Here is a 57,671-nt window from a genome sequence, read left to right on the forward strand (position 1 = left end):
CTGCGGCTCGCTGCGGCCGCGGCCGCGCCGTCCCCACGGCGCTGCGGCTGGAAAACGGGCTTTTTCATCGGGGAAAGTTCAATTCGGCAGAACATCAAGATGGCTGCTATCAGCACTATTTCTTTCGGGCGGGCAGGGAAGCACGAGGGGAGGGGTTCAGGGCTCCTCTCGTACGCCCAGCGCGCCCGCTCGATGCGGGCGCCGGCGGTCACAGGCGCTGCCGCCTCAATGGTGCTGCGCCGAAGGGGAACGTCCCCTTCGGGCAGCCGGTACTGTCGATCGCGCGATCAATCCCACGGAATGACGGCCATCAAGTCCTCGTCGTCCTGACCGGGATAGCGGCCGAGATTGGCATTGAGCCTGCCGTGACCTGTGCTGACCGAGAGGCTGAAGTAATCGCCGCCATTCTGGTTCTTCTTCTTCCAGATGCCGCCGAGTTCAACACGCCGTCCGCGTGGGGACTTCGCGGAGATGCGGAAGACCGGAGCATCCTTGTTGGTGCTGCTGAAGGGTTCGCCGGTGATGTCGATGTCGTAAGCGATGGAGGCGATGTTGCCGCTGATGGTGCCGTCTTCGTTGAAGCGGATGAAGTTTGCGAGTTCGGTCATTGTCTGTCTCCTAGATTTGTCGTTTCCCGAAGAGAAAGCCCCTTTCGGGCGAAGCCTCCCCGGTCTTTCCGGGGGAATGGCCTCTGACATTCCCCCGGACAGAGGGGGGAGGGCGAAAGCCCGCCCCACGGCGGCGGTCGGGCGGGTCAAGGGGTCGTGGCGGGCAAAAAACGGAAGGTTCGCCGCAGGTGGAAAGCCGTTTTTTTCCCGGCGCGACAAGCGGCTTTGCCGCGCCTGCCCCTTGATCCGGGCGGCCGGCGATGTCATGGGGCGAGAACAAACAGACCCGGCCCGGTACGGGCCTCATGATCGGGTGCGCGGCACCCGACTGGACAAGCGATCGTCACCGGGATCGGCGGTGACGGGCGCAGGCCGGCTCCGTGCCCTCGGCATAGAGCGCGGCCACCGGAACGGACGGTGGCGTTCTCCTGATTCAGTGCCCGCGGAGGGCCGTGTCATTCCGTTGCAGATTTGCCGAAGAATGCCTATTTTAGATGAAATCACGGCGAAATCGCGGGTTTCAGCGCGTGGGTGGCCGTCAATATCGGTTGACTAGAGGGACACTCGACACTATGTTGAGAGCTAACAACTAACCCAGCATCCTGAGAGACATGCGCTCCGGGCGGTTGGGGGAAAAAGCCGGCGCAAGCCGGTTTTTTTATGTCTTGGGAGCAAGGAGTGCCAGCGTTACGAACAAGAGTCTACATCGACGGCTACAATCTCTATTATGGTTGCCTTCGCAAGACCGCCTTCAAATGGCTCGACGTCCTGACCTTGTTCGAAACGCAAATTCTGCCGTCGATCCTCTACCGGCCAGCGCCAGACGCCAATCCTGCAACGATGACGCTGCATCCGGACTGCGCGATCAAGTATTTCACCGCCAAGATCATCGAAAGCGCCGCCAAGGGCGAGGACTCGGTGTCTTCGCAGGCCCAGTATCACAATGCGCTGACGACGCATTGCGGTGGTCGGCTCTCTTTCGTGATGGGGAATTATTCGCTCTACAAGGCCAACCAGCATATTGTTCCAGCCGACGATCCGAAGCGCTGGCCACGCGATTGCGACAAGATCCAGGTGTGGAAGCTCGAGGAGAAGCAATCGGATGTGAATCTGGCGCTTCATCTCTACGATGACGCCCTGAGCGGCGACATCGACCAGGTGGTGCTCGTCACCAACGATACCGACCTTGTGCCGGCGCTGGAGATGTTGCAGGCGCGTTGCCCGCACATCGTCCGCGGCTTGGTGATCCCGACGCGCAAAGTTGGTGCGGGCGGGGATCTCGAACGCGAGGCGAACGTGTCGCTGGCGAAGCTGGCCCATTGGGTCAGGCGGCACATCTCCGATGATGAGCTGCGGACGTCGCAATTGCCGGATGTCGTCCCCGGGCGTCGGCGGGCCAGCGTCAAACCGCACTCATGGTATGCGAAACCGCATCACCTCGCGAGGATGCTGGAGATGGCCCGCCCGGTGCTGCGCACCGAAGGCGAAGTCCTGAAATGGGCGCGCAGAGAGAGCGCGCATCTCGGCGGCCGTCGCCCGATCGATCTGATCGAGACAGATGCCGGCGCAGTCGAGGTGTTCGACTATATCGAAGCCTATATACGCGACCAGCTCGACAAGGCCGGCGATCAGGACGATTTGTCCTCGAAATCCTGAATTTCACGGGTGGGAAGGGAGCGCGAGGGATGGGGCCTCTGGGGCATCCCTCGTCCTGGACCGCACCGCTCAACGCGGGAAGGGACAGGCACGCGCGCTGGGCTGATCGGCCTCCGTAGTAGGTCACGGTTCCTTCACTTGGGTAGACTATCCGAATGCGGGCGAGGAGAGGTGGATGCGCCGCCTCAGCGGCGCATATGCTCGCCTGCTCACGCCTTCAGAGCCGCCATCCTTTCGCCGAGGATCCACAGAGCCTTGTTGAGCTTGATATCCTGATCGATGCCGTTGACGGCGCGGGACTTCACACGGCGCGGCCTGCCGAGATCGTCGCGGCCAACGCCGCGCAACCCGCCCTTGATGGCATTTTCCTGAACCACATTCCAGACTGTCCAAAGATCATTGGCACGGTCGTCGTGGCGGCGGGGAACGAGCAACTGTTGTGCTTTGATCGGCGTGGTCGCCTCACCCTCGTTGTCTCCGAAGCGCAGGACATGGGCGGCGTCCGCGAGAATGTCGGCTTCCTCATGGTTCAGCCGAAAGGTCGACCAATCCTGCGGGGCGGCAAGGGTGCGTTCGGCCTCGCCGAGAACACGATAGGTGCCTTCGATGACCTTGTGCTGCACATCGCCGGAATGGCGAACCTTGATGGCGTCGATGGTGCCGGTCTGCGTCACCAGAGAATTGAGGCAACGGACGCGGAAAAGCCCCGCCATAAGTTCGTAGGCGCTCGTCCCGTCATTGGCATTCTTGAGCAAGATTTCGCAAACGGTGTCCCCGACATTGTAGACCTTGCCGTCATCGATGCGGCGCAGGCGGATGAGGTGCTTGGTGAAATCTGCCTTGCCTTCGGTGCGGCTGCTCGACTGCTTGGCACCAACCGGCATGAAGCCTTCGTTCATAAGGCCGCGCAGCACCTCGATGGTCGGGATGGGTTTGAAGCGCTCGGACCGGCTCTCATGGGCGGTCACGGCAAAGATCGACGGCGCGAGACGGCGCATTTCGGTTTCGGTCAGGGCGCGGCCGGTGTCGAAACGGGCGGTCTGGGTGTAGATGCTCATATTCTGTCTCCTGATTTTCGCGTTTCCCGAAGAGAAAGCCCCTTTCGGGCGAAGCCTCCCCGGTCTTTCCGGGGGAATGGCCTCTGACATTCCCCCGGACAGAGGGGGGAGGGCGAAAGCCCGCCCCACGGCGGCGGGCGGGACTGTCAAGTGGCGTGGCGCGGAAGGTGGGGGATCTTCTCGGGTCCGCTTGCGGACTGGCGCGGAAGATCTTCCAGCTTCACGGGCCACTTGACCGGCCTGGCCGGCGATGTCATGGGGCGGAAATAAACATGCGGCCCGGAACAGGCCTCGATACCGGATGCCCGAGCAGCCGCTGGACAAGCGATCGTCACCGGGATCGGCGGAGACGGGCGCGGGCCGGCTCCGTGCCCTCGGCATAGAGCGCGGCCGGCCGGTACGGGCGGTGGCTCAGGGATGCGGCCACTTAGATATACGATCAATGGCCATAAGCGGTGCCAAGCTTTCCGGTCAATCGGAAAGGGTCGTTTTCTGAAGTGCCTCCGCAATCGATTTTGCGTCCAACGCGACCAGCGCACTTTGCAGGCAGCGCTCGATGTCGGCGACGCTCTTGCCCTCGAGCAAAGCGATTTCGGCGACGGTCCTGCCGCGAGAAATCCATCGGAGGCAGGTCTTTTCAAGCGGCGAAAGTATCCATTCCTTCATGACAAAAATCGCGTTCGGTTGCGCCGCGGTCGGCGGCAGGTGTGGTACGGGGCGCCAGCATCGAAGTCTCGGTGGAAGTCGAGATGGCGATGCCCCGAGAAAAGTGGCTGCCGCCGGGACCTGTACGACGGCAGCCAAGGTGCCTCGGGAGGAGGCCGGGAATTCGATATCTTCTTCCGCATCAAGCATGTTATGATATAACATGTCGCATAAGCAGATTTATGGAACTGTTTTAACGGATCGCCTCGCGGAAGTGCCAAACTGTGGCTGGCATATAGAATTGATCGACAGTAGGCCTTCCGCCGAGACAACGGGAACGATGTTGGTGTAATTATCCATGGTTGGGATGTCCGGCAAATCGAGCCCGTGACCGACTGCCGTAACAAGCATCACGTCGGCACCCGCCGCGCGTCCCGCTTTGACACCAGCCTCAACATCCTCGAAAACAAGACAATTGGAAGGCGAGACCCCGAGCCGCTTTGCTCCTAAAAGAAAACATTGGGGGTCTGGTTTACCTATGGCGACATCTTCCCCGGTCACGATAACGCGAGGTATGGCTAACCCGGCTGCTTCAAGTCGCCTTTGCGCGAGCTGTTTTGAAGCAGATGTGACAATCGCCCAACGATCATCAGGAAGCGCAGCTAAGAACTCTGCGGCTCCCGCGATCGCAACGACCCCGTCAACATCCTCGATCTCGGCTTTGGTGATGTTTGCCGCTTCAGTCTCCGGGTCCAACCCGGGGAGTTCCAGCCGACGAATAGTGTCGATCGCTCTTTGCCCATGCATTGTTGGCAAGAACGCAACTGGATCCAGGCCCTGGCGTTGCGCCCACGCACCCCAAACTCGCTCGGCAGCGGCTATAGAAGTCAGAAGGGTCCCGTCCATATCAAAAAGAAAGGCTGAGAATTTCTTATTTTCATCGAGTTTCAACAGGTCAACTATCCTTATCTGATGCTGTTAGGTTTTGGGGGAGCGCAGCGAGTTTGGGTCAATCCCGGCCTAGGCAGCCTTTTCGGTGTGAACTGTTTGTGTTGCATTTAGCGCAAAGGAATCGACGAGCTCGACGAGGTCGTCGACTTGCTCCGCAAGCCGGCGAGTGGCTGCGCCGGCCTCCTCGGCCATTGCAGCGTTGAGTTGCGTCACTCTTTCCATCGTGCTCACGGCGTCGTTGACTTCGCTGAGGCTCTTTGCCTGGCTTTGGCTCGAAAGTGCCAATTGGCCGACATCACGCGAAACGTCACCAATCTTCAGCACGATATCGTCCAGGGCGTGGGCAGTTTGCTCGACAAAATCCACACCGGCGTCCACCTCGCTGGTGGAATGGTGAATAAGCGTTCCGATTTCTTTTGCCGCCAAAGCGGCACGTTGAGCAAGTTCTCTGACTTCATGCGCGACGACAGCAAACCCCTTTCCTGCTTCTCCAGCGCGGGCAGCTTCAACTCCGGCATTTAACGCCAGAAGATTTGTCTGGAATGCGATGCCATCGATGACGGTGACGATGCTCGTTATGCGATCGGATGCCTCCTTGATACGTGACATTGCACCGATGGCATTCCCGACGATAGCCAGTGAGCCATCTGCTTCCACCTTGACCCGCTGTACGATGTCAGCGGCACTTGCTGCACGCTTTGACGCTTCTCCGACAGTTATGGTGATCTCTTCGATCGCTGCGGCAGTTTGTTCGATCGAGCCTGCTTGCTGTTCATTTCTGCGAGAGAGTTCTTCGGAGGCTTCTGCAAGTAGCCGGCCATTGATGTGAATTTCGGCTGACGTCGCCCTGACGTCCAGCATGGTCGAGCTCAGACCGCTGATAGTGCTGTTGAAGTCTCGTCTGAGCGTATCCAAATCCCCAGCAAACGAGACATCGATAGTTTTCCGCAGGTCTTTGTTCGCGAGATTTTTAAGGCCGCTAGCAAGTGACGTCACCGCTAGCTCGATGTTTTTCTGGGTCAGAGCTCGTTCGCGTTCGTTTGTCTCCCGCTCCGACTCTGCCATTCGATGAAGATCTTCCGTATGCGCTTGTATGGCAATCTTCTGAGCTGCGTTCTCTTTGAACACTGCAAGTGCACGCGCCATTTCACCAATTTCATCTTTTCGTTGGTCACCTTCAATAACGATATCCAACGAACCGCCGGCCAAGCGGCGCATAATGTCAGTAATCGAGGCGATCGGCCGCTTCAGCGTGATGACGAGTGCGGTACCTGATGCCATCGCGACGAAAAATCCAAAAGCCATCGATGTTAGCGAGACTGAGTTCGCCAGCGACCGTTCGGTCGATGCCATTTGCCGTTGACTGTCCGCGAACGCGTCCATTAGTTCCCAGATCTCGTTGATCTTGTCAGTTGCGGATCGGTACTGCTCCTCGGAACCAGCTCGATTGGCTTCCAGTCCGGCGGCGCTCTCACGCAAATCATCGGCGATCGCCTTCACCGTATCGGGGATCTCGCCGAAGTAGGGATCGATCGGGACTAACTCCTTCAGCAAGCTTACCTCACCCGTATAAACGAACAGAGCTCGCTCCACTGCCTTCACGTTATCCTCAGTCGGTTCGCCCAGAATCCTGGCAAAGGTGATTTTTACGTCGCTGCTGTTGCTCACGATTGACCGGAGCTTTTTCGTCACCTTGTCGGCGTCGAGTGACCCCCCGTTCCGACCAATCAGATCGGCAGTGGCCTGATCGACGGCTGCCACGCTCTCCGCCTTCAATGTTTTCGATAAACCAGCCAGGTCGTTTGCGATGGCCGACTCCTCAGGCTGGCTCCTCGTTTCCTGAATCTCGCTTGTCTTAAGGAACGCCAACATCCGGTCGGCTATACTGGATCCGCCTGGGACACCAAATGAATTGAGAAGACGATCAGATTTTGACAGTTTACGTGCGAAATCTTCGAAGGCCGCTCGCACAGCTGTTCCTTCCGGACGAAAAGACCAGCCCTCCATCGACCGCAGTTGGATTGCGAGATTTTCGCAATCGTTCAGAATCAATTGGAGGGTCAGCGTCTCGGAAAGCCTCGATTTTCGTTTATTATCCAGCTGATTAGCTTGTGCGACGATCTTGAATGCGTGTTTGCCCAGTTCCAGCTGCAGGGAATTCAGCGCGTCGAGTTGTCGGGAAATGTTATCTGTCAGCCGCGACCGGTCCTGTCGAATCCTCCATATCTCGTTTATGTAAGAGAGGATTGCTCGTGTAGTCTCCTGGGCCTTCCGTAATTCAGCAGCATCCTGGGCGTCCGGAATTCCTTCAATCGCACGGTCGATTTCGCTGATCTGCGCCGCGGTTATGCTGGAGGCTCGCGTGAATGTCGCTTCATTGGGCTCGCGAAGAAACGCCGTAATATCGGCATAAACACCTTTGAACCCTGAGAGCAGCCGGACTACGTCATTCGAGACGTTCAGTCGCGCTTCAAGCACTCTTGTCGCATAAAGTCCCGTGATGCCGACCGCGGCGATTGTAATTAACAGCGGAAAAACCAGTATCAGGACCTTCGTCTGAATCCTGAACCGCGCGAGTATCCTGTCCATTTCGCCTCCCAAAGCATTTGCTCTCCAAGCCGAGACACTCTGGCACGAACAACTTAAGTTTACCTTTCAGTTTTACAAATTACTTTCAGTCCGTGAAAATGTTCGCTAGATCGCGTTTTAACAGCAGAAAAAGCCACGACGATGAAACTCTTTTTAGCTTGTAAAGACAGGTGTTCTAGCGGCGCGCGTGTTCGGAGTTAAGAGAAAACTGGATCGAGCGACCCGGATGCATAGCGCTTTGCCATCACCGAAACGGGAAACGGCGTAATGCGCGCCGCCATGCCGGCGGTACCGAACTGTTCGAAGCGTTCCTTGCAAAGCGTGGTGAGCGCAGTCATTGCCGGCTTCAGATATTTGCGCGGATCGAATTCGCCCGGATGTTCTTGCAGGACCCTGCGGATCTGCCCGGTCATGGCCATCCGGCCATCTGTGTCGATGTTGACCTTGCGCACGCCATTCCTGATGCCGCGCTGAATCTCTTCGACCGGCACGCCCCAGGTGGGCTTCATCTGGCCGCCATATTTGTTGATGATTTCCTGCAGCTCGAATGGAACCGACGACGACCCGTGCATCACGAGATGCGTGTTCGGCAGCTTTCGGTGAATCTCTTCGATGACATTCATTGCCAGCACCGAACCGTCGGGCTTGCGCGTGAACTTGTAGGCACCGTGCGAGGTTCCCATTGCGATCGCCAGTGCATCGACCCGTGTTTCGCGCACGAATTTCACTGCCTCGTCCGGATCTGTCAGCAACTGGTCGTGCGACAGCTTGCCTTCCGCGCCGTGCCCGTCCTCCGCCTCGCCCATACCGCTCTCGAGAGAGCCAAGCACACCAAGCTCACCTTCGACCGAAATGCCGCCTAGATGTGCCATCTCGGTCACTCGCTTGGTCACGCCGACATTGTAGTCCCAGTCGGCCGGCGTCTTCGCATCTGCTTTGAGCGAACCATCCATCATGACCGAGGTGAAGCCCGCCTGGATCGCCGTCATGCAGCTCGCCGGATCGTTGCCGTGGTCGAGATGCACGCAGGTGGGGATGTGCGGATAGAGATTTCGACGACCGCGTCCATCATGTGCTTGAGCATGATGTCATGAGCATAAGCGCGCGCGCCGCGTGATGCCTGGATGATGACTGGAGCATCAGCCGCATCCGCTGCCTCCATGATGGCGAGCGCCTGTTCCATATTATTGATATTAAAGGCGGGAACGCCGTAGCCTACCTCCGCTGCATGATCCAGCAACTGTCTCAGGGTTATCCTTGCCATCCGAAATCTCCCTCCCGCGGCCTTGCTAGAAAGCCGCTTATTTGTTGCGCTAAACGATGAAGCTAAATCTCGTACGGTGACTTACGCGTTCAGCACACGACCATAAGCATCGAGCACCGCTTCCTTCATCGTCTCGGATACCGTTGGATGCGGGAAGATCGTGTGCATCAACTCTTCCTCGGTTGTTTCGAGGTTCATCGCGACCACGAAGCCCTGGATGAGCTCGGTGACTTCGGCGCCGACCATGTGGGCGCCGAGTAGCTCGCCGGTCTTCTTGTCGAAAATCACCTTGACCATGCCCTGGTCTTCGCCGAGCGCGATCGCCTTGCCGTTGGCCGCGAAGGAGAAGCGGCCGACGCGGATATCGCGGCCCAGCTCCTTGGCCTTGGCTTCGGTGAGACCGACGGAGGCGACCTGCGGATTGCAATAGGTGCAGCCCGGGACCTTGCCCTTGTCGGTGGGATGAACGTTCGGCAGACCGGCGATCTTCTCGACACAGACGACTCCCTCATGCTCGGCCTTGTGGGCCAGCATCGGCGGGCCGGCAACATCCCCGATCGCATAGATGCCGGCGACATTGGTCTTGCCGTAACCATCGGCGACGACGCAGCCGCGGTCGGTCTTGACGCCGAGCGCCTCCAAGCCGAGGTTTTCGATATTGCCCTGAACGCCGACGGCCGAAATCATCCGGTCAGCGGTGATCTGCTGGACCTTTCCGTCTGACGTCTCGACATGCGCGGTGATGCTGTCCGCACCCTTTTCGACCTTGGTCACCTTGGCGCTGGTGAAGATCTTGAGGCCGCGCTTTTCCAGCTGCTTGCGGGCGATGGCGGTGATTTCGGCATCCTCGACCGGCATGATGGTCGGCATGACTTCCACCACCGTGACGTCGACGCCCATCGAACGATAGAAGCTTGCAAATTCGATGCCGATCGCGCCGGAACCCATGACGATCAGCGACTTCGGCAGCGCATCCGGCTTCAGCGCCTCGAAATAGGTCCAGATCAGCTTGCCATCAGGCTCGATGCCGGGCAGCGCACGCGGACGGGCGCCGGTCGCGATGATGATGTGCTTGGCGGTATAGGTGCCCTCGCCCTTGACGTTTTTCGGCAGCGGATGCTGCGGTTCGACGACGGGCTTCGACGACTTGCCGACGACGATCTCGCCGGGCTTGGTGATTTTTGCCTCACCCCAGATGATGTCGATCTTGTTCTTCTTCATCAGGAAACCGACGCCGGCATTGAGACGGGCTGAGACGGCGCGCGAGCGGCCGACGACGGCCTCGGCATCCGGCTTGACCGTGCCTTCGAGAACCAGGCCGAAATCCTTGAAGTGATTGGCATGGTCGAGCACCTCGGCCGAACGCAGCAGCGCTTTGGTGGGGATGCAGCCCCAGTTGAGGCAGATGCCGCCCATATGCTCGCGCTCGACGATAGCCGTCTTGAGACCGAGCTGGCTGGCGCGGATGGCGGCGACATAGCCGCCGGGGCCGGAGCCGATGATGATGACGTCGTAGGACATCTGTTTTCCTTGAAAAGATGGGGGATCCGTCGCGACGTGTTCGCGTCGTGGCAAGATCCCCCGAGGCTGGGAGGAAACTAGATCAACATGCTCATCGGGTTTTCGATGAGCGTTCGGAATTTTCCAATCAGCTCTGCCCCAAGGGCGCCATCCACCGCACGATGATCCGTTGACAACGTCACGGTCATTACGGTCGCGCTCGACAAATCACCCTGAGCATTGACGACGGGCCTTTTCTCTCCAGAGCCAACAGCCAGGATCGTTGAATGGGGAGGATTGATGATTGCTGCGAATTCCCTCACACCGAACATGCCGAGGTTCGATATCGCGCCTGTGCCGCCTTGGTACTCGGTCGGCTTCAATTTCCCTGACCTGGCGCGTGCAGCCAAGTCCTTCATCTCGTTGGAAATCGTCGAAAGCGTCTTGGATTCCGCGCTTCGGATGATCGGCGTTATCAGCCCGCCTGCCACGGAAACGGCAACTCCAACATCAACGGCATGATGGCGCAGGAGGTTCTCTTCCGTCCAGGACACGTTCGCGTCCGGCGTTGATCCCAGAGCCAGCGCGTAAGCCTTGATGACCATGTCATTGACCGACAACTTATAGTTTGGCGTGCCATCCGTCACTGGCGCCGAAGCGTTTAGCTCGGCCCGCAGCTTGAGAAGGGCATCGATATGGCAATCAACCGAGAGGTAGAAATGCGGAACGGTCGTCTTCGCTTCCAGCAATCGCCGAGCGATCGTCCTTCGCATGGGTGTATGAGCCTGCAGATCGAACGTGCCTTCGGCGAACAGCTTCAAAGTGCTGTCAGAAGAAACTTGTTGGCCAATATTTTCAGCGCCGGCAGGCGCGGACTGAGCGACGGTCGCCTCGGCGATGCGAGCCTTCGAAACATCAGCGCTCACGATCCTTCCGTGCGGGCCGGTCCCAGCCACGCATCCCAAATCGATGCCGCCTTCCCGCGCCAGACGCCGCGCCAAGGGGGTAGCTCTGAGTGGGCTTCCGGCATCCGCTGATGTATTATGGTTATGAGTGCTGATTGGGTGGGCGGCGGTCGCGTCGGAATCCTCCGCCGTTGCGGGAGGGGACGGAGCAGTGGGCTGAGTGGCGGCCTGATATTCCTCGCCCTCCTCGTAAACCCAAGCGACGGCCGACCCCACGGCGATATCGACGCCTTCTTCACCGGTGACGTTTCGGAGAATGCCCGCAGCGGGGGAATCTATTTCCATCGCCGCCTTGTCGGTTTCGATCTCGAACAGGACATCGCCCTTACCGACGCGGTCACCTTCCTTGAAAAACCACTTCGAAATCTTGCCGGTCGCCATATCCATGTCGACCTTCGGGAGGATGATTTCCGTTGCCATACTATCGCGCTCCTCTCGCGAGATCCCGCGCGGCATTGAAAATGTCTGGGACTTGCGGAACAGCAGCCTTTTCGAGCTCCGGATTGTACGGTATCGGCGTTTCGGAGCCGCCAAGCCGGACGATCGGTGCATCCAGATAATCGAACGCGTCGCTTTCGGCGATCATGGCGCTTATTTCTGCTCCGACGCCGAGCGTCTTGACGCCCTCATAGACACAAAGAAGCCTAGTCGTCTTCTTCACGCTTGCAATTACGGTCGCCCTGTCGATCGGCCGTACCGAACGAAGATCGATCACTTCGACATCAATGCCTTCGTCAGCCAGCTGAGCAGCTGCATCGAGTGCTTTATGAACCATGATTGATGTCGCGACGATGCTTAGATCTTTGCCCTGTCGACGTATTTCCGCCTTGTCGAGAGGGACCGTGTAGTGACCTTCAGGAACTGGTCCCTTCATCTTGTACAGGAGCTTGTGCTCGAAGATCATGACCGGGTCGGGATCGGCGACAGCGGCCAGCAGCATGCCTTTAACGTCGTGTGGTGTCGCGGGCTGAATGACTTTCAAGCCGGGCACATGTCCCAACCACGCCTCCAGGCTTTGGCTATGCTGGGCGGCCGCCCCGGTGCCAGAACCGGCCGGAAATCGCATAACAACCGGCACTGACACTTCGCCACCAAGCATATAGCGCATCTTTGCAGCCTGATTGACGATTTGCTCCATTGCCAGCGCCGCGAAATCAGAGAACTGAAACTCGAAAATCGGTCTCAATCCGGTCATCGCGGCACCAACCGCGACTCCCGCGCCGCCTAGCTCGGAAATCGGGGTGTCCATCACCCGATCAGGGCCGAACCTGTCGATGAGATCGCCGGTTACCTGAAACGCGCCACCGTAAACGCCGATATCTTCGCCCATCAGAATGACGCGCTCATCCGCCTCCATCGCGATCGCCATGGCTTCTTGGATGGCTTGGGAGTAGCTGAGTTCTCGAACACCGGTGTCCATTTATGCCTGCTCCGTATAAACATTTTCAGCCAACTCAGCGACGTTAGGCGCCGGGCTTGCCTTTGCGAATTCGATACCTGCCGCGATCTCATCGCGAACGGATTGACGGATTGCCGCCAGCTCTGCATCATTTGCGACACCGAACTCCCGGAGCTGGGCTTCAAACCGGACGATAGGATCTCGATTGCTCATCCAGTCATCGATTTCGTCTTTCGTGCGGTAGCGGTTTCGGTCGCTCTTGGAGTGGCCGCGATAACGATAGGTCTTGCATTCGATGAGGGATGGCCCCTCGCCGCGCTTCGCACGTTCCACGGCATTGTGAGTGGCTTCGGCCACCTCGGAGAGCACGTTGCCGTCGACGATGACGCCCGGCATGCTGTAAGCGCCGGCCCGATCGGCGATGTTGGCAACGGCCGTCGAGCGCGCGGTCGAGGTCGACATCCCGTAGCCGTTGTTTTCGCAGACGAAGATAACGGGCAGCTTCCAAACGGCAGCCATGTTCAAGGCTTCGTGGAAAGCGCCTTCGTTGTTGGCGCCGTCACCAAAGAAGCACACGACCACTTTTCCGGTCTTGAGCCGCTTGGATGTCAGAGCGGCGCCAACAGCAATGGGCAAGCCACCCCCGACGATTCCGTTCGCCCCCAGATTGCCGGTCGTGACATCTGCAATATGCATGGAACCGCCGCGGCCGGCGCAATAGCCGGTCGTTTTGCCGAAGAACTCAGCAAACATGCGTTTGACATCAGCGCCCTTGGCGATGCAGTGCCCGTGGCCGCGATGGGTCGAGGTGATCTGATCCTGTTGCGTCAGCGGGAGGCAAACGCCCATGGCGCTTGCTTCCTGGCCGATCGACAGATGCATCGTCCCATGGATGAGGCCGCGTGTGTAGCTTTCCTCAGCGCCTTCTTCGAACTGCCGTATGAGGTGCATCTTCCGAAGAGCGTCCAGCAACTGCTCGCGCGTATATTGTCGGTATATAAAGGGAAGATTGCTGGCCTCGGCGCTCTTCATTGCTCTTGCTGAATTCGCCATTTATGCCTCCCTGCCGTAAACAAGAGCGTCCTGCCGGGCGCGCAAGGCGGCAAGACGAGAGCCTTCCGCGACCGATGCATTGCTGTAGGTAATCAACTCGCCCTTCTTAATCGGCGCAGTGACCTTGCCTCCTTGCAGCATGCCGCAGGGAATTGCAGAGGCGCTTCGAGCTTCAGGCGCAGTCATGATCCACGCGCGGTAGCAGTACTCGCCGATTGCATCGAGCTTGTCGCCAGGCTTGAGGTCCTTCTTGGCCACCGCACATACCTCCGCTACAGGGGTAGACAGAGGGACCATGTCCGGCTTCCCGTAAAGAACGACACGGGCACAGGTGAGCGGTACTTCCAATGACGTCAAATGATACGGCCGGTGAAAGGTGAAGTAAGGCCCCTTCCCCATCTTCAGATCTTCCATCCGCTCCGAGATTCGCGGATGGGACATGTCGGCAACAACGAACACGCCGGGGGCAACGCCCTTTCCGATCGAATAATCGACGACCCCTGATCTCGTCAGCACACCGCCGTCTTTTTCCGGCACAAGTACTGATGACAGCTGGTCGAGCGTGGCGGCCGGCCCGTGCATGCCTGGCTTATCCGGCACAAGACCTGTTGCGTTTGCAATGGCGGCCATTTCCACCATCGTTTTCGAACCGTCCACGAATTCCACCAGCATGCGTACATTCATGTTTCGGCGTGCCGCTTCCTCGGCGTACTGATCCGGGACAGCGTCGATATTTAACGGGTTGTTTTTGCCTTTGCCCGCTGCGACGATTGGGTGACCCATCGCTGAAACGAACTCGATCAATTCAATGCAGGAGGACGGCTCGTCTCCCGCGCCTAGAGAGTAGGTAACTCCAAGCCGCTCGGCCTCGCTTTTGAGATATGCGCCAATCGTGACGTCCGCCTCGACGTTCATCATCACGAGGTGCTTGCCATGCTCCATGGCCGCCAGGCCGATTTCCGCGCCCACGGCCGGAACGCCAGTGGCATCGATCACAACATCAATCAGTCCGCTATTGAGGATATTGCTGGAATCGGCCGTGATGGCGATCTTCCCGCCCTCAATCACAGAATTAAGCTGATCCGCCGTGCCCGCTTCGCGATGATGGCCATCAGACCGATAGGCGATATCGACGGCTTCGCGAGCACGGGCGACGTTGAGATCGCAAATTGCCCCGATTTCAATCCCGGGCATATGGGCAACTCGGGTCACAATATCTGTGCCCATTTCCCCACTGCCGATTAGACCAATACGAATAGGCTTTCCCTCGGTCTCACGACGCACGAGGTCACGTGCGAGCCCGGTTGGCGCAACGTTGATGGGCATTCCATTCCTCCCAAATTCATCCGGGATGATTGGTAATGTACATTTGTTATTCAGTCAACATGTATGTTCTGTTTTGATCCGGTGTTCCCATGAATTTGCGCGTTTTTATCGCGTCCGGCGAACATTTATCGCCGGATTAAACATTACGCAGACTATTGATAGAGGGCTTAGTCGCCAGCAAAAGCTGGTCGCCCCATGGTCGCCATTTGGCTTGAGAAATAAGGCAATGCCAGGGTGCCTACGCCGCCGCGCGGCGTAAGGGGCCGGACGAAAGGCGCGGGGCTGGGCCAGTTATTAATGCACCGACCAAAACTAGCGTGTAGCGCTAGGCGCGTCAGCCGTTGAACCGAGTAACGCGCCGGCGGTCTGTTCGTCGGTCACAAAAGTGGTCGGCTTGATCGTAATGAGAGACGCGCGAAGCGCCTCCAGCTTTTCCGGTCCTCCCGAGATCAGGATACGCTCAGGGGTGCGCCGCAGTCGCTCGAGATTCACTGAGATAACCCGAGCGTTGACCTCGTGGTCAATGACATTCCCGTCTTTGTCAATGAAGTTGTACAGAACGTCTCCGACCGCACCGGCGTCTATCAAAGAGCGGCGATCCGCTTCACTGAGATATCCGGTTCGATAACTTGTGGTCAGAGCAGAAATGCCCCCGACCGAGAGAAGCGCGACGTCGAGCTTATCCGCCATCTCAAAGATGGCGGCAAGGCCGCACCTTTCCAGCAACGCATGCTTTGTCTCTGGGCTGTCAACCACAGCTGGCGCCGTAACGAGGAAGCCCTCGCCCTTAAACAGCTCTGCGAACTGCCAGGCAAACTCAGCGGGATTGAAGCGACGGGCAGCAGAAATGCCGCCGAGCAGGGAGACGACGCGGAAGTCATCAAGAGCGGCGCCGGCAATAAATGGCAATGTGTTGTACAGAGTGCGCCCCCAACCCACGCCGACGATCATGCCGGAATGCATCATGCCCGTGATTAGCGTTCCGGCTGCCGCCGCAATCACCTTCGTCGGATCACCCTCAGCATCAGCGAAGGGCGCGACAATCACCTGCTTTATTCCAAAGGTAGTCTCCAGCTCTCTTTCAAGAGCGATCATATCAGAAAGCGCCGAAGATATCGTGACCCGGACCTCGTTGCGGCGACGAGCTTCCGCAAGAAGCCTGACGACCATGACGCGGTTGATGCCCAGCTGAGCAGCAATGTCGTTCTGCGTGTAATTCTCAATATGATAGAGCCACGCCACTCGCGCCCGCAGCCTTTCAGACTCGCTTTGGACGATGGCAAGTGGAGACGTGGTCTGCATTTAGCTTCCTTCCGGATCTATGAACTTGGTGCGGATAGCGCGATGCCGGATCCAACCTTTTCCACGACGGACCGCCACGCGCCGAGTTGTGAGTTTGTTGTCCTGTACAAGATTTATCACGCACTGGATAGATCGGCTTCAATCGCTCTCCGGACGAGCGCTGCAGTGCACAAAGGTATTTTAAATGTAGACGATGTTCTACGTTCGCGAGAAACATCAGCCAAAAAAATGGTTGACAGTCGCCAAATATGAACACAATGTATTTTTTAGTAGCAATTGTTCTCGCCTTCCGGCAGGGCAAGGGCTAATGGAGCGGAGTGGAGGCCGCGCCAAACCTACTTGCCTCCATTGGCATTCAACTGATTTATTCGGACTGGGAGGAGTACAACATGACAGTTTTAAGTTCGGGCGTATCGCGCCGCGGATTTCTGAGACATACCGCAGCTTTCGGGCTCGCCGCAGGCGCAGCCTCAGCGCTCAAGCTGCCCGCGTTTGCGCAATCGGGTCTACCTGATGTCCAATCCGTTTTGGACAAAATTTCCGTTAAAGACTATGTCCGCGAGGACTACCGCAAGCTCTACAAAATGTCTGATGATCCGCTGTGGGATCCGGCGAAGGACTGGATTCGCACGGTAGACTGGGAAAAGATTCGCTCGGAGCAGACCGGAAAGACAGTCCGATTTGCCGTGGGCGCCGCTGACCAAGAGTCTGCGGCCGAGGGACTTAAACCCTTTGAACAGCTGTCGGGCATCAAGGTCGAACTTGTTCCAATCCCCGACGACAGCTTCTATGACAAGGCGGTTTCGGAATTCATATCCGGCAACGCGTCCTTCGATGCCTTGCAGTTCTTCTCGCCCTGGCTCGGCGACTTTGCAGGCCCTGGCTTCCTTGCCGATCTCAGCGAGTATGCGGAAAAGTGGAAGCTGCCGCTCGACGATTTCTATGACACTTATCGTCTGAACTACGGCTATGTCGGCGGTAAGCTCGTCGGTATCCCGTTCGACTGCGACGTCCAGATGGTGCATCTGCGCAAGTCGATCATGGAGAAGATTCTCGGCGGACCGATTGATCGAGCTCAATCGGTGCCGACTTATGAAGAACTCATTCGTATCACTGGTGAGGCCAACAAGCTCGGTGGCGGCGTAGCCGGCGTCGGCTTGATGGCAGCCCGTGGTTTCTGGGCAACTTACACCTGGGAACATATCGCGGCACAAGCCGGCCTTTCACTGTTCGACAGCCAATGGAATCCGCAACTCACCAGTGATGCCGGAATGAAGGCCATGGATATCATCATGGCTCTTCAGAAAAATGCCATCGAAGGTGTTTCCGGTGCAGGGTGGGGTGAAAACCGCGCCGCTTGGCTTGGTGGCCAGGTCGCAGCAAACATCAGTTGGCAGGACAGCGGCACGCAAGCCATGCGGCCTGATCAGTCGAAGATCGTCGACGATTTCGTGACGATCTACGAACCGCGAATCTCGGGGGGTGTATTCGCCCCGCCGAACATTGCCGGGTCGACTTCCTGCGTTGCAGCCACGTCGCAAAACCCCGAGGGCGCGTTCCTTATGCTCGCCTTCCTCACGACTTCGTCTATCATGGCGATGAACGAAGCGAATGCGAACGGCGTTGCCCCAGGCTACCGCTCGGTTCTCGCAAACGAACGTCTCCGGGCGGTCAGCCAACCCATGAAGGTCTGGGCGGACAGCCTGGAGCACGCATGGTGCGCGCCCCGTATTCCTGGGATGTTCGAAATGGAGCAGGCGCTCGGCAATGAAATCAACCGGGCGGTCACCGGTCAGATTTCATCCAAGGAAGCCCTCGAGAACGGGCAAAAGGCCTGGAAGAGTATCTTGGAGAAGAATGGCTTCTCCGGTGGAAACGCTCCCATCGCTTACGCGGACGCGGAGCCAGGACTCTATGTAGGCAAAGGCAAGGCGCTGCCTTTCTAAGATCATGACCCATTCGACTCAAAGACTTGAAACGGAGGCGGCGTTTGCCGCCTCCACCGTAAAGGTACCCGCAAGACCTCGCCCCCGCTCGGCTACGGCGCGGAAGGTCTTCCCGTACCTCTTGGTTGGACCTGCTGTAGCCTACCTGCTCGCGATCACCCTGTATCCAGGTCTGTTCGCGATGTACCAAAGCCTCTTTGTCGTCAAGTTCGTGAACTGGTCTTGGGTTGGGCTCGGCAACTACACGAGGATCATCCAAGATCGCGAATTTTGGGCGGCGTTGGGAAATACCGCCATCATAGGCGGGATCTCCCTGACCCTGCAGTCCGTGATCGCGATGACCGTAGCTTTCTTCTGTTACCGCGACCCCCTTGTCCGCGGCTGGCGCATCGTTTTCCTGATGCCGATGCTCTTTATGCCCTCGGCGGTGGCATTCATCTGGAAGCTGGCGTTTAACGACGGCCGGGTAATCTCCGACATCCTCATGTCGATTGGATTGGTTTCCAACAATGTCGACTGGCTTGCGTCCGTCTGGCTCGCCAGACTTACACTGATCGTCGCGGACGTGTGGCAGTGGACGCCCTTTCTTTTCATCATCTTCGTCGGCGCTCTTCAGGGGCAGGACGAGGAAATCGAGGAAGCGGCTCGATTGGACGGGGCCAGCTGGGGTGCAATTTTTTGGAACATCTCACTGCCGATGATGAGGCCTATCATCGTCGTCGCCGTAACGTTGCGCGGCATCGACATCACAACGATGTTCACAAACGTCTACATCATGACCCAAGGCACACCAGGCGGCGCGACGGAGACGATGAGCTACTTCATCTATCGCCAAGGCTTCAGGATGTTCAATTTCGGATACGCCTCCGCGGCATCTGTGCTGATGCTGATCTTCACGATCGTAATCGCTCAAACTGTCGTTAAGCGCGCATTCAAATCTGGGAAATCATGAGATGGCTAGCATTCGAAAAAGCGGCGGTGAAAGCCTTATTCTTCGCTACATCATACTTGTCGCATGGGCGCTCGTTTGTCTCGTACCAATCATCTGGTTCCTGACGATCGGCTTCAGGCCAAGAACGGAAATCATTGTACCAAGGCCCATTTACTGGCCCACCTGGAGCTTGGACGCCTGGCGCCTGCTCGTCAGCGACTGGCCCATAGCTTCTTATCTGCGAAATTCGGTTGTTGCGGTCGCGGGCTCTGTCGTTATTGACCTGATTCTGGCGATCCCCGCAGCCTTCGCTTTGGCTCGCTATGAGTTCCGCGGTCGGGAGGACATCGGTTTTTATATCCTGTCGACGCGGATGATGGCGCCGGCCATTGTCGCAGTGCCGATCTTCTTCCTCTTCAAGAATATGGGTCTGCTGGATTCCGTCTGGGCGCTGATGCTCATTTACGCGGCCATCAATCTGAGCCTCGTCACATGGATTATTCGCAGCTACATGCTGGATATTCCAAAGGAACTGGAAGACGCTGCCCGCACTGACGGCGCGGGGGATCTAACCATTCTTTGGGAAATAATGATCCCGGCGTGCCTTCCTGGCATAATAACGGCAGCGGTGATCGCCGCCATCTTCGCAATTAACGAATTCCTCTTCACCCTCCTCATCGCATCGACCTCGAAGGCCTATACGATGTCCGTCGCTCTCGCCAATTTCACCGGCGGCTCAGACGGGGTGATCTACAACGCTATCGCACTCGTCTCGTTCCTCGCATTCGCTCCGATCCTGATCCTCGTCGTCCTGATCCAGAAGCATCTCTCGCGCGGACTCACGATGGGCGCTGTGAAAGGATAATTCCATGGCCTCGATTGAACTCAAGAACGTCGTGAAGAGCTTTGGCTCCTTCTTTGGTGTCCAAGACGTAACCCTCGATATCGCCGATGAGGAGTTTCTTGTCCTTTTGGGACCATCCGGCTGCGGCAAAACCACGACCATGCGCATGATTGCTGGTCTGGAACAACCGACAGGGGGTGAGATCCGCATCGGCGGCAACGTCATGAACGAAGTCGATGCACGAGATCGCGACGTTGCCATGGTCTTTCAGGGCTATGCCTTGTACCCGAACATGTCGATCTACGAGAACATTCGGTTTCCTCTGAGAATGAGGCGCATCCCCAGGGACAAACATGACAGCCTCGTTCGTCGCGCCGCCGACATGGTCGAGCTCGGACCTTTCCTAGAACGCAAGCCTGGCGCGCTTTCCGGTGGCCAGAGACAGCGCGCTGCGCTCGCCCGTGCCATTGTTCGTCAGCCGCAAGTCTTCCTCATGGACGAGCCGCTTTCGAACCTCGATGCAAAGCTGCGCGCCAGCATGCGCGTCCAGATCAAGCACATGCAGCGCGACCTGAAGGTAACCACGGTTTATGTGACACACGACCAGATCGAGGCAATGACGCTTGCTGATCGGATCGTCATCATGAACAAAGGGATAATCCAGCAGATCGGAACCCCCGATGAGATCTATTCGAATCCGGCGAATACCTTCGTCGCGGGATTCATCGGATCGCCCCCGATGAATTTGGTATCGGGGGTGGCGCAAGGTGGAGTCTTCTCGGCTCCTGGCGTGAAGGTCGCCTGCCCTGCCGAGCTGTCCGGTCAGGTCACGCTCGGTTTTCGGCCGGAGGATTGCGTGGTCGGCGGCGAGAATCTCCAAGGCACGGTCTACGGCGTAGAGCCGACCGGCGATATCACTTACCTGTCGGTCCGTACTCCAGAGAAGACCTTCGAAATCAAAGCCGGCCGAGATTTCCGCGCGAAGATTGATTCCAGCGTATCGATCGGATTTGATCCTGGTCGGCTCTACTATTTCGACGGTGACGGCAACAGGATCGGAGCTCAGTGATGTCGGCGACCTTTGATTTCAGTTGTGTCGGCTTTTACACTTTCGACGCTCTTTGCCGACCGGTTACGGAAATCCCGCCGGCTGGGCAGACTCTGTTCGTGGAAGACTTTACCCTGGCCGTATCCGGCGCGGCAGGTTCCGCCGCCATTGTGGCCGCCAAATACGGCCTTAAAGTGCAGGCGGTCGGCGGAGTTGGTTATGATGACATGGGCGATTGGGTCCGGATGAAGCTCCAGTCGTTCGACGTAGACACCACGATGATGCGACGCTACGAGGGCTACTCAACGTCCTGCTCAATCGTGACGACTCGACCGAACGGCCAGCGGCCGGCACTCCACAAGCGCGGTGCCACCGATGCATTCTTCGTGTCGGATTCCGAAATTGATCGCGTTCTTGACACTAAAATCCTGCATGTCGGCGGTGTCGGTCTGATGAACCGGATGGATGACTGTGGTCGTACTGCAGAAATCATGGCTGAAGCGCGTCGGCGCGGCGTCATTACGACGCTCGACGTCTTCGCTTCGACATCCGCCGATCTCCCCAAAGTCGAAGCTCTTCTGCCCTACACGGACTACTTTCTTCCCTCTGAAGAAGAAGCTCAGGCGCTTTCGGGGTTGACCCACAACAAAGATCTTGCGGATTTCCTGCTTGGCAGAGGGGCGAAATGTGTGATTCTGACGTTGGGAGCAGAGGGCGCCTACTACCATGACGAATCGGGCCTAGAGTTTCACTCGCCGGCATTTCAAGTCGATGTGAAGTGCACATGCGGGTGCGGTGACTGCTTCAATGGCGGGTTCGCGAGCGGCCTGGCAAAAGGATTGTCGCCTCAGGATGCAGTCGAACTCGGCCAAGCGTCCTCCGCGTTGAACGCCACCGGCTTGGGAAGCCAGGCTGGCGTGGCCAATTACGATGCGACTCATGCATTCATTAAGGCTACACCGAGGCGTCAATTGCAGTATGATGTAGCGGCTCTGACAGGTGCACTGAGGTAGGTTGGTATGTCGCCCGATTTCGCTCCACAAACGACGACGCGTTTGAAAGATGTACTCCGATCGCTGCGTTATACGCTCAGAAAGGGGCGTGACACAGTAAAGGAGACAGCCCCACGGCGACTCCCGGCACCGGCATCGGAGATCGCCCTTTCCGCTCTTGGCGAGATCGAAGTGTTCGCGCGCAACGTTGATCAAATCGCGTGCAAGTTAGCGCATTCAGTGGTCGACGATTCAGCAGAAATCAAAAGCTTCAGCGATGTTATTGCTTCTGCGCGGCCGCAATACGAGTTTTCGATCGCTTTCTATGAGACAACGAAGATTGTATTGGGCCGTCTCGGCGCTAGAAGAACGCTTATCAATCAAAGCGCGGCTCTAAGGGCCTTTGGCCGAATGGCTGCGTCCCATGACGTCTACCACCTTGCAGCACAATTAACGGTGCTCCTTGCGGATGAAGGCTCAATCACAATTGATCAAATAGACAACCGATCACTCGTGACACGCCCGGAGCTAATTGTCGTCGCGGTTTTCGCCGGGATGCTTTCACTATCAGCGGAACAGGATGATGCTGATAGAGAAGCGATGATCTTCGCCGCAACGGACATAGCGGTCGCCCTTCGAGAGAAGATCATGGATTCTTATCAGAAACGCGATGCGTCCGCGTTGGCCGCGCTTTTTGAACGGTGCGCCAGCCATGTTTGATTTGTCGCGATCGGTGCACAATCTACCCCGGACTAACAAGCCGCTAAGGATAGCGGTCAGGCAATTTCGTTGGTTCAAGGAAGCGTTTCATGCACACGCGGTGTTCTGCGGCGAAACAATGGCTTGCGCCTTCTCGATCGATGACGTCAAGCTCGCGGGAGCCTTTGTTCGCTGGCTTGATAGTATCGATCGTCAGAAGCCGAAGGAGAGCACGGAACGACGTGAATTTTTTGAGTTTGTGCCGTCTCTCGTACTGCGCGAGTTGGTCGCGGACATGCCCGTAAAGGCGACGCGCCCTCCTGCCAACGTTGATCCGATATCACCGGAAGCGTTCTGGCCAGAAGGATATGTCGCGACGACGTTTTGTCTGACGGTCTATGCTGCCACGATGGGTCAGGAATTTCACAGAGATGTTCATGTCAGCCAGATCGTCGATGATCTACGAAGCTGGTGGTCATTCCGGGAGAATGCCCGCGAAGATTCGGATTATGCCGCAGGCTTTTTCCAGTTGCTGCTCGGCAACGAACCCAACTGGTGGATGCCTGGTAGTTTCGGCGCTCGCACTCGTTCTGCACGCGACGAGGTACTGAACGAGACTGTTTACAATTCCGATAGGTGAAACGACGGAAGCTTTGCTTCGGTTTGAAATCAGTTGACGCCGGCTTCACTGCGGGGCAGCATTACATAACAATTGCAGGGAAAGACGGGCAAACTCCGTCGCCGCCTCCGGATCACTGAAAATTCCGGCTTTTGACCTTCAGCGTATTGATATGAAGATCCGGCACGAACATATCCCGCGCCCGCACACCGGGAACCGGCCGCTCGCGCGAATCCGGACTTCCCGGAGAGCCATGGGCGAACTCGTCACCCCGGCCCGTCGGCGGCCGGAATGAGCCGTCGCGCTCGGCAAGGCTCGACAGGTCGGTCGAGAGATCGAAGAGTTGCTGGGCGACCAGGTGCACCACCTCCCCTTCCCGCTGGATCCTGCCATTGATCGCCATCATGCTGGCGCCGAGCACCACCCTGCGCGACCGCTCGAAGAGCTTTGGCCAGACGACGACGTTGGCCACACCGGACTCGTCCTCGATAGTGATGAACATCACGCCCTTCGCAGAGCCTGGTCGCTGACGCACCAACACCAGGCCGGCGGCCATCAGCCATTGCCCGTCACGCGCCGTCATCGCTTCGGCACAGGTTACGATCTGACGCTTGGCGAGGTCGCCCCGCAGTAAACTCAAGGGGTGCTGCCGGAGTGTCAGGCCGGTATGACCGTAATCCTCAACGACATTGTGGCCCTCAGTCATCTGCCGCAACTCGACTTCCGGCTCCTGCTGCTCAGCGATCGCCCGCGCCTCCCGTTCCGCCGCGGCGGTAAACAGAGGCAGCGGCTCGTCGCGGAGCGCCTTGATTGCCCAGAGCGCATCGCGTCGCTCGAGACAGAGAGACGGCAGGAAGGAATCGGCTTCGGCAAGCTCTAAGAGTGAGGCGACCGGAACGCCGGATCGACGCCACATGTCGTCGACGGATGCGAAGGGCTCGTCGGCGCGCGCGGTGGCGATCCGCGCCGCGTCGGCGGTCGCCAACCCGCGCACCAGACGCATGCCGAGCCGCACCGCATGCCGGTCGGTGCCTTCGATCTGCTCCAGCGTGCAGTCCCAGCGCGAGCGGTTGATGCAGACGGGACGGACCTCGACGCCGTGCTTCCTGGCATCGGCGACGATCTGCGCAGGGGCATAAAAGCCCATCGGCTGCGAATTCAGAAGCGCCGCACAGAAGACGTCCGGAAAATGGCATTTCACATAGTTGGAGGCGTAGGCGATCAGCGCGAAAGAGGCGGCGTGGCTTTCAGGAAAGCCGTAGGAGCCGAAGCCTTCGAGCTGGCTGAATGTCTTCTCGGCGAATTCTGGCGTATAGCCGTTCCGGACCATTCCGGAGACGAGCTTGTCCTTGAAGCGCGAAACGCCACCCGTGAACTTGAAGGTCGCCATGGATTTCCGCAGTTGGTCGGCCTCGCCGCCCGTGAACCCCGCACAGACCATCGCCACCTTCATTGCCGACTCCTGAAACAGGGGCACTCCCAGTGTCTTGTGGAGGACCGCCTCCAGTTCGGGTGTCGGGTACTCGACCTTCTCCTTGCCCTCGCGCCGGCGCAGATATGGATGCACCATGTCGCCCTGGATCGGCCCGGGGCGGACGATCGCCACCTGGATGACGAGATCGTAGAAGGTCCTCGGCTTCATGCGTGGCAGCATGGACATCTGGGCGCGGCTTTCGATTTGGAAGGTGCCGAGCGTATCCGCCTTGCGGATCATCGCGTAGGTCGCCGGATCCTCCTGCGGGATCGTCGCAAGGTCGAGATGCTCATGTTTGTCCTCGCGGATCAGGGCAAACGCCTTGGCCATGCAGGTCAGCATGCCGAGGGCCAGCACATCGACTTTCATGAATTTCAGCGCCTCGATGTCGTCCTTGTCCCATTCGATCACCTGCCGGTCGGCCATGGTCGCCGGCTCTATCGGCACCAGGTCGTCGAGCCGGTCATGGGTGAGCACGAAGCCGCCGGGATGCTGACCCAGATGGCGCGGTGCGCCCATCAACTGCTGGGCAAGTCGCAAGGCCAAGGCGAGACGTCTGTCCTCCGGATTGAGACCGAGGTCGCGCACGTGCCGCTCGCTCACCTCCTCCGACCAGGACCAGATGCCTGATGATAGCGCCTTGATCAGATCCTCCGGCAAACCGAGCGCCTTGCCGACATCGCGAATAGCGCCCTTGGCGCGATAGCGCGTGACGGTCGAGCAGAGCGCGGCCTTGTCATGGCCATAGGTCTTGTAGATCCACTGGATGACCTCCTCGCGCCGTTCGTGCTCGAAATCGACATCGATATCGGGCGGCTCGTCGCGCTCCTGGGAGACAAACCGCTCAAACAGGAGATCATTGGTGTCGGGGTCGATCGAGGTGACGCCGAGCACATAGCAGACGGCGGAATTGGCGGCCGACCCCCTGCCCTGGCAGAGAATGCCCTGCGATCGGGCATACCGGACGATCGAGAAGACGGTCAGGAAATAAGGCGCGTAGCGCATCGTCTCGATCAGAGCGAGTTCATGCCGAATGGTCTTCTCGACATGGTCAGGCAGGCCCTCGGGATAACGTGTCTTGACGCCCTCCCAGGTGCAGTGCTCGAGCGACTCTTGGGCGGTCATGCCCGGGATCAGCGCCTCCTCCGGGTATTGATAAACCAACTCTTCGAGCGAGAACCTGCACCGGTCAACAATCTCCTCCGTGCGCGCCAGCGCTTCCGGGTACCGGGGAAAGAGACGAGCCATTTCTTCCGGCGGCTTCAGATAACGATCGGCGTGCCGCTCGCGCTCGAAGCCGACATCATCGATCGTCTTCCTGGTCCGAATGCAGGTGACGACATCCTGCAGCTGCCGGCGGCCGGGTTCATGAAACAGCACATCATTGGTGACGACCGTCTTCACCCCGTGCTTCACCGCAAGGTTCGAGAGCTGGTGTAGCCGCAACTGATCATTCGGGCGCCGACGCAGGCAGAGCGAGACATAGGCGCGGTCACCGAAGACGCCGGCCATTTTCCTGAGCTGCACAGCGCAGGCGTCATCCGGCATGTCCGGCACCAGGACGCCGATCAGTCCGTCGGCATAGAGCGCCACGTCATCGAGATGCAGGATGCACTTTGCTTTGCCTCCCCGGCCCTTGCCCAAGGTCAGCAGCCGCGTCAGCCGGGAATAGGCGGCGCGGTCGGTCGGATAGACGAGGATCGACATGCCGTCGGACAAATCGAGGCGGCAGCCGACGACGAGCCGCAGGCCCGTGGTGCGCGAGGCCTCGAGCGCCCGGACGATGCCGGCGAGGCTGTTGCGGTCGACGACGCCAAGCGCTTCGATGCCCATGCGTTTTGCGGTCGCAAACAGTTCCTCGGCCGAGCTCGCGCCGCGGAGGAACGAGAAATGCGTGGTGACCTGAAGCTCGGCGTAGCGCATCACGCAAACACTCCATGCAGGAACCATTTGTGCGATCCGGTTTCCGCATCGACGCCATCACCGGATCGAAAAATCCAGAAGCGCTCGCCGGCGTCATCCTCGACGACGAAGTAATCGCGCACCGCGATCCATTCGGCACTGCGTTTCCACCATTCGCCAAAGATCCGCTCGGGACCGTCGGCACGCTTCACCCGGCGCCGCTTGCCGCGCCAGATAAATGAGACCGGCGGATGATCCGGGAGCAGGGCAATCACTTCGATCAGTTCGGAACGCGCCAGAAGCCGGGGCGGCCTCAGCCAATGCATCGGCCACGTGGCGCCGTCCTCTTCGGCCGTGGGGGCGATGCGCTGACGCAGCGTTCCGGGACATCGCTTGCGACCGGCGCGACACGGAAAATCCGCTGGCCACCGCGATTGCCGAGGACATCAATGAGCGGCGTCACGTCGGTGATCTGCTCATCAACAAGCGGTGAGGCCGACTGTGCTTCGATCAGCGGTTCGGCGATGATCGCGGCCAGGCTGAGCTTCTCGATGCCGAAACCGGGCTCGATCCTTTCGATGCGATCGCGGAACAGTTTTGTCAGCCAGGCAATGTCGCGGACGGGTTTGGCCGTGCCAGCCCGAAGCGCCTGCATCGTGTTATCGACGCGGTGGATGATGAGGTCGGCACGGCGGACGCCCAGGCCACGCTTTTCGAGCTCCTGACAGAGCTGGCGCACGAGGCGGGTGACGTATTTCTCGATCGTCTCCGGTGCTCCGATCGGTTCGGCGAAGGATTTTTGGACCTCGACAAGTTCCGCCGGGCGGATCGGATCAATGGGTTCGGCGACACGTCCGAACATCTGGTCGAGACGCCGTCCGAGCTCGGGGCCGAAGCGCAGGGTCAGCGGCGCCCGTGGGGTGCCGGCGAGATCGCCGACGGTGGCGAAGCCGAGGGTCCGAGAGCTTGCTACGGTCTCGGGCGACAGCCGCAGCGACGAGAGGCAACCGGTTCACGGCCTTGTCGGTCTCGCCGCGCGCGACGATGACCGTCTCCCGGCTGCTGGTCCGGGCGAGCGCATGCGCGGCACCCCATGTGTCGGCGATCGCCGCACGGGCGGCGAGACCTCGACCGCGCAAGCGATTGACGAGACCCGACAGCATCAGTTCCTCGCCGCCCTGAAGATGGTCGGCACCTTCCGTGTCCATGACGATGCCATCGGGAGAATCCATGGCAACGACGGGCGAATATTGCGACAAGGCCCAGAGCGTGAGCCGCTCCAGCGCTTGAAGGTCCGCCGCCGGATCCGCATCGATCATGATCAGGCGCTGCACCAGCGCCTGCGCCTTCGCCGCCGCCATGCCGACGCGAAGGCCGAGTTTTGTCGCCGCCTGATCGGCCGCCGCAATCCAACGCTTCGAACCGCTCCTGGCGATCACCACCAGGGGCGTTTCAACGCAAAGCGCGGGATCGGCCCGCCTGATCCGGTCGGTCGGCAGCGTCGGAAGAAAGACAGATACGACCCTGGCCATCACATGCTCCGATGATGAATTCACCTCCCTCGCCGGCCCTGACCCGCATCAGCTCTGCCAGCCATCGCGCCCGCCCGATCCCGGGAACGGCAAGCGGTTCGGATGGCAGCACCGAGATGCGCCAACGGGTCGCCGCAGCCGTCGGCATGCCAAAGTCGGAGGCCTCGGTCGGCCGCCTCCATCGGCGGACGACCAAACCCAATGTCCCTGACTTCTCCGCTGCAAGCTGCAGGCGGCGCGATGCCGTCATCGGGAGGCGCACTAGCTCGGCGACGACAGCGCCGAGGCCGCCGTAGCGCAAAGCCTCTTCGAAGCTTGCGAGCACCGTCTCTTCCCTGTCGCCCTCGACGAAGATGACACGGTCGGGGTGAAGGCCGATCTGGGCGAACGCCGGGAAGAAGAGGTCAAAGCGCGTCAGGCACCAGACCACCTTGCCAGTGGTGCGAGCGGCGATGCCGCCGACGAAGAGTGCAGCGGCCGCCCCGTCGATCGCCCCGTTTCCGCCGCCAGCCACCTCATGCAGCGCGCCATAAGCTAATCCACCTCCCGGTAGCTGCGCATCGATCTCGCCCACTCCGAACGGCAAAACGCTTCGATGGCACAGACCGGAGCCTTCCAAGTTAGCGATCTTCTCGCGCAACTCGTTGAGAACTGCTTTTGAGGCGACTGCTGAAGTCATGATCTCCTTCTGAAGGCAACCCGTTTTGACTTGAGAAACAGGATTATGTTCTTTATTTGTTCTCAAAGTGAAAACGAGTCAATGTGCGCTCGGCCCGCGAAAGTTGAGCGGCCAGGCGAATCCGGTGATTCCGCGAACGGATTCAAATCGATGGCAGAAAAGGGAATTTTCCCACAGGATTGCTCGCTGGCGCCGTAGGGCGACAAATGCGGCGCGCACGTCCCATGTCTGGGTCATGAACCGCATGGCAGAGTCAGATCATGATGAACGATGAAGGCAGCGATCGACCGCGCAAGATCGTCCATGTCGACATGGATGCCTTCTACGCGTCGGTCGAGCAGCGCGACAATCCCGAACTGCGAGGATTGCCGGTTGCCGTCGGTAGTCCTGCCGCCCGCGGTGTGGTGGCGGCCGCCAGCTACGAAGCGCGAAAATTCGGCGTTCATTCGGCCATGCCGTCCGTGACCGCCCAGCGGAAATGCCCGGATCTGGTCTTCGTCAGGCCCCGATTCGACGTCTACAAGGCCGTCTCGCTGCAGATCCGCGCGATTTTCGCCGAGTATACGCCGCTGATCGAGCCACTCTCGCTCGACGAAGCCTATCTCGATGTCACGCACAATCTCAAACGTATGGAAATCGCTACGGAGATCGCCGCGGAAATCCGCGCGAGGATCAAGGCGGCGACGGGGCTCAACGCGTCGGCGGGAATCTCCTACAACAAGTTCCTGGCCAAGATGGCCAGTGACCTCAACAAGCCGAACGGCCAGGCCGTCATCACCCCGAAGAACGGCCCCGCCTTCGTCGAAAAGCTTCACGTCAAGAAATTCCACGGTGTCGGGCCGGCGACCACTGAGAAGATCCATCGGCTTGGGATCGAGACCGGCGCTGATCTCAAGGAGCAGACGCTCGATTTTCTGACGCAACATTTCGGGAAGTCGGGACCGTATTTCTACGGGATCGCCCGCGGCATCGACAATCGCCAGGTCAAGCCGGACCGGGTGCGGAAATCGGTCGGCGCTGAAGACACGTTCGCTGAGGACATCCATTCCTTCGAACCGGCGCGCGAGGGACTGCAGCCGCTGATCGAAAAGGTTTGGAGCTACTGCGAGGCCAATGAAATTGGCGCCAAGACCGTGACCCTCAAGGTCAAATATGCCGACTTCAGCCAGATCACCCGCAGCAAGACAGTTCCATCAGCACTACCGGCAATCGGCGATCTCGAGGACGTGGTGGGCCTGCTTCTCGCGCCCCTCTTCCCGACGCGAAAAGGGATACGTCTGCTTGGCGTGTCGCTGTCTTCGCTGGAACGGCGAGTACCTGTCGCGGAACCGCAGCTGCGGCTGGCGCTTTAGACGGCGAGCATTGTCTGAACAGGAGGGGTTGAATGGCGCCTGACCCGAAATGTCCCCGCCGGCGGGGGCCGCAGGATTTCGTCCTCAGGCACAAGTGCGTCGAGCCAAGCCATCCGCTGATCGCGGGAGAGGACCGCCATCTGCCGGTCGTGGAGCGGCGCGATATCCGCGTTTGCCTCAATCGTCAGGATGGCGTAGGCCTCAGGCCAATCCGTGGCCGCGGGCCGCCAGATCCCCGCGAAATAGAACCAGTCGCCGTCGGCGAGCGAGAAACTGAAGTTCCGATGGCAAAACTCGGAAGCAGGCACCAGGCATCGGTGGGTCGGAAAAGTCCGGCCTTCCGAACGAACAACATTCACTGCGCGCGGACCGCCATCGCGAGGACGAAGCCCCCATGGCAGTTCCACCATCTCCACTTCGCCGTCATGGCGTCTTATGATGACGCGGCGCTCGTCGAGCGGGGCGTCGGACTGGAAAACCTTCGCGCTCATAGTATGCAGAACATAGCAGGAACACAGCATTGAAACAATCCGAACCGAAGCGGAGGATACATGTGCAACGATTATCGGCTGATGGTGGATGTCGCCTCCATTGTCGAGGACTTCGCCGACCTCAAGATCAAGATCCGTTTCGGTGAAGGCGCGCCCAATCTTGAAGCACGTGAGGACATCAAGATCACCGACGTCGGCCCTATCGCCAGGTCAATCGACGGTGCCCGTGACGAGGTCGAGTTGGTGCAGCGGCGCTGGAGCTGGCCGGGGCCGAACAAGCGTCCGGTGTATAATTTCCGGTCGGATGGCCGGGAGTTCAATTCCAACCGCTGCTTGATCATCGCCGACGGGTTCTACGAGTTCACGGACTCAAAGGACCCGAAAAAGAAGCGCAAGGACAAATGGCTGTTCACGAAGAAGGACGAGCCGATCTTCTGCATTGCCGGCATCTGGCGTGAGACGCCGGAAGCCGGTCAGGCCTTCACCATTGTCGCTTTTACTTTGGAATTTCAAACGGCAAAACGTCATACGTTTGTTAGAGTTAGCGCGCAAAAATAGCCCAGATTTTCGCTAACGACTTCGACGGGGCAGCGCATGCCAAAGCCACTTCAAAATCGTGGAGCCGGCCCTTTTCCTTCCGAGGAAGACTGGTTGAAGGCGCGGAGAACCGCCCGCGAACTCGATCGTGTCTTGGATGCTGGACGAGCCAAGAAAGACGCGATTGCCAGGGCAGCGGCTGAACTTCAGCTAACATCCCGACAAATCTATAATCTCCTTGCCCGGTATCGGGTTGAGCGAACGATAACAGCATTATTGCCTCGGCTGCCTTCCGAGCGGCGCAAGCGGCTATCGGAGAAGGCAGAGGAGATCATCCAAACAACATTGCGCGAGCAGTGGATGACACTTGAAGCGCCGCCTCTTGCGCCGGTTGTTGCCGAGACCCGCGCCCGATGTCAGGAAGCCGGCGTCGTTATCCCTTCCTACGTCACGATTTCCCGGCGAATCCCGTCATTATTCTCCGTGGAAGAGATCGCCAAAAAACGGTCGGCCAATCCTAAGCATCTCATGCGGCTCAAGCCGCGGCCGGGTTATATCCACGCACCGCACCCGCTTGATGTCTGCCAGATCGACCATACTCCGACCGACATAAATTTCGTGGAGGTGGTCAACAACGGCGGCGTATTCATCGGTCGACCGTATCTGACGATCGTCATCGATGTTGCGACCCGCGCCATTCTTGGCTTCTGCCTTACCCTAGAAAAGCCCTCTGTCTTGTCTGTTGCGCTTTGTCTGGCACACGCGATCTGCCGGAAAGACGAATGGCTTACCGCTCGGTCGATACACCATGCATGGCCAATGTTCGGCCGTCCGAAGCTTCTGCTCACCGACTCGGCCAAGGAATTCAAGGGAAATGCTTTTCAGCATGGTTGCGACGACTACGGGATTCGTATTCGCCATCGCGACCGCGGTAGAGTTCATCAAGGCGGCGTTGTCGAGCGGCTTTTGGGCAAGCTCAATGGGGTGCTGTCCACATATCCCGGTTCGTCAGGAAGTTCTGTGGCCGATCGCGACGAATATCCGTCACATCAGCGCGCTTGCCTGAGCTTCTCTGAATTGGAACGCTGCCTGGCGTTGGCAATCCTTGATCATAATAGACAGGAGAATTCCAAAACGCTGAAAGTGCCGGCCGCAGAATGGCTACGCGGTAGCGGGGGGTCGCCCGAACACGAGGACGAGCCGCAACGAGTACTTCTGTCATTCCTGCCCAGCGCTGGCCGACAACTTTCACCACAGGGATTGAGCATGTTCGCATTGCATTACTATTGCTCCTGGCTCGGGTCTTTCGTTCCAGAACGCGACCGGCTCGGTAAGCTTGAGGTTCGATACGATCCCCGTGATATCAGCCATATCTATGTTCGTGATCCAGATACCCGATCGTTTCGACCCGTCGGACGCCGCGATGGCCGCATTGAACCGGTGACCTTGTGGGAGCATGATGCGGAACGCGCTCAATTGCGCGCTATCAACCGGCGCTCAAGCATAGAAAAAGTGGCTCTACGCCGTGAGATATCTGCCATCGCTGATGCTGCCAAGCTCTCCAAACGGGAGCGTCGGGACGCGGTTCGTAGAGCGCATGCCACGGCAGCTAAAAAGCCCTACGCCTCAATCGCTCCAGGCGAAGCACCGGCCAACCGGGCTCACCCCAAGAGACAGAAGAATCGTCTGCCGGTGGAAGACTGGTGAGCGGCATGTCTGATCATTTATTTGACCACGTACGTCCCATTCTCGACCTCGGAGATGACGAACGCGTAGCCTATATGCGGGCGCCGAGGTGGATTGGCCATCAAATCGCGAAGGACACCCAACAACGACTGGCTGACTTGCTGGCCCGACCTGTGTCACTGCGGACCCAAGGGCTAATGCTCATAGGCCCCTATGCAAATGGGAAGACCATGATCGCGGAGCGGTTCGCGGTGGAGCACCTTCGGGCATCGCCGAACAACGAGTTTGGATTGTTCAGACACGTGAAGGAGCAGGACTTGGCCATTTCTATGGCAGTATTCTTCAGGCGTTTCATGCGCCTGGTGGCGATATATGGAATGTTAGCCGGAAGGCGGAGCAGTTGGATCACCTGCTGGAGAGCATCAAACCCAGGGTGTTGATATTTGACGAGTTCCACAATGCTCTACGGGGACGGTCCCGCGACGTCGAAGGGGTGTTTGCCTTTCTCCGCCGGATCGGCCGGCAGTATGATATCTCGCCTGTCCTCATCGGCGAAGTCGCCATCTACGATTTTGTCAACGCGACTAGCGAGATGGCAACTCGCTTTGACCTCGTTGCAATCCCGAGGTGGCAATATGACGAAAGCTACCTGACCCTCCTCGACAGCCTCGAAGCGGCTTTGCCTCTCGCGAAGGCCTCCGATCTATCGGATGAAACATTGGCTCAACGAATTTTCAGCCTATCGGAAGGTTTGATCGGAGAGATTGTCTCCGTTGTGACCAAAGCTGCCGTGGGGGCGCTTCGTTCTGGAGCGGAACGCATTACCAAAACCGGTATCGATGAGCTTGGCTACACCCCCATTTCGCATCGGCGCAATGCGGCGTTGCGCAGGTGTTTGATATGACCCGCATAGAAATCGACGCACCACTCATCGACATCCAAGAGCGCTACCTGGATACAATTTCCACACGGTGGCCCATCACTTTCATGCCACAGCCAGACGAGCTATTGTCGAGCTGGCTACACAGGCTTGCCTATGCCAACGGTGTACCAGGGCGCTCTTTCGCCCGAGTACTGGGGCTCACACCTGGAATGTGGTCCGCCAGGCTTGATCTAAAGCTTTCCATCACCTTGGCAAAACAGCTGCAGACGTATGCGGATATCACACCTGAACAGCTAACCGCTATGACACTGCCGGACAATCAAACAAGGCAGCTTTTTTTACCCCTCCGAAACCTTCACCGACGGCAGGGGTCGACATGGCTACAATTCTGCCCGCGATGCCTGGCTACTGATGCGCACCCATACTTTCGGCGAGAGTGGCGGCTGGCAACACGACTTACCTGCGAAAAGCATAGCAACAGGTTGCGAGATCGATGCACCTCCTGCAATCAGCCCGTGGCAGCCTTTGATCAGAGCGAACTCAAACCGCACCACTATTGTGCCCGGTGTGGTCACGACTTCCGTCGTGCCTCGACCATCTACCTATGCCCGGCGGTGATAAAGCTTGACCAATGCATCCATGAAATCTTTGGCAGCGGTTTCATTGCCGGATCCCCGATCGACAATCTGCTCGTCCGGCGGTTAATGGACATCCCTCAATTGACCGGCGTCCATCAGCGAAAGTTGTTGACTGGTTTGTCCGCGTCATTTCGTGCACGATGCTACGAGCAACTTGTATGCCACCCATACGAAGACGGCACAGTCAGGCGGCATGTTCATGGGGTTGGTCGGGCTCTCGGATCGCCAATCGCGAAAGATGGTGGCAATAATGTCCTAATCCGACTGCTCACGGATGCGCTCGCCCGTCAACCGGGGCGGTCGGCGGTTGGCGGTAGCCGACCATTTGTCGATCTTTCGCACTTCCTTGCAACCGCTCAGCAAATGAGACGGGTTTCGGTGACGTCGCCGTTGTGCAGGAGAGATGCAACCGCGATCGTCCGTTGCCAATGTTGAAAATTCACTTCAAAGCCTGTGCCTCGGGAGCATCTTTGAAACGGGCGATGGAATCGATCTCGGCAATTTTCTGGAATTCACGAAGATATTCCAGATGATCTTTTTGAAATCAACGGCTGAACATTGTCAGGAATTTTGGCGACGTACTCGCGCGCGAACGAGATGTAGACGTCGAGCTTGAAGCCTTCCGCCTAACCGTTTCGACAAGATTAGGCGGAAGCTGCGTCAATAGAGTGGGGATACAGGTATCAGTTCAGATTTTTAAAACTCTTCCCAGCTATCGACCTTCGCAGCGGTGTTGCCACGCACGGCGTTAGAAACGCGTGCCATCAGACGTCTTGCCGGAGACGGCGCAGACGCTCTATCCATTTCTCTGCGAGGACCGGTGGCTGCATGGGTTGAACCAATCTCGAAACTGGCGATCAGTTGGAATAGTGCCTCCGCTTCCCTGGCCAGCGAATGGCTTGCCGCCGTCGATTCCTCGACCATGGCGGCATTCTGCTGAGTGCCCTGGTCCATGGTGTTGACGGCAGTGTTGATTTCCCGCAGTCCCGTCGCCTGCTCCTTAGCGCCTTCGACAATCGCCGTGACATTGGTGCTGACACCCTGAACTTGCGCGACGATCTGTTCCAGAGCTTTGCCGGTTTCCGTCACCAGTTCGACGCCATTCTTGACCTGTACTCCCGATTTGCCAATCAGCGCCTTGATCTCTTTTGCAGCTTTTGCAGAACGCTGCGCGAGTTCGCGCACTTCCTGTGCAACGACGGCAAAGCCTTTGCCCGCCTCGCCCGCCCTGGCGGCTTCTACGCCGGCATTCAGTGCAAGTAGATTGGTCTGGAAGGCGATCTCGTCGATGACACCGATGATGTTGGAAATCTCATTCGACGAAGTCTCGATCTCGTGCATCGCGGTGACAGCTCTGCTGACCACCGCACCTGAGTGCTCCGCCGATTGGCGCGTCTGCTGGACCATGTTGCCGGCCTCTTCGGCACGCCTGCTTGAGTCGGTGACCGTCGTCGTGATCTGCTCCAGTGCCGCTGCTGTTTGCTCGACCGATGCTGCCTGTTGTTCCGTCCGCTTCGAGAGATCGTCGGCCGCCGCACGGATCTGATTGGACCCGGCTGCAATTGCCTGGGCATTCTGGCCGACGCGCCGCATGGCGTCTTCGAGCTTTGCGACGGCATCATTGAAGTCGAGACGGACCTGATCAAGCCGGTCTGCAAAGGTTTCGGTAATCCTGTAGTTCAACTTGCCTTCAGAGAGACGGCCTAGCGCACTGCCGATGCTATCGACTGCAAAGCGAACTTCCGACGCCTCCTGTGCCTGCAGGCGTTCACGGTCAGCACGCTCCTGCTCGGAAAGCGAACGGTTGGCTGCGGCTTCCTGTTCAAGCCGAACCCTATCACGTGCGTTATCGCGGAAAACACCGACCGTGGACGCCATGGTACCAATTTCGTCAGAGCGTCCTTCGCCATAAATGGTGACGTCGAGATTGCCCTTTGCTAGGGCGTCCATCGCGCCAGTAATGGCGTTTACAGGACGGATAACGCCGGCAATGACAGTCCAGATCGAAAAGGCGGAAACGGCGGCAGCCATTGCTATCAGCGCTATCATCAAGGTTGTCAGCATAGACTTCAGGGCATTGCCTTCCGCCAGCTTTTCCTTGGCAACACGGATCTGTACCTCGACTAGCTTGGCTATATCTCCACCCAGAGGATCGATTGCCGGATAAAGTTCTTTGTCTGCGAAGCTGGCGAGCGCAGAAGCATCTTTCGACGTGAGGATACCGAGAAGCTTTTGGACGTGGACGTCTGCCTTCCGGCGCGCTTCTTCGAAGTGATCGGCAAGCTCCTTTTCTTCACTTGTCAGGGTGGTACCTGTGTACGCCTTCCAATGATCGTTCACATCAGTCAGTGCGGACTGAACATTCGCTGTCCCCTGCATCGGCGACAGGACCCCGGAACGGGTCTTGTGAACGGTATCGACAATGTTGACCGCATAGCGATCACCGATGATTTTCAAATGTTCCATCGGTTCGACGCGATCAACCACGATGGAGTCAGCAATTTTCGCTTCTTCTTCCATCGCGTAGAAGGAAAAGGCAGCAATCATCATAATTGTAGCGGTGAGCACCGAGATGCAGGCAAGCAGTTTCACACGGATAGTCATTACATCCTCAACCAGGCAATAGAGACGCACGTCTCTGGATAATTCGGCAACTGTTCGGGGCTGTCTGGCAGAATGATGCTTCGCTGAGGATCCCCATCCTCAACTCGCCGAGGATTGGACAATCATGGGCGCACCCGTTAAATCTAGGGTCAATCTGTTTATGAATTATAAATAACTTGATAGAATAGCCTAAAAATTAGCCATCGCGAGTAAATATCCGCCATTCAAGTTAAAGTTGAAGCCGAAAGATGAGCTATGCGCAAACATGCCGGACTAGCATTATTGGGTTTGAGCATAGCCACCACGGCCATAGCGGCGGACGGAGCAAAAGCACCAGGAGTGTCGGTCAATCCCAACGAGCCGGCTTGCCTGAAGGTGCCTGCGGCCGATATGGAGCAGTTCGTTGGCGCTCCGGCACGTGTCCGGGAAACGAACAACGGTCTTTGTTCCTGGGAGGGCAGCAGATCGGGTACTTATGTAAAGGTCATGTATTTCAAGGGCGAAAGCCTTGGTATCCCCGCTGGAGCGGAGCGGGCTTATTTCGATCAGGGTATCGAAATCATGAAGGCCGAAAACAAGCCGGGGGAACTCGTGGAGATTCCTGCGTTAGGAGATAGTGCCTGGGGGTTGAAGATCACCGAAAATCCTATGAATTTTTACTCGGTGTACACGTTCAAGGGCAAAGACAGCATCACCATCATGTCCAATGGCGTCGGTTACGACGCGACCGTCAAGATTGCGCAGCTTGCGGCGTCGCGTATGTGAGATCTCTTTATTCGACTATCGGTCGGTTGATGGCGGTGGAACTCTGTATTAATACTGACGGCGCCGATCAAGCTGCGTCACGAAACAACGTGGCGATCAGAATGTTGTGGACGGGTTTGCCCGTAGACTAGGGATAACCGGCGGCAAGCCGCAACCGACCAATTGCCTACATGTCACAGTCATCTGGACAGCTTAACAACACAACAGTGTGTTACCGACACCACGTCACCCATGACAGCTCAGCTCCGAACGGATGCTCTCAGTATCAAGTTAAGTGCAGCGGAGAATTAAGTATCTACAGCCGGCTTGTTAATCGTCATCGTCACCGTAGCCAATATCGGCTTTTGCATCATTACCAGCCTTTGCCACAGTTCGCCTGCTCAGAAGCCCTGCATCCTCCAGTGCCTCGATATTTGGAAGATCACGAAGAGTTTCAAATCCGAATACGGACAAAAACAGTTTTGTTGTTACATATGTATACGGCGCACCGGGTGTCGGGCTCCTAGGCCCCGAAACGATAAAGCCGGCATCCCGCAGCCCGGCGATCGTGTCACGGCTAATCTCTCTGCCAAAAATCTCCGACAGCTCTGCCCGGGTGGCGGGTTGAAAGTATCCGATGGCAGTCACGACCATCGCCTCGGTTTCAGAAAGCGACGCCGCTATGGACTGTGTCGGGGCGGTCGAGACGCGGATAGTCTCGGCGAACCGCGGTCGGGTGCGGTGCTGCCATCCGCCAGCCACCGACACCAGCTCGTAGGGACGGTCCTGCAACTCCTCGACAAGATCGTCAATCACCAGGTCGATGCTGCAGTCTGAACCAACCACCCGCGCAAGAAACTCACGGCTCACCGGCTCAGTTGAGGCAAAAATAACCGCTTCAACCCGCAGCATCCACTCCCGCCAGCGCAGCTCAGGCGGCAGATCCTCCAACTCGCGATCATACAGGACGTCTTGCTGCCGATTTCGTGATGGTCGCCTTACGGATTTGGCTGCTGGAGACTTGCTCATTGTCACAACCCAAATATTCGGAATGACGGACGACCTGATAGCTCGTGGACCGCGTCAAAACTCTCCAATCGATCGAACAGACGAGTGGCTGCCCAGCGTGACAGATGACTACCCGGCGCAGATGCCGAAACAGCGTCCTCGCTGAGGAGCTTTTGAATAACCGCATTGGCCCCCTTGGTCCGCACCTTCGGCGCTGCAGCTATCAACCGTGCCGCGCGGCGATCAATGTCGGTACCCGAACGTAACGCCGCCTCCACGCCCGCGACCACTGCCAGGCAGATCGCCCTCGAATAAGCAGGCTCGCCCGGCCGCACACGTCCTCTACCGCCGATCGTGCGGAATGCAGGCCCAAAACGCTCGGGCAGCAGCAGCGGCACAGGTTTGGGCCATTTCAGTTTTTGCGCCAACACCATATCGGCGAGACCCAACGCCAGAACTTCCGCATCGGCACGGGCGGTGCAAATTGTTGCTATCAGATCCGCCGCGACGAAAGGCGGCGCGCGTGCGGACTGGATCGCGAAATCGACCTCATCCGGGATCGAAGCAAGGGCGTCATCCCATCGAAGCTGCAAAAGATCGGCAAGTTCCTTCACGACAAGTGACCCAATCGGGCCGGAACGGCGCACAAGCAATCGTGTGGCGAGAAATATCTTTCCGGCAGGACCTGGATCGTCACCTGCACCAGTGAGCAATACCGCATCGCGAATGGCACTTTCTTCCTCAGCGCGACCAACCATTTTTGCCGCAACCTCAGCCGATTTCAGGGCGAGGCGGTCGCGCCAGCAGCCGAGCCATGGCAGGTCTGCTCGGATCAAATCATCTATTGATTTCAGAGCGATACCGGCAGCAAAGGCAGCGCTTGCTTCATCCGTTTCCCGACGGCGGGCCAGCGCCCAACCGGGCAGGCTGGGCAACCAAACATGAGGGGTCGATAGTGCGGGCGTCGGAAAATCCATGCAGGGATCATAACCGGACTGTGCGGTTTAGGCCAGATAATTGATTTAAAACGCACAGCATGTCGGCATAATATTATGTCCGATAATGTTGCATTATCGGACGTCTTGCTCTTTATATAGAGAATGGCCCAAATCATCGAGCAGAACACCGAAATTGACGTCGAGGAGACCTCAGCGCCGTCTCTCAGCACAGCCTCGGGCGGCGATGTTTCCGCGCCAGAGGTGTCAGGTGAAAGTCCCCTCCCCTCCCTCGCTGCTCAGGATCAGACGCCCGCCCATCTTGCAAGCCTTGCTGATCGCGCCCGGGGTTATGTTGAAGCGGCCAGTTCCGCAAATACGCGCAAGGCTTATGCCTCCGACTGGAAGCATTTTGCTGCTTGGTGCCGGCGGTCCAATCTTGCTCCGCTCCCTCCGAATCCACAAACCGTCGGGCTATACATCACAGCCTGTGCTTCCGGCACGGTTGACCGAAGCACCAAGGCCAACTCTGTCTCGACCATTGAGCGACGCCTCTCCTCCCTCAGTTGGAACTATGCCCAGCGCGGTCTCTCGCTCGATCGCAAAGACAGGCATATCGCAACCGTAATGGCCGGCATACGCAACAGCCACGCCAAGCCACCTGTCCAAAAGGAAGCGGTCATGGCTGAGGATATCATAGCCATGGTCGAGACGCTCGATCGCGGCTCCCTGCGCGGCCTGCGCGATCGGGCAATGTTGCTCATCGGCTTTGCTGGCGGCCTTCGGCGCTCCGAGATCGTCGGCCTCGACCTGAAGGCCGACCAGACTGAGGACGGTCGCGGTTGGATCGAGATCCTCGACAAGGGCATGCTTATTACGCTGCGCGGCAAAACCGGATGGCGAGAAGTCGAGGTCGGTCGCGGCTCGGCCGATACGACCTGCCCGGTCGCCGCAATCGAGACCTGGATCAAGTTCGCCAAGCTGGCTCATGGCCCTCTGTTTCGCCGTGTGACAGGGCAAGGGAAGGCAGTCGGGTCAGAGCGGCTGAACGACAAGGAAGTCGCTCGGCTTGTGAAAAGGTCCGCGATGGCCGCAGGCGTTCGAGGGGATCTCAGCGAACTTGAACGCGCCTTCAAGTTTTCAGGCCATTCCCTTCGCGCGGGCTTGGCCTCTTCCGCTGAAGTCGACGAGCGTTACGTCCAGAAACAGCTCGGTCATGCGTCGGCAGAGATGACCCGCAGATATCAGCGGCGGCGGGATCGCTTCCGCGTGAATCTGACCAAGGCATCAGGGCTTTAGGTGAGCCCTCCCCTACTCCGGAGTGAAATCGTAAGGGGATATTTCGGTGCCGAATTTCTCGCTTAGCGCTTCGATTGAAATCGGAAGCTAAAAGCCACAGCGATGCCAATCGGATCACTTATGACTAGTCACCTCGAACTTTTCGACAAGATCGAACAGGTTTTCTCCGCTGAGCTTGGCAACGCAATGCCGAGTGACGTCTTTCGCGAGCGCAAGCTTGTAGTTTCGGATGATGGGAAGCGGGTTACAGAATTCACGTCCAATAGCGGCGCACTCGCCGAGGCCGTGCTTGGCGTCGACTTCCCTCGCGAGGCTGGCCCGGTGCTGCTCGAGCATTACGCGCCATTGCACGCGTTGAAGGCAATTGCTGCATCCTCGCAGATCCTGCTCAGACCCGTCTCCAATTACCTGCATCAGGATGAATTCAAGACCTTTGCAATCGATCATCATCTCGACGGTTATCTTGCCGTAGATGACAATTGCCGAGCCGTGTTCGAGGATTTGACGGACAACCTCTTCTTTCTGTCGCTGACCAAGCCAGGAAACCAAAACGAGCTCGACCTTTGGAAAGGGTTCGCAAATGAGGGAAAAGGCGCCTGCCTTCAGCTGTCCCTTACCCCTGAACCAGCATGCGACGTGCGCGCCATGAGTTATCAGCACAGCAAAACCGCATTTCGACGTATCAATGACGAGCTGGCGAAAATCGGTATGACATACATCCCTTGGACACTATCGCGGATTTGCGCTTTCTATCTGCCTCAGACATACAGCTACGAAGAGGAGATCCGCTTGCTGATCAAACGTCATGAAGGCGGCATCAATAACGCCATCAGCGATGTCCGAAGCGAAGCTTGGCCCGTGCAAATCGGGGTTTCCGGATCGCCGGTCTTAGACCCTTGGTGCGGAATTGAACTCGTTGGAATTCGATCCGGACCCCGGTGCACTCCCGACGCCGTGCGGGCAGCCATCAAGGGAACGACTTTCGAGGACACCCCAATCACGTGAACGCGTGCACACCTTGTAACTGAAAAGCAAAGCCATGCCTAAAAGTTCTAAGAGCCACCCGGCCTTCACCGCTTCACTGAACAAGGTCTTTGAGGCGCTGGACGCATGCCCTACGGATGGCTTCAAGCCGTTTTTTCCGAAACTTGCCGACAAAGAGTATTACGAGACCCAAGTCATGTTTTCCGTGCGCAAACGCGAAGCAGCAGCGTACCATCTGGTGAATGTCAGGCGGCACTTGGCGAACGATCTCAAGGCTTCCCAGCGTGCAGCCCTGAAACATGCGCCGAATACGAAACCAAGCAAGGGGGCATTTTCGGTCTCCCTTTCAATTTCGAAGGGCGAATATGTTCACGAACTCGGTGCTTTTCTCGGAGCACTCAGATCCGGGCTCGACTTTGCGAGCGTTTTTGCGTCGAGATCGATTTCCGGTGTATCGGCGCACTCGATCACGACCCTGGTCAAGATGGTAGACGAGGGCAAGGTTGCGCCGATGCTTGAGGTCGTGAAAGCGCACCGAGATTGGATCCTGGCTCTGCGGGCATACCGCGATGAAACCGTCCATCGGTTGGTCGTTGCCTCCCCTGCTTCAGGGTGGCGAGTGTCGCATGATGGACTGACGTCGACTGTGTCACTTCCGATTGTTGTGCCCAAAAGCATTCCAGAGCGGGTTTCCGATACGAGAAGATCCAGATCGATGGACGCCGACGTCCCGCTCGGCTTAAACGAATTTCGAAAGCACGCTGTCGCAACTTTCCCTGACGGCACCATCCAGGCCTTGGATCATTCCGTCACTTATTCACCAGCAAACGGCTATATCGCCATCGATGAATTTATGCGGCGTCACCTGGAATCATACGACGCCTTTTTGAATGACATCTTTGGCACCCTCTCTACGCTCGATTTTCATCCTCCCAGCAAGCCGACAAAGCTATCCACTTCCGCATCGCTTTGAACGGCTTCCTAAGAGCCAGCGGCAGCCTTCAGCGCCGATGTCCATTCAGTACAGGTATTGGGCACAAATTGTGAAGCTCTTGTCGGATGGTGGCAACATCGCCGGATTCAAGATCAAGCATCCCGAAAAACTTCCTGCCGAAACCTCCAAATGATGTTCCGATCATTTTTCCGTGGGATCCGTCCTTGATAACAAACCGATCGTGCAGCTTGTCCGAGCTAAAGTGACGCACGTTTCGACCCTGCTTCAATGCGCTCAAGACCACTGGACGAACCGCGTTTGCATAGCTGTTTGTGTACAGGTCCACGCGTTTCGCTGACGCCGGAAGGAGTTTCGCCAGTTCATCAGCGTATTCAGAAACATCCTTGTACAGATCAGACGGCGAAAATTTCAGGAGGTACGGGTCACAGATAATGATGTCGGTGGATCCTCGCAGCCAGTTTCTGAGGTGTGCCAATCCACCCTCGGCTTCCTCGACGCCCGCGCGCACGATCATGTGAATGTATTGGCCGGCCGATTCCACACTCTCGGAACTCGGCGACCTAGTCCTCAGCTTTTCGCAGAGAACGACCAGCGTCTGCTCAAATTCTCTCGACGTAAGAACGCTCGGACCAAGTTGACCGCTCCGGATCTGCGCCAGGCAAGCCTCGAAGAGCCTCAGGCAATAGATTCTCAACTCGTCGTCCATTCGCGATAACCTTTCAAAGCAATCGGGACGATCCTTCTCCACGATTGAAAAATTGCGTTCAACTTCAATAAGGCCCTGTTTTCAATTGAGAAACGGCGAAAAAAACCGGCTGACAAGTAAGGAACAAACGAACTCGTCACGCTACCCCAGCCGTATCACCCAGCAAGCAGCCGGCCGTCGCCCGCGGACCTCATCAAAGCCATCAACATCGGCCCCAGCGAAAACTCGCCGCGTTCCGAGCGTCTCGTCAGATCCCTCAGATACCCGCCGGCTGAGTTGATAAAATTCGATCGCTCGAGAATGCACGCTATCGCCACGGCTGCATTCTCAGGCCCCATGGCATCGCAAGCATCCTGATAGGCTGACGGGCTGACACCGAGCATCGACCGGACCAGCACCGCGGCTGCCATGAGCTCGCGCCAGTGCGATATGCCACCACCCGGCCCGTAGTCGACGATCTGGGGGCAAGCTCGCAGGACCATGCCCAGCGGGAACGACTTGATGGGCTCCCGTTTCGCCTGGGCCCGCCGCCCGCTCACCGTTTGTGGTTCTAGCCGCCCCACTTCGCCCTGCTCTTTTCCAGAGCTAGGTTCAAGTTCATACATGGATTCGGTTTTTGAATTCTGTATGTGGCATCCATTTTGAACACCATTGCCATCTGTATTTTCAGTTTTAACATGAATTTCCAGGATGTTGAGGACTTCTCCCCTGAGAAGCTCCATTTCATCGAGCGTAGCTTCTACCTGCGCCCGGGAAGGATACCGCGGCAGACGCCCAAGAATGCCTGCGCACATGCCTTCCACGGCAAGCCAGTCGCCCGACACTCCCTCCTCAATCGCTGCTGTAATCAATTTCCGAACGTCTCGCCGGCAAATGGTCAATGCTTCCTTCGCGCGGCGAAAGCGAATTCGTTCAGCTGCGATGTCCTGCGCAGCTGCTGCAAACTCTGCCGCGCGCGCCACCAGCGGCGCGAGATCGAAGCCATATGCTTGTTCGATCTCACCGTCGCGGTTGCGATGCGCGTAGCGCTTTCCGTTGGGGCTGTCACGGCGCTGGATGAGCCCAGCCTCTACGAGCGCCGCCAAGTGTCGCCGTAGCGTGGTTCCGGTGATCCCGTGCGCGCGCACCGATAGCTGGCCGTTCGAAGGAAAAACGACAAGGCCCTGCTCCGCATCGAGCTCCGTCTCAGGATGAAACGTCAACAGCGCGTCGAGAACGGCAAGCGCTCTGTCCTGGAGGCCGAAGCGTTCTCGTGCCTCGCAGACGTCGCGAAACACTTTCCACTTTTCAACGCGTGCAGTGGGTTTTAACTCGGCGACCTCAAGCTGGCCCTTCACCAAGGCAAGCGTCATCGGCCGCCGCCCAAAAGGCGTCGTCACATGTCCCGTATGCATTTCTCTCTCACCTTTCTTCAGGCAAAAGAAATCCGCTCACCAAATCGGTGCCAAAGACTCTTGACTGTGATTCCGGGAAATGCGATTCTCGATCTTGCTAAGGATAACGAGAGAGGCTTCCGCGGTTTGCCGTTTGGGGGCCTTTTTCTTTTGCGGTCTAATCTCCGTTGCGTTCAGGTTTGGACTGTCTGTATTCGTCGTACAAACGATCCATGCGACTAGAAAGCCAATCGCTGAAGGGTTTGGCTTCCGCATTCGAAAGCTCGATCGCGACCTTCTTTGACCTGGCATTCATTGTGAGACTCAGAGAACTGTCAATCGACGTCCATTCTTTCGCCGACCTCGGGCCTTTCGGATTCTTGGCCGCTGACTTGTTCTTGTACCGAGCCAGATACCCGTGCAGGTTATCGAACCTCGCCTCTTCCTCAAGCTTCAGAAACTCGGCCGTTTCCACATAGCCCGTGGCGATCTTCAGAAGGGCAGGGGTCAGCAGCAGCTGGCGCAAGCTCAGCCACTTGTCGCGGCCGATCTTCTTGGACGCACCGAGAGCCTGGATGACCGGGGCAGGGACCACATCGACCACGCCTAGCATTTTGGAGAGCATTGCCTCATCAATCGCCAGCGAAGATCTGACCACGTCCTTCGTCATCCCGGACGCGATCAGGTTCTGTGCGAAATAAGCACGCTCAATAAACGAGAGATTTAAGCGGGCGGAGTTTTCCTGTCCTTGCGCAATCGCAGAGGTGATGTCGTCCAGCTTCTTGACGACGGCCTTGACCGGTATTCCGAGTTCTCGAGCGACCTTGAGGCGACGATGGCCGAAGACGACCATGTAGCGTTGTCCGTCTGACGAACTGGGTCGAACCAGAATAGGTGTCGTTTGCCCAGATTCTTTGATCGCTTGCTTGAGCTCCTGAAATTCCTCGCCGTCGTCTGAAAGTCGATCGGCTATGAACGAGACGTCGAGGAGTCGCGGATCCAAATCCACGATCACCTCGCCCTCCATGAGCTTCTTCGTATTCTCCGCTAGGTCCTCAATGGACCGGACGACTGTCTTTGCAGCGCCCGTCATGCCGTAGCCAGGCTTCGTTGGCGTTTTCTCGTTCAGCGAGGAAAGATCCAGTTTTGCGAACGGGTTTTCACGCGACATAATCGGCCTCTATATTCGCCATCAACTGCGATAAGGCATTGGCTCGGCTAGTGAAAAGCGGGAAAAAAACGGCTGACAAGTTGATCATTTCCTCCCCCATGCGCTGTGAATGAGATCCACGACCTCGCCGTTGGCCGCGTTCAGGCTCTCCATAGCGCGGTCATAGGTTGAGCGAACGAAATCACCGCGCTCAACCTCATACAACGTCTGCTTTCGTATCGATGCATCCGATATCGCCGTCGACTTAAGCACGTGATTTCGCAGCATCTGCTGTGCAAACATCGACTGCATAAAGCCGACCATCTGTGCTTGCGGAATATCGGTCGGCTCAAAGCGAGTTACGAGGTAACGGAACCATTCCACACGGATTTCTGCACCAGCCTCTGCAACGGGGGTCATGATGCCGCCCAGCATCTGCAGGAACTGGCTCATCGACATGATGTCCAGCATTTGCGGGTGGATGGTAATCAGGATGCCGGTGGAGGCCATCAGCGCGGTGATCGTTAGATAGCCGAGTTGCGGGGGGCAGTCGATGACAACAACATCGTACCTGTCATCCACTTCCTTCAGCGCATTGACGATGCGCATGTGAAACAACCGGCCCTCGTCACCTTTCCGCGAGGAAATGGACAGTGGCACATCGTACTCAAACTCCTGCAGCACGAGATTTGCCGGGACAACGTCTAGTCCAGGAATGTTCGTCGGCTGGATCACCTCTGAGATTGGCTTGCGCTCATCATCGAAACGAAGCGCTTCGTATAGAGACGCGGTGTCATCGAGTTCGGGCTGAATGCCGAACAACGACGTAAGTGACGCCTGAGGATCGAGATCGACGGCGAGGACACGGTGACCGGTGAGGGCTAGGTATTGCGCCAGATGCGCCGCTGTCGTCGTCTTGCCGCTTCCGCCCTTGAAGTTCACGACCGAAACGACCTGCATCGGTTCCCCTTCACGACGCTGAGGAACGTAATAGCGCTTGTCGGATTTTTTGTTTGCTTCGAGATACTCGCGAAGTTCCAGCATCTGATCCGCCGTATAGTAGCGTCGGCCGCTGACCGATTCGATCTCTGGACCCTTCCCTTCGGAATGGATTTGCCGGAGATGGCTCTGGGTAACGCCCATGAATTCGGCGACTTCGCCAAGCTGAAACTTGCGTAGTCCCTTCCGAGCGTCCGGAGGATACTGCTGGCTGCGCAGCATATGCAACGCGCTTGAGATCTTCGCCCCTTGCTGGGCGATCTCAACGTCAAACCTGTTGGGCTGCGGCTGGTTCATTTTGCAAACTATTTCCTGGGAGGCTAAACTTTCGAAAAAATGGCCCCATAGCCATAATTTTCGCAACTATCTCCCGATTCTCACATAGCCGCAAGAGATTTAAGGTTAACAAAGGGTTAAGGCGAAATCGACGGGTTGCACGTTTACAGATTCTTTTTCTTGCGTTTTCATGTATTTAGCAAGCGGCATGGCCTGCCGCGTTCATGCTTTGTTTTACTGTGAATCCTACAATGCCCCCGCTTTTATATGGGGGGACAAGACCGCCCTCGATCGCTCTTTATCGCTTGTCCTGGCCGACTCGTGTGAGTGCGACTTGTAGGATCCTACAACTGCCCGCCCATCCAGATTTGTGCTGATTTCCCCGTCGACCAACAACGTCGGAGAAATTCATGCAGGTTCTCGCCCTCTCAACACCCAGGACAATCCAAGAGGCGCATCTCCTTCACATCCACCACCAGCTTCGTGCGCGGGTCTTTTCCGATCGCCTGGGTTGGGAAGTCGAAGTATCGGCTGGGTGCGAGTCGGATGGTTTCGACGCGCTTCGGCCGACCTATGTTCTCGCCAACGCTGAGACCGGCCAACTGGTGGGGTGCGCGCGGCTCCTTCCTACGCTTGGTCCGACAATGGTGGCGAACGTTTTCCCGTCGCTTCTCCCCGACGGTCAACTTAACGGTCACGCCGCGATGATCGAGAGTTCTCGTTTCTGCGTCGACACGGCCCTCGCGGAGGGAAGGGGCGACGGTTCCATCCATGAGGCCACGCTGACCATGTTCGCCGGCATCATCGAATGTTGCATGGCGAATGGCTACACCGAGATTGTCACGGTGACCGATCTTCGATTCGAGCGGATCCTTGCTCGCGTCGGATGGCCGCTGCAGCGTTTGGGCGAGCCCAAGAAGATCGGCGTGACGATGGCCGTGGCGGGCACGTTGCCAGCCAATGCGGACACGTTCCTCAGGCTCCGTCCTTCCAATTACCGTTCTGATCTCACCCCTCTCAGCCAGGCAGCGTAAGGAGAAATCCGTGAACCAGCTTCGCTCTCACCCTCGGCTCGTCCGCAAACTTCAGGAGGCGCTCGGCGATCAGCTTTGTGTTGCCCTGGACGACGCAAATGTCGTCGAGATCATGCTCAATCCGGACGGAAAACTGTTCATCGAACGCCTCGGTCACGGCGTTGCGCCTGCTGGCGAGATGTCATCCGCTGCCGCGGAGATGGTCATTGGCACAGTGGCGCACGCGCTTCAGTCAGAGGTCGACACGGAACAGCCAATCATCTCCGGCGAGCTGCCAATTGGCGGCCACCGCTTTGAGGGTCTGTTGCCCCCAATCGTCGCCAAGCCTGCCTTTACCATTCGGCGCCGCGCGTCACGCCTCATTCCGCTCGAAGATTATGTCCGTACCGGCGTCATGACCGAATACCAGGCGTCGACGATTCGCAGCGCGATCTCCGCGAGGCTAAACATCGTCATTTCCGGGGGAACGGGCTCGGGCAAGACGACGCTTGCGAATGCGGTGATCGACGAGATCGTCAAATCTGCGCCGGAGGATCGTCTCGTCATTCTTGAGGATACCGCGGAAATTCAATGCACTGCCGAGAACGCAGTTCTTCTCCATACCAGCGACACGATCGACATGGCGCGGCTCTTGAAGAGCACTATGCGACTGCGTCCCGACAGGATTGTGGTTGGCGAGGTCCGCGACGGCGCGGCCCTGACCCTGCTCAAGGCTTGGAACACTGGCCATCCCGGTGGAGTGGCGACCATTCACTCGAACACTGCCATGTCGGCGCTCCGTCGCCTTGAACAACTGACGGCCGAGGCGAGCCAACAGCCAATGCACGAGGTGATCGGCGAAGCGGTTGATCTCATCGTGTCCATTGAGCGGACGCCGCACGGACGGCGCGTGCGCGACGTCATCCAGGTCGAGCGATTCGTCAATGGTCAATACGAGATCGAATCCGATCAACTCACGGAAGAACAGGAGGCGCGCCATGTCGCGTAAGAACGCACTGATCGCCATAGCAATCCTTGCAGCGCCGATCGTATTAGCCTCCGTCGCGCGGCGCTCGCGAGCTCCGGCGGCAGCCTCCCCTGGGAAGGACCGTTGCAGCAAATCCAGGAGTCGATCACCGGCCCGGTCGCGGGCGCAATTGCGCTTGCGGCCGTGGCTATCGCGGGCGGCATGCTAATCTTCGGCGGCGAGCTCAACGATTTCGCCCGAAGGCTTGTCTATGTCGTTCTCGTCGCCGGCATCCTGCTCGGCGCCACCAACATCGTCGGCCTGTTCGGCGCAACCGGCGCCTCGATAGGACTGACGAGCGAGCAGCTCAACACGAACGACTCGACCGGAGGAGGGGAGCGAACTCATGGCTAACTCCCTTTCCGGCCTGCAGCGCAACCGCATCCACCGCGCGCTTTCGCGCCCGAACCTGCTGATGGGCGCCGACCGGGAGCTGGTGCTGATCACCGGTCTTGCCGCCGTCATCCTGATCTTCGTGGTCCTGACCGCTTATTCGGCGCTCTTCGGGATCGCCGTGTGGATCGTAATCGTCGGACTTCTCAGGATGATGGCGAAGTCGGACCCGCTCATGCGACAGGTCTATATCAGGCACATTTCCTACAAGCCCTACTACAAGGCAACCACTTCGCCTTGGCGTCGCTATTGAGGAGACCGCCATGGTAGCTCTCAATCGCTTCCGGGTGACCGGTCCATCCTTTGCGGATCTCGTTCCCTATGCCGGCCTCGTCGACAATGGTGTTCTCCTCTTGAAGGACGGAAGCCTGATGGCCGGCTGGTATTTCGCCGGTCCGGATTCTGAAAGTGCGACCGACCTCGAACGCAACGAGCTGTCGAGGCAGATCAACGCCATTCTCTCGCGGCTTGGAAGCGGCTGGATGATCCAGGTCGAAGCTATCCGCATTCCGACGGTCGACTATCCCACAGAAGATCGTTGCCATTTCCCCGACCCGGTGACCCGCGCGATCGATGCCGAACGGCGCGCACATTTCGCGCGCGAGCAGGGACATTTCGAGAGCAAGCATGCGCTGATCCTGACCTACCGGCCGCTCGAGTCCAAGAAGACTGCTCTCAGCAAATACATCTATTCGGATGAGGAAAGCCGGAAGAAGTCCTACGCGGACACGGTTCTCTTTGTGTTCAAGAACGCGGTGCGAGAGCTTGAGCAGTATTTCGCCAACACACTTTCGATCCGGCGAATGGAAACCCGCGAAACGGTCGAAAGGGGAGGGGAGCGAATTGCCCGATATGACGAGTTGCTCCAGTTCGCCCGCTTCTGCATCACAGGCGAGAGCCATCCGATCAGGCTTCCCGATGTTCCCATGTATCTCGACTGGATCGCCACGGCTGAGCTTGAGCATGGACTGACGCCAAAAGTCGAAAACCGTTTCCTTGGCGTCGTTGCGATCGACGGCCTGCCCGCCGAAAGCTGGCCTGGTATCCTGAACAGCCTGGATCTCATGCCGCTGACCTATCGCTGGTCATCGCGCTTCATCTTCCTTGATGCCGAGGAAGCTCGTCAAAAGCTCGAGCGCACGCGAAAGAAATGGCAACAGAAGGTCCGGCCGTTCTTCGACCAGATATTCCAGACACAAAGTCGATCCGTCGACCAGGACGCGATGACCATGGTGGCCGAGACTGAGGATGCCATCGCGCAGGCCTCGTCGCAGCTGGTTGCCTACGGCTACTACACGCCGGTCGTCGTGCTCTTCGACAGCGATCGCGAAGCACTCCAGGAGAAGGCCGAAGCGATCCGCCGGCTGATCCAGGCGGAAGGCTTTGGGGCACGGATCGAAACGCTGAACGCCACCGACGCCTACCTCGGCAGCTTGCCGGGCAACTGGTATTGCAACATCCGCGAGCCGCTGATCAACACCAGCAATCTCGCCGACTTGATTCCGTTGAATTCGGTCTGGGCCGGAAACCCGGTCGCGCCATGCCCCTTTTACCCGGCGAACTCCCCGCCCCTGATGCAGGTTGCGACCGGTTCGACAGCGTTTCGCTTGAACCTGCACGTCGATGACGTGGGTCATTGCCTTATCTTCGGGCCGACTGGTTCGGGCAAATCGACGCTGCTTGCTCTGATCGCCGCACAGTTTCGGCGGTACGAACATGCGCAGATCTTCGCCTTTGACAAAGGCAGTTCACTTCTTCCCCTAACTCTTGCTGCCGGTGGTGATCACTATGAGATCGGCGGCGAGAATGCGGAAGAGGGGAGGGCGTTGGCCTTCTGCCCGCTCTCTGATCTCAAAAGTGACGCCGACCGGGCTTGGGCGACAGAGTGGATCGAGATGCTGGTCGGTCTGCAGGGCGTGACGATCACCCCTGATCATCGCAACGCCATCTCTCGGCAAATCGGACTAATGGCGAGCGCATCCGGTCGCTCACTGTCGGATTTCGTCAGCGGCGTGCAGCTGCGCGAAATCAAGGACGCGCTGCATCACTACACCGTCGACGGGCCTATGGGCCAGCTTCTCGATGCCGAAGAAGACGGCCTGACGCTCGGCGCCTTCCAGACCTTCGAGATCGAGCAACTGATGAACATGGGCGAGCGCAATCTCGTGCCAGTGCTGACCTACCTGTTCCGGCGGATCGAGAAGCGTTTGGATGGGTCGCCAAGCCTGATCGTCCTCGACGAGGCGTGGCTGATGCTTGGCCACCCAGTTTTCCGCAGCAAGATCAGGGAATGGCTCAAGGTGTTGCGCAAGGCGAATTGCGCAGTCGTTCTGGCGACCCAATCAATCTCCGACGCCGAACGGTCAGGGATTATCGACGTGCTGAAGGAATCCTGCCCCACCAAGATTTGCCTTCCGAATGGTGCCGCTCGAGAGCCGGGGACGCGGGAATTTTATGAGCGTATCGGTTTCAACGAGCGCCAGATTGAGATCGTCTCAACAGCGATCCCGAAGCGCGAATACTACGTCGCCACGCCGGAAGGCCGTCGTCTCTTCGACATGTCGCTCGGACCCGTTGCGCTGAGCTTCGTAGGAGCTTCCGGGAAGGAAGACCTCAAGCGCATTTGCGCATTGAAATCCGCACATGGCCACGACTGGCCGATCCATTGGCTTGAATCGAGAGGAGTTTACGATGCCGCATCGCTACTCAAATAAATGGATCGCCTGCTTGGCGGCCACCGCCATCACGATCGTAAGCGCAGGTTCGGTGCAAGCCGGTACGGCCACCGGCGCTGCGACGGAATGGACGCAGCTCGCCAACAATGCGCAACTCGTGGACCTCATGAAAAGCTCCGGCATCCAGGTCGACAACCAACTGACGCAGATCAGCCAGCTTGCTGAGCAGATCCAGAACCAGCTCAAGATCTACGAGAACATGCTGCAAAACACTGCGCAGCTTCCTGATCATATCTGGGGGCAGGTCGAAGGCGATCTCAACCAGCTGCGCAGTATCGTCGACCAGGGTCAGAGTATCTCATTTTCGATGGGCAACGCTGACGACGTTCTTCAGCAGCGCTTTCAGAGCTACGCCGATCTCAAAACCAACCTGCCTGATAACGCGACGTTCTCCTCGACCTACCAATCCTGGTCGGACACCAACCGTGACACGATCGCCAGCTCGCTGAAGGCTGCGAGCCTCACGGCCGACCAGTTCGATAGCGAGGAAGATACGATGTCCTCGCTGCGGTCGATGTCCGAAACGGCGGACGGGCAGATGAAAGCTTTGCAGGTCGGCCACGAGATCGCCGCTCAGCAGGTTGCCCAGATGCAGAAGCTTCGCGGTCTCGTCTCGCAACAGATGACGATGATGGGAACCTGGCTGCAGACCGAACAGACCGACAAGGACCTGGCGCAGGCGCGGCGGGAAAAGTTCTTCAACGCCGAGGTCAAGAGCGTTCCGGAAGGCCAGAAAATGGAGCCGCGTTGGTGAGCCGCCCTGTCCTGGTTGCCATATTGCTCGCCGTCGCCGCCGCATCGTCGGCTGCGACCGTTCTGATCGTTAAGTCCGGTGACGCAGGTAAAGCCGCGCTCACCGATGAACAGCGTGCTGTCCGGGAAAAATTCTTCGGCTCCGACAAAGAGTTGCCGCCGGTCAAGGATGGTCAGGAGATGCGCCCAAGATGGTGAAGCCCGCTGTCACACGTTCACTCCTGATAACTGGTCTGTTCTTCCTCGCCTATGCTCCCGCATTTGCGCAGGAGGGGCAGGTCCTCACGGAACTGGAAAACCAGGTCTCCTCCGCCGCGAAGGGCTGGGAGACCACTATCATGGATGCGGCGAAATCCCTTTTCTGGATCCTCGCAACGATCGAGATCGGCATTGCGGCCGTCTGGCTGGCGATCCAGTCAGCCTCGCTGGACAGCTGGTTCGCCGAACTGGTTCGGCGGATCATGTTCGTCGGATTCTTCGCGTTCGTTCTGACCCAAGGTCCGAGCTTTGCGCGGGCGGTGGTCGACAGTCTTTTCCAAATTGGCGCCGGCGGCGGTTCAGCTTCGCCCGCCGAAGTGTTCGATGCCGGCATCCGCGTCGCCTCGCAAATGTCGCAACAGGCGCAGTTCGGTGTGTTCGAGGATAACGCCCTCGCGATCGCCGCCGTTCTCGCCATGGGCGTCGTGGTCATATGCTTCTCGCTCGTCGCCGCGATTTTCGTGTCGGTGATGGTGGAGATGTATGTCGGCCTGCTCGCCGGCATGATCATGCTCGGCCTGGGCGGTTCTTCCTTCACCAAAGACTTTGCTGTTCGCTATCTTGTGTACGCCTTCGGCGTCGGAATGAAACTGATGGCGCTGGTGATGATTGCAAAGATCGGGTCACAGGTCCTCTTGGGTCTGGCCAATGCCCCGACCGCATCCTCCGACCAGTTTGTCACCACCCTGGCCATCGCCGGTATTTCCGTCGTGGTCTTCATCATCGCCATGTACGTGCCGAACATCATCCAAGGTGTCGTCCAGGGTGCGTCCGTCACCGGCGGTATGGAGACAATCCGCCACGGCGGGCAGGCGGCGTCCTTCGCCGCGGGCGCTGGATTCTTGGCAGCCGGCGCTGCCGGCGCGGGTTTTGCGGCGGCCCAAGCCGCACGAGCTGGCGGTTCATCCGTCGCTGGTGCTGCCCTGCGGGGGATAGGCGCAAGCTTCAGTTCCGGCGCGCAAGCAGCGGGCGCGGCCGCCAAGGAAAAGGCAATCGGCTCTCCCGGTGCCTATGCGGGGTCCATCCTCGGACTAGCCAACGCCAAGCTCGATGAACAGCGCAGCGGTCACAGCGGCCCGAAGCCTCCTCCCGAACGCAACGACAAACCATAATCGAGACAAGGGAAGAATAAATGGCAGCGAACCGCGCCCCTGATAATCCGTATCTTGCCGCCCGCCAGGAATGGAACGAGCGCTACGGCACATATGTGAAGGCTGCTTCCGCATGGCGGATCGTCGGCATTCTCGGCCTGGCGATGGCCGTCATCGGCTTCAGCTACGCGATGTACCTAAGCACGCAGGTCAAGCTCGTGCCTTATATCGTTGAGGTCGACAAGCTGGGGACGGCGGTCACGGCAGGCTTCCCGGAGCAGATCGAATACGCCGATGTCCGCGTGGTTCGCGCCACACTCGGCAACTTCGTGACAAGCTTTCGCTCGATCACGCCGGATGCCGTGGTGCAGAAGCAATATATCGACCGCACATACGCTCTTCTTCGCACGTCCGATCCGTCGACGGAGAAGGTCAACGCCTGGTTTCGAGGCAATTCTCCATTCGAGAAGGCGAAGTCTTCGACAGTTGCCATCGAGGTCAACAACATCGTGGCGCTTTCGAACCAGACCTATCAGATCGACTGGACGGAATACGAGCGAGACCGCAAGGGCAAGGAAACCGGCACACGCCGTTTCCGCGGGATCGCAACGGTGACGCTCACCGCGCCGCAGGATGAGGCGACGATCCGCCTCAATCCGATCGGCCTCTATGTCCGGGATTTCGACTGGACGGCACAGCTTTAAGGGCAGGGATTTCTCAATGCAAAAGACAGGATTGATCGCAGCCGCCGGCTGCATGGCCGGACTCGCCTTTGTGGTGAGCGCGCAGGCGCAAAGCATGACGAGCAACGAGGTCAAGGGCACGAATATCTCCCGGAAATGGCGCGGCACACCGGGCCTGGTCACAACGGGACCGGACGGCAAAGTGATTTTTCTGTTCGGCGAGACCCAGCCGTCCGTCGTCTGCTCGCCGCTGCAGGTCTGCGACATCGAGCTTCAGGGCGGTGAGATCGTTCGCGACGTGCTCGTCGGCGATACGGTGCGGTGGAAAGTGGAGCCGGCCACCTCGGGGGCGACAGGCGGGCAGGCCATCCATCTGATTGTCAAACCGTCGGAGCCAGGTCTTCTCACCTCGATGGTCGTGACGACGTCACGGCGAACCTATCATATCCAGCTCAAGTCCCATCCCAGCCAGTACATGGCGCGCGTTGGTTTCGAGTACCCCGAGGACGCGTCCACCAAACTCGCCGATATCAACGCCCGTCTCGAAACGGGCGGCATTCCCGGCACTGCCCCGGACAAGCTGAACTTCTCCTACTCGGTGAGCGGCAGCGCTCCCTGGAAGCCGAAGCGGGTCTATTCGGATGGAGTGAAGACCTACATCCAGTTCCCGATGTCGATCTCAGGTCAGGATGCGCCGGTGCTCTTCGTCGTCTCCGGCGGTCAGAACCGTATCGTCAATTACCGGATGAAGAACGACATGATGACCGTCGACTATGCGATCGACAAGGCGATCCTCGTTTCGGGGGTCGGCTGGCGGCAGCAGAAGATCACCATCCGGCGGCGAGGCTGAACCATGCGCAAGCTCCTCGCACTCTTCATCGCGGCCGCACTTCTCTCCGGTTGCCAAACGGCCGACGACGCAATGACCACCAGCTCAACCCCGGTCACCGTCACCGGACCCGCGGCAAGCGCGATCGCCGGTGACCTGGCAAGTCGTCTCGCCGAGCAAATCGGCCCGGCCAGCGCTGCGATGGCGATCAGATGGAAAAGGAGCAGTCGGAATTCGCGACCGCCCTCGAAGCGGCATTGAAGGGGTGGGGATATACCGTCGTCACCGACGGCAAAGTCGCCAAAGACGTCAAGCCGGTCGAACTTGCTTTTGCCGTCGAGGGCTTCGATGGGCAGGTTTTTGCGCGCGTTTCGACGCCTTCCATCGCTCTTGGCCGCGCCTATACGCCAACGGCGGCCGGCGCCACGCCGGCCAGTCCGCTTTCGATCATGCAGCGCAACTGACGGAGGGGAATATGGTCCAGTCGCTCCAACTTGGCGCGCCAGCCCAGGCCGACGATCAGAATGGCATGCGCCGGCTCAACCGCCTGCCGATCATCATCGCCATCATCGTCGTCGCGCTCTTCGTTGGCGTCGTCGTGATCGGCCTGTCGCTGCGGGGGCTGTCCTTCCATCGCGGCGACATCGAGGGGGCTTCCAACACCCCTGCGACCAACTTCGGCGACCAGCTCAAACGGGGTGTCCCCGACGGCATCATCGGCGAGCCGGAGAAGCAGGAAGTGTTTCAACCGACCCCTGTCGTTGAGCAGAAGGTCGAGAAACAGGAAACCGTCGTTGAACGCCGGCCGAATGACCGACAGGAGAGACGCTCGACGCTCGAATCCGAGGAGGAGTGGAAGGCTCGGCTGAAGCGGGAGCAGGACGAACAGTATATCCGGGAAGCGCAGCGCCAGCGTATGGCTCGCCTCCAGGCTCGCGCTACGGCGCTGGATTCGCCGCTAAAGGTAGACATCGGAGATGTCGAGAAGGCGACCTCCACCAATGACACCGGCCGCCGGCCGACAAATGCAGCCGTGAACAGTGCCTCGGACCTTTATGCCGCCGCCATGAAATCCGGCCTGATAGGACAAAACGTCGACCAGAACGGGCAGACATCGAAGGAGGATTTCTTCAATCAGGACATCAAGGACCTCGGCTACCTGCCAAACCAGGTCGTACCGCAGATGTCGCCCTATGAACTGAAGCGCGGGTCGGTCATTCCCGCCACCTTGATCACCGGCCTCAATTCCGATCTGCCAGGGCGGATCACCGCCCAGGTCAGTCAGAA

General features: G+C 58.3%; 46 protein-coding genes and 6 pseudogenes (1 of these 52 running past the window's edge). 29 read left to right on the forward strand and 23 right to left on the reverse strand.

All coding sequences use genetic code 11. From position 1 onward, the window contains the following. Nucleotides 1-287: 287 nt before the first annotated feature. Nucleotides 288-608: a DUF736 family protein gene (locus BSK43_RS00580; RefSeq protein ID WP_068391179.1), complete on the reverse strand. Its 321-nt coding sequence runs from the start codon at nt 606-608 to the stop codon at nt 288-290. 678 nt (nt 609-1,286) lie between these two features. Here BSK43_RS00580 and BSK43_RS00585 point away from each other — a divergent pair. Further along, nucleotides 1,287-2,264, forward strand: a complete 978-nt coding sequence (locus BSK43_RS00585) for an antitoxin Xre/MbcA/ParS toxin-binding domain-containing protein (protein WP_246662461.1) — start codon at nt 1,287-1,289, stop codon at nt 2,262-2,264. A gap of 209 nt (nt 2,265-2,473) precedes the next feature. Here BSK43_RS00585 and BSK43_RS00590 read toward each other — a convergent pair whose 3' ends face one another. The 11 genes and pseudogenes from BSK43_RS00590 to BSK43_RS00640 form a co-directional block, all read right to left on the reverse strand. Further along, nucleotides 2,474-3,322 carry a DUF932 domain-containing protein gene (locus BSK43_RS00590; protein WP_068391172.1) on the reverse strand — a complete coding sequence of 283 codons (849 nt, stop codon included), beginning with the start codon at nt 3,320-3,322 and terminating at the stop codon, nt 2,474-2,476. 471 nt (nt 3,323-3,793) lie between these two features. Then, nucleotides 3,794-3,988, reverse strand: coding sequence for a LuxR family transcriptional regulator (locus BSK43_RS00595; RefSeq protein ID WP_136686625.1), 195 nt, complete (start codon nt 3,986-3,988; stop codon nt 3,794-3,796). 219 nt (nt 3,989-4,207) lie between these two features. Further along, nucleotides 4,208-4,873, reverse strand: a complete 666-nt coding sequence (locus tag BSK43_RS00600) for an HAD-IA family hydrolase (RefSeq protein WP_068391169.1) — start codon at nt 4,871-4,873, stop codon at nt 4,208-4,210. Nucleotides 4,874-4,987: 114 nt separating this feature from the next. Continuing rightward, entirely contained in the window at nt 4,988-7,507 is a 2,520-nt protein-coding gene (locus BSK43_RS00605; protein WP_068391166.1) for a methyl-accepting chemotaxis protein, read from the reverse strand. Between the two features lie 197 nt (nt 7,508-7,704). Next, a pseudogene (fba, locus tag BSK43_RS00610) lies at nt 7,705-8,771 on the reverse strand (class II fructose-bisphosphate aldolase). Between the two features lie 81 nt (nt 8,772-8,852). Further along, nucleotides 8,853-10,292 carry a dihydrolipoyl dehydrogenase gene (gene lpdA / locus BSK43_RS00615; RefSeq protein WP_077472571.1) on the reverse strand — a complete coding sequence of 480 codons (1,440 nt, stop codon included), beginning with the start codon at nt 10,290-10,292 and terminating at the stop codon, nt 8,853-8,855. Between the two features lie 77 nt (nt 10,293-10,369). Then, nucleotides 10,370-11,656, reverse strand: a complete 1,287-nt coding sequence (locus BSK43_RS00620; protein WP_077472570.1) for a pyruvate dehydrogenase complex dihydrolipoamide acetyltransferase — start codon at nt 11,654-11,656, stop codon at nt 10,370-10,372. A 1-nt stretch (nt 11,657) separates the two neighbouring features. Beyond that, a complete protein-coding gene (locus BSK43_RS00625; protein WP_068391154.1) occupies nt 11,658-12,656 on the reverse strand; it encodes an alpha-ketoacid dehydrogenase subunit beta in 999 nt (332 codons plus the stop codon). Beyond that, nucleotides 12,657-13,688 carry a thiamine pyrophosphate-dependent dehydrogenase E1 component subunit alpha gene (locus BSK43_RS00630; protein WP_068391151.1) on the reverse strand — a complete coding sequence of 344 codons (1,032 nt, stop codon included), beginning with the start codon at nt 13,686-13,688 and terminating at the stop codon, nt 12,657-12,659. It abuts the gene before it with no gap. Further along, entirely contained in the window at nt 13,689-15,014 is a 1,326-nt protein-coding gene (locus tag BSK43_RS00635; RefSeq protein ID WP_068391148.1) for an NAD(P)H-dependent oxidoreductase, read from the reverse strand. It lies immediately after the preceding gene. 312 nt (nt 15,015-15,326) lie between these two features. Continuing rightward, nucleotides 15,327-16,316, reverse strand: coding sequence for a sugar-binding transcriptional regulator (locus tag BSK43_RS00640; RefSeq protein WP_068391144.1), 990 nt, complete (start codon nt 16,314-16,316; stop codon nt 15,327-15,329). 389 nt (nt 16,317-16,705) lie between these two features. Between BSK43_RS00640 and BSK43_RS00645 the strand changes: the two genes are divergently transcribed. From BSK43_RS00645 to BSK43_RS00675, 7 genes are read left to right on the forward strand one after another with little or no spacing between them, the layout of a single operon-like run. Next, nucleotides 16,706-18,262 (forward strand): extracellular solute-binding protein, encoded by a 1,557-nt coding sequence (locus tag BSK43_RS00645; protein WP_077472569.1) that lies wholly within the window; start codon nt 16,706-16,708, stop codon nt 18,260-18,262. Between the two features lie 4 nt (nt 18,263-18,266). After that, entirely contained in the window at nt 18,267-19,214 is a 948-nt protein-coding gene (locus BSK43_RS00650) for a sugar ABC transporter permease (RefSeq protein ID WP_068391136.1), read from the forward strand. A gap of 1 nt (nt 19,215) precedes the next feature. Continuing rightward, complete coding sequence (locus BSK43_RS00655) at nt 19,216-20,058, forward strand: carbohydrate ABC transporter permease (protein ID WP_068391134.1); 843 nt, start codon at nt 19,216-19,218, stop codon at nt 20,056-20,058. 4 nt (nt 20,059-20,062) lie between these two features. Next, nucleotides 20,063-21,106: an ABC transporter ATP-binding protein gene (locus tag BSK43_RS00660; protein WP_068391132.1), complete on the forward strand. Its 1,044-nt coding sequence runs from the start codon at nt 20,063-20,065 to the stop codon at nt 21,104-21,106. Continuing rightward, nucleotides 21,106-22,098, forward strand: coding sequence for a sugar kinase (locus BSK43_RS00665; protein WP_068391130.1), 993 nt, complete (start codon nt 21,106-21,108; stop codon nt 22,096-22,098). The genes BSK43_RS00660 and BSK43_RS00665 overlap by 1 nt, the downstream gene beginning before the upstream one ends. Before the next feature lie 6 nt (nt 22,099-22,104). Continuing rightward, entirely contained in the window at nt 22,105-22,797 is a 693-nt protein-coding gene (locus BSK43_RS00670) for a hypothetical protein (protein WP_077472568.1), read from the forward strand. Beyond that, nucleotides 22,790-23,416, forward strand: coding sequence for a hypothetical protein (locus tag BSK43_RS00675; protein ID WP_068391126.1), 627 nt, complete (start codon nt 22,790-22,792; stop codon nt 23,414-23,416). Before BSK43_RS00670 ends, BSK43_RS00675 begins: the two co-directional genes overlap by 8 nt. Before the next feature lie 112 nt (nt 23,417-23,528). Here the strand turns inward: BSK43_RS00675 and BSK43_RS00680 are convergent, their stop codons facing one another. The 3 genes and pseudogenes from BSK43_RS00680 to BSK43_RS00690 form a co-directional block, all read right to left on the reverse strand. Beyond that, nucleotides 23,529-26,792 carry an error-prone DNA polymerase gene (locus BSK43_RS00680; protein ID WP_077472567.1) on the reverse strand — a complete coding sequence of 1,088 codons (3,264 nt, stop codon included), beginning with the start codon at nt 26,790-26,792 and terminating at the stop codon, nt 23,529-23,531. Next, nucleotides 26,792-28,303 (reverse strand): annotated as a pseudogene (locus BSK43_RS00685) (DNA polymerase Y family protein). Before BSK43_RS00685 ends, BSK43_RS00680 begins: the two are co-directional and overlap by 1 nt. Beyond that, entirely contained in the window at nt 28,224-28,982 is a 759-nt protein-coding gene (locus tag BSK43_RS00690; protein ID WP_068391124.1) for an ImuA family protein, read from the reverse strand. Before BSK43_RS00690 ends, BSK43_RS00685 begins: the two are co-directional and overlap by 80 nt. A gap of 260 nt (nt 28,983-29,242) precedes the next feature. Here BSK43_RS00690 and dinB point away from each other — a divergent pair, with 260 nt between their 5' ends. Beyond that, nucleotides 29,243-30,334: a DNA polymerase IV gene (gene dinB / locus BSK43_RS00695; protein WP_077472606.1), complete on the forward strand. Its 1,092-nt coding sequence runs from the start codon at nt 29,243-29,245 to the stop codon at nt 30,332-30,334. On the opposite strand, the gene BSK43_RS00700 is transcribed toward dinB, so the two are convergent. After that, complete coding sequence (locus BSK43_RS00700) at nt 30,331-30,825, reverse strand: SOS response-associated peptidase (protein ID WP_068391121.1); 495 nt, start codon at nt 30,823-30,825, stop codon at nt 30,331-30,333. The genes dinB and BSK43_RS00700 overlap by 4 nt on opposite strands. Before the next feature lie 60 nt (nt 30,826-30,885). Between BSK43_RS00700 and BSK43_RS00705 the strand changes: the two are divergent. From BSK43_RS00705 to BSK43_RS00720, 4 genes and pseudogenes are all read left to right on the forward strand, one after another. Next, a pseudogene (locus BSK43_RS00705) lies at nt 30,886-31,317 on the forward strand (SOS response-associated peptidase family protein); the annotation flags it as partial. A gap of 102 nt (nt 31,318-31,419) precedes the next feature. Then, nucleotides 31,420-33,069: a Mu transposase C-terminal domain-containing protein gene (locus BSK43_RS00710; protein WP_077472605.1), complete on the forward strand. Its 1,650-nt coding sequence runs from the start codon at nt 31,420-31,422 to the stop codon at nt 33,067-33,069. 5 nt (nt 33,070-33,074) lie between these two features. Continuing rightward, nucleotides 33,075-33,952: pseudogene (locus BSK43_RS00715) on the forward strand (TniB family NTP-binding protein). Between the two features lie 83 nt (nt 33,953-34,035). Next, entirely contained in the window at nt 34,036-35,004 is a 969-nt protein-coding gene (locus BSK43_RS00720; RefSeq protein WP_246662466.1) for a TniQ family protein, read from the forward strand. 261 nt (nt 35,005-35,265) lie between these two features. On the opposite strand, the gene BSK43_RS00725 is transcribed toward BSK43_RS00720, so the two are convergent. Next, complete coding sequence (locus tag BSK43_RS00725; protein ID WP_077472603.1) at nt 35,266-37,173, reverse strand: methyl-accepting chemotaxis protein; 1,908 nt, start codon at nt 37,171-37,173, stop codon at nt 35,266-35,268. 255 nt (nt 37,174-37,428) lie between these two features. Between BSK43_RS00725 and BSK43_RS00730 the strand changes: the two genes are divergently transcribed. After that, nucleotides 37,429-37,938, forward strand: coding sequence for a hypothetical protein (locus BSK43_RS00730; protein WP_077472602.1), 510 nt, complete (start codon nt 37,429-37,431; stop codon nt 37,936-37,938). A 309-nt stretch (nt 37,939-38,247) separates the two neighbouring features. Here BSK43_RS00730 and BSK43_RS00735 read toward each other — a convergent pair whose 3' ends face one another. Beyond that, nucleotides 38,248-38,946: an SMC-Scp complex subunit ScpB gene (locus BSK43_RS00735; RefSeq protein WP_077472601.1), complete on the reverse strand. Its 699-nt coding sequence runs from the start codon at nt 38,944-38,946 to the stop codon at nt 38,248-38,250. A 2-nt stretch (nt 38,947-38,948) separates the two neighbouring features. Beyond that, on the reverse strand, nt 38,949-39,902 hold the full coding sequence (locus tag BSK43_RS00740) for a DUF1403 family protein (protein WP_077472600.1): 954 nt from the start codon (nt 39,900-39,902) through the stop codon (nt 38,949-38,951). Between the two features lie 123 nt (nt 39,903-40,025). Here BSK43_RS00740 and BSK43_RS00745 point away from each other — a divergent pair, with 123 nt between their 5' ends. From BSK43_RS00745 to BSK43_RS00755, 3 genes are all read left to right on the forward strand, one after another. After that, a complete protein-coding gene (locus tag BSK43_RS00745; RefSeq protein ID WP_077472599.1) occupies nt 40,026-41,159 on the forward strand; it encodes a site-specific integrase in 1,134 nt (377 codons plus the stop codon). Nucleotides 41,160-41,279: 120 nt separating this feature from the next. Beyond that, a complete protein-coding gene (locus BSK43_RS00750) occupies nt 41,280-42,164 on the forward strand; it encodes a hypothetical protein (RefSeq protein WP_068391002.1) in 885 nt (294 codons plus the stop codon). Between the two features lie 34 nt (nt 42,165-42,198). Then, nucleotides 42,199-43,116 (forward strand): hypothetical protein, encoded by a 918-nt coding sequence (locus BSK43_RS00755; protein ID WP_077472598.1) that lies wholly within the window; start codon nt 42,199-42,201, stop codon nt 43,114-43,116. 28 nt (nt 43,117-43,144) lie between these two features. On the opposite strand, the gene BSK43_RS00760 is transcribed toward BSK43_RS00755, so the two are convergent. The 4 genes from BSK43_RS00760 to repA form a co-directional block, all read right to left on the reverse strand. Beyond that, nucleotides 43,145-43,804 carry a hypothetical protein gene (locus BSK43_RS00760; protein ID WP_077472597.1) on the reverse strand — a complete coding sequence of 220 codons (660 nt, stop codon included), beginning with the start codon at nt 43,802-43,804 and terminating at the stop codon, nt 43,145-43,147. Nucleotides 43,805-43,959: 155 nt separating this feature from the next. Continuing rightward, the gene (repC, locus tag BSK43_RS00765; RefSeq protein ID WP_136686627.1) at nt 43,960-45,198 is read right to left on the reverse strand and encodes a plasmid replication protein RepC; all 1,239 of its coding nucleotides are present in this window, start codon (nt 45,196-45,198) and stop codon (nt 43,960-43,962) included. Between the two features lie 157 nt (nt 45,199-45,355). Further along, nucleotides 45,356-46,348: a plasmid partitioning protein RepB gene (repB, locus tag BSK43_RS00770; RefSeq protein ID WP_068390983.1), complete on the reverse strand. Its 993-nt coding sequence runs from the start codon at nt 46,346-46,348 to the stop codon at nt 45,356-45,358. Between the two features lie 84 nt (nt 46,349-46,432). Further along, nucleotides 46,433-47,623, reverse strand: a complete 1,191-nt coding sequence (repA, locus tag BSK43_RS00775; RefSeq protein WP_068390976.1) for a plasmid partitioning protein RepA — start codon at nt 47,621-47,623, stop codon at nt 46,433-46,435. Between the two features lie 389 nt (nt 47,624-48,012). Here repA and BSK43_RS00780 point away from each other — a divergent pair, with 389 nt between their 5' ends. From BSK43_RS00780 to trbI, 12 genes and pseudogenes are all read left to right on the forward strand, one after another. After that, the gene (locus BSK43_RS00780; protein WP_136686629.1) at nt 48,013-48,636 is read left to right on the forward strand and encodes an acyl-homoserine-lactone synthase; all 624 of its coding nucleotides are present in this window, start codon (nt 48,013-48,015) and stop codon (nt 48,634-48,636) included. A 10-nt stretch (nt 48,637-48,646) separates the two neighbouring features. Beyond that, entirely contained in the window at nt 48,647-49,624 is a 978-nt protein-coding gene (gene trbB, locus BSK43_RS00785) for a P-type conjugative transfer ATPase TrbB (RefSeq protein WP_077472595.1), read from the forward strand. Continuing rightward, a pseudogene (locus tag BSK43_RS00790) lies at nt 49,614-49,996 on the forward strand (TrbC/VirB2 family protein). The gene trbB and the pseudogene BSK43_RS00790 overlap by 11 nt, the downstream one beginning before the upstream one ends. After that, nucleotides 49,989-50,288, forward strand: a complete 300-nt coding sequence (locus tag BSK43_RS00795; RefSeq protein WP_068390971.1) for a conjugal transfer protein TrbD — start codon at nt 49,989-49,991, stop codon at nt 50,286-50,288. The pseudogene BSK43_RS00790 and the gene BSK43_RS00795 overlap by 8 nt, the downstream one beginning before the upstream one ends. Nucleotides 50,289-50,298: 10 nt before the next feature. Beyond that, entirely contained in the window at nt 50,299-52,749 is a 2,451-nt protein-coding gene (locus BSK43_RS00800; protein WP_077472594.1) for a conjugal transfer protein TrbE, read from the forward strand. Then, entirely contained in the window at nt 52,727-53,524 is a 798-nt protein-coding gene (gene trbJ / locus BSK43_RS00805; RefSeq protein WP_068390959.1) for a P-type conjugative transfer protein TrbJ, read from the forward strand. The genes BSK43_RS00800 and trbJ overlap by 23 nt, the downstream gene beginning before the upstream one ends. Further along, on the forward strand, nt 53,521-53,721 hold the full coding sequence (gene trbK, locus BSK43_RS00810; protein ID WP_068390957.1) for an entry exclusion protein TrbK: 201 nt from the start codon (nt 53,521-53,523) through the stop codon (nt 53,719-53,721). Before trbJ ends, trbK begins: the two co-directional genes overlap by 4 nt. Next, nucleotides 53,715-54,893: a P-type conjugative transfer protein TrbL gene (trbL, locus tag BSK43_RS00815; protein ID WP_068390955.1), complete on the forward strand. Its 1,179-nt coding sequence runs from the start codon at nt 53,715-53,717 to the stop codon at nt 54,891-54,893. The genes trbK and trbL overlap by 7 nt, the downstream gene beginning before the upstream one ends. A 20-nt stretch (nt 54,894-54,913) precedes the next feature. Beyond that, nucleotides 54,914-55,576, forward strand: a complete 663-nt coding sequence (locus BSK43_RS00820; RefSeq protein ID WP_068390953.1) for a conjugal transfer protein TrbF — start codon at nt 54,914-54,916, stop codon at nt 55,574-55,576. Between the two features lie 16 nt (nt 55,577-55,592). Next, nucleotides 55,593-56,405 (forward strand): P-type conjugative transfer protein TrbG, encoded by an 813-nt coding sequence (gene trbG, locus BSK43_RS00825; protein ID WP_068390948.1) that lies wholly within the window; start codon nt 55,593-55,595, stop codon nt 56,403-56,405. Nucleotides 56,406-56,408: 3 nt separating this feature from the next. Next, a pseudogene (gene trbH, locus BSK43_RS00830) lies at nt 56,409-56,848 on the forward strand (conjugal transfer protein TrbH). Nucleotides 56,849-56,859: 11 nt separating this feature from the next. Next, on the forward strand, nt 56,860-57,671 hold the 5' portion of the coding sequence (gene trbI, locus BSK43_RS00835) for an IncP-type conjugal transfer protein TrbI (RefSeq protein WP_136686631.1). The gene runs 484 nt beyond the window's last position; only the first 812 of its 1,296 coding nucleotides appear in the window; it begins with the start codon at nt 56,860-56,862; the stop codon falls past the right edge of the window.

Origin of the sequence: Rhizobium sp. P44RR-XXIV, assembly GCF_001999485.2 — a bacterium.
Classification (GTDB): Bacteria; Pseudomonadota; Alphaproteobacteria; order Rhizobiales; family Rhizobiaceae; genus Rhizobium.

What these genes read in the sequence shown, in the direction of transcription:
- BSK43_RS00580 (WP_068391179.1), bottom strand. Translation starts at nt 608, where the DNA reads ATGACCGAACTCGCAAACTTCATCCGCTTCAACGAAGACGGCACCATC.
- BSK43_RS00590 (WP_068391172.1), bottom strand. Translation starts at nt 3,322, where the DNA reads ATGAGCATCTACACCCAGACCGCCCGTTTCGACACCGGCCGCGCCCTG.
- BSK43_RS00595 (WP_136686625.1), bottom strand. Translation starts at nt 3,988, where the DNA reads ATGAAGGAATGGATACTTTCGCCGCTTGAAAAGACCTGCCTCCGATGG.
- BSK43_RS00600 (WP_068391169.1), bottom strand. Translation starts at nt 4,873, where the DNA reads ATGGACGGGACCCTTCTGACTTCTATAGCCGCTGCCGAGCGAGTTTGG.
- BSK43_RS00605 (WP_068391166.1), bottom strand. Translation starts at nt 7,507, where the DNA reads ATGGACAGGATACTCGCGCGGTTCAGGATTCAGACGAAGGTCCTGATA.
- lpdA (WP_077472571.1), bottom strand. Translation starts at nt 10,292, where the DNA reads ATGTCCTACGACGTCATCATCATCGGCTCCGGCCCCGGCGGCTATGTC.
- BSK43_RS00620 (WP_077472570.1), bottom strand. Translation starts at nt 11,656, where the DNA reads ATGGCAACGGAAATCATCCTCCCGAAGGTCGACATGGATATGGCGACC.
- BSK43_RS00625 (WP_068391154.1), bottom strand. Translation starts at nt 12,656, where the DNA reads ATGGACACCGGTGTTCGAGAACTCAGCTACTCCCAAGCCATCCAAGAA.
- BSK43_RS00630 (WP_068391151.1), bottom strand. Translation starts at nt 13,688, where the DNA reads ATGGCGAATTCAGCAAGAGCAATGAAGAGCGCCGAGGCCAGCAATCTT.
- BSK43_RS00635 (WP_068391148.1), bottom strand. Translation starts at nt 15,014, where the DNA reads ATGCCCATCAACGTTGCGCCAACCGGGCTCGCACGTGACCTCGTGCGT.
- BSK43_RS00640 (WP_068391144.1), bottom strand. Translation starts at nt 16,316, where the DNA reads ATGCAGACCACGTCTCCACTTGCCATCGTCCAAAGCGAGTCTGAAAGG.
- BSK43_RS00645 (WP_077472569.1), top strand. Translation starts at nt 16,706, where the DNA reads ATGACAGTTTTAAGTTCGGGCGTATCGCGCCGCGGATTTCTGAGACAT.
- BSK43_RS00650 (WP_068391136.1), top strand. Translation starts at nt 18,267, where the DNA reads ATGACCCATTCGACTCAAAGACTTGAAACGGAGGCGGCGTTTGCCGCC.
- BSK43_RS00655 (WP_068391134.1), top strand. Translation starts at nt 19,216, where the DNA reads ATGGCTAGCATTCGAAAAAGCGGCGGTGAAAGCCTTATTCTTCGCTAC.
- BSK43_RS00660 (WP_068391132.1), top strand. Translation starts at nt 20,063, where the DNA reads ATGGCCTCGATTGAACTCAAGAACGTCGTGAAGAGCTTTGGCTCCTTC.
- BSK43_RS00665 (WP_068391130.1), top strand. Translation starts at nt 21,106, where the DNA reads ATGTCGGCGACCTTTGATTTCAGTTGTGTCGGCTTTTACACTTTCGAC.
- BSK43_RS00670 (WP_077472568.1), top strand. Translation starts at nt 22,105, where the DNA reads ATGTCGCCCGATTTCGCTCCACAAACGACGACGCGTTTGAAAGATGTA.
- BSK43_RS00675 (WP_068391126.1), top strand. Translation starts at nt 22,790, where the DNA reads ATGTTTGATTTGTCGCGATCGGTGCACAATCTACCCCGGACTAACAAG.
- BSK43_RS00680 (WP_077472567.1), bottom strand. Translation starts at nt 26,792, where the DNA reads ATGCGCTACGCCGAGCTTCAGGTCACCACGCATTTCTCGTTCCTCCGC.
- BSK43_RS00690 (WP_068391124.1), bottom strand. Translation starts at nt 28,982, where the DNA reads ATGACTTCAGCAGTCGCCTCAAAAGCAGTTCTCAACGAGTTGCGCGAG.
- dinB (WP_077472606.1), top strand. Translation starts at nt 29,243, where the DNA reads ATGATGAACGATGAAGGCAGCGATCGACCGCGCAAGATCGTCCATGTC.
- BSK43_RS00700 (WP_068391121.1), bottom strand. Translation starts at nt 30,825, where the DNA reads ATGAGCGCGAAGGTTTTCCAGTCCGACGCCCCGCTCGACGAGCGCCGC.
- BSK43_RS00710 (WP_077472605.1), top strand. Translation starts at nt 31,420, where the DNA reads ATGCCAAAGCCACTTCAAAATCGTGGAGCCGGCCCTTTTCCTTCCGAG.
- BSK43_RS00720 (WP_246662466.1), top strand. Translation starts at nt 34,036, where the DNA reads ATGCCACAGCCAGACGAGCTATTGTCGAGCTGGCTACACAGGCTTGCC.
- BSK43_RS00725 (WP_077472603.1), bottom strand. Translation starts at nt 37,173, where the DNA reads ATGACTATCCGTGTGAAACTGCTTGCCTGCATCTCGGTGCTCACCGCT.
- BSK43_RS00730 (WP_077472602.1), top strand. Translation starts at nt 37,429, where the DNA reads ATGCGCAAACATGCCGGACTAGCATTATTGGGTTTGAGCATAGCCACC.
- BSK43_RS00735 (WP_077472601.1), bottom strand. Translation starts at nt 38,946, where the DNA reads ATGAGCAAGTCTCCAGCAGCCAAATCCGTAAGGCGACCATCACGAAAT.
- BSK43_RS00740 (WP_077472600.1), bottom strand. Translation starts at nt 39,902, where the DNA reads ATGGATTTTCCGACGCCCGCACTATCGACCCCTCATGTTTGGTTGCCC.
- BSK43_RS00745 (WP_077472599.1), top strand. Translation starts at nt 40,026, where the DNA reads ATGGCCCAAATCATCGAGCAGAACACCGAAATTGACGTCGAGGAGACC.
- BSK43_RS00750 (WP_068391002.1), top strand. Translation starts at nt 41,280, where the DNA reads ATGACTAGTCACCTCGAACTTTTCGACAAGATCGAACAGGTTTTCTCC.
- BSK43_RS00755 (WP_077472598.1), top strand. Translation starts at nt 42,199, where the DNA reads ATGCCTAAAAGTTCTAAGAGCCACCCGGCCTTCACCGCTTCACTGAAC.
- BSK43_RS00760 (WP_077472597.1), bottom strand. Translation starts at nt 43,804, where the DNA reads ATGGACGACGAGTTGAGAATCTATTGCCTGAGGCTCTTCGAGGCTTGC.
- repC (WP_136686627.1), bottom strand. Translation starts at nt 45,198, where the DNA reads ATGCATACGGGACATGTGACGACGCCTTTTGGGCGGCGGCCGATGACG.
- repB (WP_068390983.1), bottom strand. Translation starts at nt 46,348, where the DNA reads ATGTCGCGTGAAAACCCGTTCGCAAAACTGGATCTTTCCTCGCTGAAC.
- repA (WP_068390976.1), bottom strand. Translation starts at nt 47,623, where the DNA reads ATGAACCAGCCGCAGCCCAACAGGTTTGACGTTGAGATCGCCCAGCAA.
- BSK43_RS00780 (WP_136686629.1), top strand. Translation starts at nt 48,013, where the DNA reads ATGCAGGTTCTCGCCCTCTCAACACCCAGGACAATCCAAGAGGCGCAT.
- BSK43_RS00795 (WP_068390971.1), top strand. Translation starts at nt 49,989, where the DNA reads ATGGCTAACTCCCTTTCCGGCCTGCAGCGCAACCGCATCCACCGCGCG.
- BSK43_RS00800 (WP_077472594.1), top strand. Translation starts at nt 50,299, where the DNA reads ATGGTAGCTCTCAATCGCTTCCGGGTGACCGGTCCATCCTTTGCGGAT.
- trbJ (WP_068390959.1), top strand. Translation starts at nt 52,727, where the DNA reads ATGCCGCATCGCTACTCAAATAAATGGATCGCCTGCTTGGCGGCCACC.
- trbL (WP_068390955.1), top strand. Translation starts at nt 53,715, where the DNA reads ATGGTGAAGCCCGCTGTCACACGTTCACTCCTGATAACTGGTCTGTTC.
- BSK43_RS00820 (WP_068390953.1), top strand. Translation starts at nt 54,914, where the DNA reads ATGGCAGCGAACCGCGCCCCTGATAATCCGTATCTTGCCGCCCGCCAG.
- trbG (WP_068390948.1), top strand. Translation starts at nt 55,593, where the DNA reads ATGCAAAAGACAGGATTGATCGCAGCCGCCGGCTGCATGGCCGGACTC.